The organism is Thermodesulfobacteriota bacterium, assembly GCA_040754335.1.
GTDB lineage: Bacteria > Desulfobacterota_D > UBA1144 > Nemesobacterales > UBA2774 > 2-12-FULL-53-21.
Genome location: JBFMCV010000009.1, coordinates 1 through 44,968, shown reverse-complemented (window position 1 = coordinate 44,968; position 44,968 = coordinate 1). Strand labels below are relative to the sequence as shown.

Genomic DNA, 44,968 nt, shown 5'->3' with positions numbered 1-44,968 from the left:
GGGGGATTTAGGGGGATTTAGGGGGATTTAGGGGGATTTAGGGGGATTTAGGGGGATTTAAAATAAGAAAAGAAAAATCCACCCTAACCTACTTTGGCTGAGGCCACGACGAGGCGAAAGTTGACTTACTCATCTGCCTTTGTTGGAATGACATCCGAATTGTTTTGGTTTCAATAGTGCATCTCAAGCATACATACATTCGAGTATTCAACCCGCAGAGTCCAGATTCTCACTCGTTCGAATCTGTTGCTTGCTTGCATTCGTTCTTTTCCAAAGGAGAAAATTAAAGACAAAAACCCGTTCGTACTGAGGCGCAGAACCTGCGCCCGTATACGATCCCTCTGTCGCTCCTCAGCTTTAGCCAAATTATGGAACCAAGTTATTCCTGAACTGCGCGCCTGTCCTGAGCGAAGTCGATGGATCGAAGCATGAACGGGCTGCACATTCATACGTCCGCGGCGACTCGCCGCCCCTTCACTCCTCCTTCTGGAGCCTCTCCTGCTCCTGCTTCCACCTGAGAGTGTTCACCTCTATGTAGTCCTTGATGAAGAGGTCCGTGAGCTCCCCGACCGTCCCCTCGACGCAGTCCTTTATCACTGCGGCGTTGCAGGAGAGGAGCATCCCCGCGGACCACGTGGCGGCCGCCGTGTTGATGTTCTGCCCGAGCTTCTTACCCATGAGCACGACGGTCTGATACAGCTCCATGTCGACGTAGACCGCGTACCTGTCCCCGCTCACGGCCTTCGACGCTATTATCTTGACAAGGAGATAGGAGCCCCCGAAGACGCTCGTCCACTTGCGGTCTTCGAGCACCATGATGTTCGCCCTCGCGAGCCTGTCCTCGACGAGCGCCTTGACGTCGGCTTCCTTGAGACCGTCCGCCCCCGCGGCAGACGACACATCGTCGACGACGACGGCCACGCCCGTTATATCGACGAGCGTTTCCTTGCCGACGGCGAAGGCCGATTCGCCCGAGAGAATGACGTGAAGGAATAAAAGTAGTGCGAGAGCGTTCCTCAAAACTGTTATTAATATATTCGTTCCGGGGGTGAAAGTAAAAACCGCGAAATTGCGCCGGGACCGCGCTCAGGAGGCGGCCGACGTGATCTCCTTCCCGCTGAATTCGCATAGGAGCTCGAGGTTCGCTTTCACGATCTCGTACTGGGCGGGGTAGGAATTTTTAGTGAACACCTTGAGCGCTTCCTGGTACGCTTCGGCTGCCCTGTCGCAGTTCCTCGCCCTGTCCTCTTCCTCGGCCAGAGTCGTATACGCCCCGCCTATGTTGTTCTGCGTTGTCGCGTATTGTATCGGGAACTTGTCTATCGTATATACTATGAGCGCCGTCTCGTAAGCGTTTATCGCCCTCTTGCAGTTCCTCGCCCTGTCCTCCACCTCCGAGAGTATCCTGTAGACGACTCCGAGGTTGTTCTGGGTCGCGGCGAACTGCATCGGGTAGGCCTGTATGGTCCTCACCTTGAGCGCGTCCTCGAAAGCTCCCCGCGCCATCCTGCAGTTGGCTTCCTTCTCCTCAACTTCGGCGAGCGTCATGTACGCGGTGCCGAGGTTGTTCTTTGTCGAGCCGTAAAGGGCAGGGTGCTCCCTTTCGTTGTACACCCTGAGCGCGTCCCTGTACGCGTTGACGGCCCTCTTGCAGTTCTTGCCCTTCTCCTCGCGCTCCGCGAGCGTCCTGTATACGATGCCGAGGTTGTTCTGGGTGGCCGCGTATTCGAGGGGATATTCCTTTATGTTATAGACCCTGAGCAGCCGCTCGTAGCACCTGAGAGCGTGCCTGCAGTTCTCTGCCGGGTCTTCTTTCTCGGCGAGCTGCCGGTATATCGCGCCGAGGCCGCCGGTGATCGAGGCGTACTCGGCGGGCGCACGCTCGAAGGTGTAATACCCGAGCGCCTCCTCGAAAGAGAGCGCGGCCGATTTCAGGTCGTCCGGGGAGTCGGTGAACCTGAACAGGCCCTCGCAGGCCTGCGCCCTCTGCTTCATTATCAGGCCGTAATCCCTGGGCGGGGACTCGACGGGAGCGGCTCCGAGCGCCTTGTCGTAAGACTCTATAGCCCGCCTGTAATATTCGGGATCGCCCTCGTTCCTCGCTATATTCCCGAGCGCCATGCCCATGAACTTATGTATCTCCGCGTAATCGGCGGGGTGCTCCCCCGGGCCTGAGACCGCGAGCGCCTTCGTGAACGCGTCAGCCGCCTGCACGTAATACTCCGGGCGGTCTTCCGCCTCGGCCAGAACCCCGCAGACGATCCCGATGTTCTTCTCTATCCTCCCGTATTGGAGCGGGTGTTCTTGAACACCGCAGTCTTCGAGCGCTCCCTTATATTCCGAAAGCGCCTCCCTGTAGCAGGACGCGTCCCCGTTCATCTGGGCGAGCGTGCGGTATATGTCCCCTATACGCTCCTTTATCTCTACACGCCCCCGCCGGCCGCTCTCCCCGGCCGTTACCCGGAGGGCTTCTCTATACGAGGCGGCAGCCCGCTCGTAGCCCTTTACGTCGCCGGTCTGGTCCGCGATCCGCATCCACGAGGATGCAGCGCCTTTTTGCGCCTCGGCGAACTCTAGGGGAAACGCATCCGCGTTATAGTAAGCGAGTGAGTCCTCGTACGCCCTGAGCGCCTTTCTGAAGCTGTTGGCGCCTCCGCCCGACTCGCCGAGCTCAACGTACGCCCTCCCGAGGCGGAGCTTGAGCGACGCGTGCCCGGCAGGGGAATCCTCTCTCGAGACGTTTTCGAGCGCCTGCTCGTAATACTCCACGGCCTCAGCCGGGTTATCGAATTCCGCTTCGGGCTCAGGCGAATCGATATCAGCGGATTCCGCGGACTGAGGCTCTCCCGGCGGCTCCCCGGATTCCTCCTCCTTCACTATCGTGAGCAGCGGCCTCTCTCTCTCGATCTCCTCCTCCGCAGTTCCTACTTCGATCACGGACGGGGGCTCTTCCGGCGGGGCCGCGGCTGTCTCCGCCTCAGTGATCAGTCCCCGCGCGAGCTCGAGACCCTTCACGGCCTCCTCAAATTCGCCCGGCTCCCCCTCAGATGTCAGATGCGCGACCGCCCGCTCGAACGCTCCGGCGGACAGGTCGAGCATCTCTCTCTCTTTTGAAACATCGTAAAGCCGCGCATACAGCCTGCCGAGCTCATATTGTGCGGAGGCGAATTCCGGGCGGTGCTCCTCCGGGTTAAGGTATTCGAGGGCCCTCCTGTACGATTCAACCGCCTTCCATGCGTTCTCCACGGGCTCGTCCGCGGAGCCGAGCTCCGAATACGCCCCGCCGAGGGCCATCTCTATGAGGGCGTGCTCGTACGGGTAGAGCCCCGCAGAATAGTAACCGAGAGCTTCCTGATAAAAACCGATCCTCCTGCTCAGGTCCCCGGCCTCTTCCCCGGCGAGCACCCTGAGAAGTCCTCCGACGATCCCGTACAATTCCCTCCGCCTCTCCGGGCATGATTCCCCTTCGAGATATACGAGAGCCTCCTTGTATGAATCAACTGCGAGCTCGGTGTTAAGCGCGCGGTCGTCTATGTCAGCCATCCTCGCGAGTAGGCCGCCTATCTTAATATGGGCTTCGGCGTATTCGTTCGGATGATCGAGCGGGTCATAGAGAGAGAGAAGCCCCTTGCAGCTCTCGACCGCCCCTTCGTAATCGCCCGACGTCTCGAGAAGTCCCGCAAGCTCCGTGTAGAGCGCCGAAAGAGAGAGAGCCGTTTCACGGATTCCCGGGGTGCCTGAGACGCCCGACGCATAAAGCGATTCCGAATACGCCGCTATGGCCTTCCTCAATTCGCCCTCGTCCCCGCTTTCCCTGTAGAGCCTTTCAAACGCCCCGCCGAGCTTCCTGCCGCTTGCGGCGTGCTCCCTGCGCGCGATTTCCTCGGGATAATAAAGGAGGGCCTGGTCGTAGAATTCTACCGCCTTCCCGGGGTTATTCGCATCGGCTTCGAGGTCGCCCAAGGACTTGTACGCGTCCCCTATCTCGATGCACGCCTCTGCGGTCTCTCGCTCGAGCCCGCCTGATTTGAAGACCTCCAGCGCTTCGTTCAGCAATTCGACCGACTTCTGATAATTCCCGCGCGGGTCTTCGTGCAAAGCGAGGGCCGCGTATGCGGAGGCGAGGTTCCTTTGCACGAGAGTCCGCTCGGAGGGGGAATTTTCGAATATTTCCGACGACAGAGTCTCCCCGAGCAATTCCGCCGCCTCCCTCGCGTGACCGGGCTCGCCGGACATGAGGCAAAGCGCGACGAGCGCCGCCCCGAGGTTGTTGCGGACCGCAGCGAACTCCCGGGGGTGCCTGTCAGGCGCAAAGAAACCGAGAGCCTCTCTGTACAGGCCTGCCGCCCTCTCGGCGTCACCGGCCTCCCCGCCCTCTCCGGACGAGCGGAGATACAGGAGGTCCGCGAGCTTTTTAGCAGTGATTCCGGCAAGGAATCCCGGTGTCTCCCGCTCGAGTATCCTTTCGTATACATAGACGCGCTTTCCCGCGCACTGATGTTCCGTGTCTCCGTTTTCGTTGACATCCGGAAGCCCCTCGTAGAGAGAAGCCAGGCAGGCGAGCACGCGCGGCGGCACCCGGCGCCCGGTTCTGGATTCCCAAGTCTCGAGCTCTTCGAAGACAGCGTCGAGCTCAGGGAGTCCGAATCCCTTTCTCGACGCGAAGTATTCTGATATCCTGAGCGCCGTATCGCACAAGCTTTCCGTCCCCGCCCCGCTCCCTGCCCCTGCGCCTGCGAGTGAATCCACTATGTACCTGTCTATTATTCCGGGGAGCGCATTGTCGAGACTTTCCATAAGACCCGCTTCGGGGAATCCGCCCGGCACGGCCGCTGTAAAGCCCGGCAAATGAGCGCTGGCGAATTTATCGCAGTAAGCGCGAGCCTCATCCGGGCCCTGCGCTTCCCGGGAATCCGCTTCCGCGCCCGTTTCGTTATACCCGAGCGTGAGGATGAATTTTCCTCGTCCCCTCAGGAACCCGAGCTCGTAGAGCTCTTCGGGGCCGAGCCCGTCCGGTATAAGCACGCCGAGCACGCATTCGGAGGCGAGCTCCTCGAACCGCTCTATGTTATGTCCGTTTAAAGAGGCGGAATCGGAGAGGAGGCTGACACGGATACCCTTTCGGGCGAAATAATCGCGGAGAGGGCCGAGCAGTGCGTGCGGGATCCCGCTCCTTCCTCTCCCGCCGTCGAGCACGATGCACGTGAGCTCGCCGTCATTCCCGATGAGCCGTGTCGCTGCTCCACTCCTTCCTCGTCCGGTAACATTCACGCCCGGCATATCCCGTTATCCTCGTGCGGTCTCCCGGAAACGGCCGCGTCCTTATCAGAAGGCGGACAAAGAGCCGTTTACGGTGTATAGGCAAACAATCGCGGTGCGGAATTACAGCCGACGCTGAGCCGAACGAGACGGATCGAGCGGGAAGATTCGAATGCGGATACTGAGCGGATCCCAAAACATATCCCGACTTCGGCAGCCCAGCCGCCACGATGCTCATACCCGGAGCATAGAGGCCTGCGGCTTTGCGTCCCACCCTTTCGAATGGTTTGCCTTTTCGGTCATGGAAATTTATGACCCCATCTGATCAAACTCTATATCCGATCCCGGCCTGTGTCAACATAATTTCAATAATATTTGCGTCTTAGACGGGACTGATGATAATGAAACTGATTTGAAGGGACGGTGCAAGCCTATGCCGCGACACGCTCTCATGCCAGGGGAATTAGGGGCTCAATCGAGCTTTTTGAGGCATTGGCCGCAGTATCCGGCCCCCTCGTATATCTCCGCCCCGCAGTCGCAGAAAGCGACCACCCTGGGCTTGGAAAGCGCCATGACGCTTCCAAGAGCCATCCGGGCATTCTGGTGGACTAGCCTCAGCTCTTCTTTCCACCGATCGATCTCGGCCTCTGTTTTATCGATATCAGCACACCTGGCGGAAACCGTATCCTCAACGACCTTCCCCGTGTGCTTGAATGTCCTGTAAACCGCTGCCCCCATGTCGTAAACCGCTTCTCTCTTCCTGCGCTCAAGCCCCCTGATGGTATTCTTGATCCTGAGCGTGTCGTAAGCCTCTTTCGATCTTATATTCAGTACCCTGAGGCCCTTGGTCACACCGTCTTTGAATATTGTCAGTAAATCCCGGTCTTCCGTTTCATACGCCATCGGCTTCGCTCCTCTCTATCGCTTTGCCCGCTGAGATCCTCCCCGCGGTAACATAATACTCGATCCCGGGGCGGCGATAAACTGTGATTGCATTAGCGGGCCGCGCCCGATCAGGGGCACCGGGCGAAAAATGATTGACTGCGGGGAGACATAGGATACTCTTTTAGGAGCCTGTGACCGCATTAGCTGTTTAAGGAGCATGAGGGATACATCTCTATAATATCCGCACCGCACGGCCGAAAGATCCCGGGAGAGCCGGGAGTCGAGCGGTCCCGCCCGATAAAATCATGACTAAAACCGAGGGGAGAAGTTCTATGAGTTCGTCACACAGCATCCGCCACGCAGGAATGAGAATCGCCGGTATCCCCGGCTCGATGAATCCGCGGCTCGGTCTCGCACTGCTGATAGTAATTTCGATAGCCGCTCCGTGCTTTCTCAAGCCGTCCGTATCCGGATCCGCAACCGGTGAAATCACCGGGATACCGGACAAAACCCCCGTTATATTCGAAGAATGGCAGCTTAAAGGATTGGCGTCGGCGCTCAAGGACCCCGATCCCGGGGTCAGGGAAGGAGCGATCGACGAGCTTTCGAGATCAAAGAAAAGGAGTGACATACCAGGGCTCCCGGAGCTCCTCAAGGACGAGAATCCCCAGATAAGGCGGGCGGCCCTGAAAGCCGCAGGCGGGATGGGGGAATCGTCGAGAGACCTCGTACCCATCATCATGGAGAGCCTGGACAGCAAAGACTCCGGCATACGCTACAACGCCGCCCGCGCCCTCGGCCTGATCGGCGGTCTCAACCCCGAACAGGCTCAAGCCGTGATACAGCTCCTGGGCGATAAAGACAAGAAGGTGAATATGGCGGCGGTCGAGGCGCTTTCGAGCAGCCCTGAGGCGACGGCCCGGCAGCTGCCCGCGATACTGAAATTTCTTAACGACAAGAACCCGTCCGCAAGGTCGTCCGCGCTCAAGGTGCTCGGAATGCTGGGACCCGCCGCGGCCGGGCAGAGCGCCAGGGTCGCGAAATTCCTCAAAGACGAGGACACGAAGGTGGTAATAAGCGCGGTCACCGCGCTCGGCGAGTTCGGGGAAGCCTCGAAAGGTTACGCCGACGACATTACAGAATTGCTTAAGAGCAGGAGCGAATACGTAAGGACGAGCGCACTGAAGGCGCTCGCCGGAATCGGAGACATACCCCCCGAATCGAGGCGCGCCGTTTTAGAGCTGTTAAAAGATAAAAACCGCAAGATCCAGGATCAGGCCGCGGAGACAATCGGCATTGTAGCCAAAGGTAAGAACGATACTGTAGACGCTGTCGTGTATATGCTTAAGGACCTGGACCCCGATGCCAGGCTGGGGGCTCTCCTGGCGCTCGGTGAAATGGGGACCAGCGCAGTGGACGAGGCGCCTGAGGTAGCCGGGCTCCTCAACGACCCAAACCCTGCCGTACGCATTGCGGCAATGAACACATTAGGCGAAATGGGGGAGCCGGGGAGAGAATACGCCGCCGAGATTTTGAAGCATATGAATGACGGAGAGGAGCCGGTCAGGTATAAAGCGTTCATGGTCTCGAGGAAAATGGGCGAAAACAGGACCGAATTTACTGACGCATACATCGGATTTCTAAACAGCCATGACAAGATTATAAGGGCTAACGCAGCGACTGCGCTCGCATCGACAAAAGAATTTACCGGGCCGCAGACCGAGAAGATAGTCGGGATGCTGAAAAAAAGAGAGATAAAGTACCGCGGCACCGGGATATTTATCTTCGGTGAGCTCGGAGAAAAGGGGCGGGCCATGGCTCCCGCAATAGCAGAGCTCCTCAAGGACCCGAGCCCTGCAATAAAATCATCGGCACTCGAAGCCTTGGGCAAGATCGGCCCCGGAGCAGGCTCCGAGGTCCCGAAGATCGCTCCCCTCCTGAAGGACCCGGACGAGATAGTCCGCGCCGAAGCCGCCTGGGCCCTGGGGCAGATCGGGACCCCGGCCGAACAGGAGATACCTCAGGTTATAAAGATGCTGAAAGACGAGTCGAAAGTAGTGAGGATCAACGCCGTCGACGCGCTGCTCAGCTTCGGCGAGCCCGCGAGGAAATACAACTCCGACGTCGCCGCACTGCTAAACGACAAGGATGAATCCGTTAGGATGCTGACCGCGACCGCGCTCGGCAGTATGGGACCATCCGCCACCGACCAGGCCCCCAGGCTCGGTGAATTCCTGAAAGCGAGGAGCGACGATAAACCCGAGAACACTAAAAGCGTCCTCGCCGCGCTCGAAGCGCTCGGCAATATGGGGCACGCAGCGTCAGGCGAAGCGGCCGTTGCCGCGGATACTCTCCGCAGCAAATGGAAAGTAATCCGCAGCGCCGGAAGGAATGCGCTCCGGGAGATGAGCCCTCTCGGCAAAACCGCCGTATTGAAAATTCTGGCCGCTACGTACGACTACCCGGAGGAAGCGGACGAGCTCAGGCTGCTGGCGCACTACGCAAGCGGCGGGAACGCGGAATCAGAGACGCTCATCACGTGGGTAGGCGCGGGCGCCGCAAAAGTGCCCGGCTCTATCGGCCGGAAGGAAGGCACTGCCGTGCTGGACATTTATCTCGATAACTGGGAGTTCACGTCCGGGAGGCAGAAGATGAGGGACGATTTCGTTCTGCGGATATCCGGGATAGCCGAATCCGGGGAATGGACGAAGGAAGACCTCCCGCTGCTCAAGAAAGCCGGCGACACCCTGAAATCGGGCAAGTATGAAAGCCAGGCGAACGCCATCGACAGGAAGATAGGCAAAGTGCAGGGGTGACGCGCAGGCTCTCCGCCCTTCATCCTTACGCACGGCCAGGCATGGAAAAAACCGTTTTTTTTCAGGTATGATTACCCCCCTTAACGAGCGACGCGTTATACCGCGGCCCGGATTCTCCGGTAACGCCGGCGCGAAATCATAACCTTTGCTATCAACAGTTATCGAAGAGAGAGGCATGTTCGGGAAAAAGATATTTTACGGCTGGTACATCGTTGCGGCTTCCCTGCTGATAATAATACTGGACGGCCTACTCCTCTACTCGTTCGGGGTGTTTCTCCCCTACCTGAACGAAGACTTCGGGCTCACGCGCGCAGCGGGCTCGTCGCTCTTCTCCTTCAGGTCCCTCGTCCAGGCCCCCGCCTTCATACTCGCGGGCAGGCTTATAGACAGGTTCGACCCGAGAGCCGTCATATTCGGCGGCGGGCTCATCGCGGCTTTAGGGATGATCATGTCGGGTCTGGCGGATACGACGTGGCAGCTCTACATATCATACGGGTTCTTCGTCGGGCTCGGGGACGCGGTGCTGTACATCACGTGCGTCGCTCTCGTAAGCAGGTGGTTCGTAAGGAGGAGAGCGCTCGCGATCGGGATTATAACAACAGGAGTGCCGCTCAGCGGGCTGATAACGAACCCGCTCACCGCCTGGCTCATAAACGGCTTCGGGGTGAGGAACGCCCTCTTTGCGTTAGGCGCGCTGATGACGACGGTGCTGATGGCCGCTTTCGTTCTGAGGGCGAGGCCTGAGGACAAGAACCTGAGACCCTACGGCGAGGACAACGGCGTCGAGGTAGAGGAGCAGGGCCCGGGCAACGGCATCCCCGGGAATAAGAACGACTGGACAGCGCTCGAAGCGATCTCGACGCCCAACTACTGGCTCATGTACTCCATGTATTTCCTGGGGTTCACGACGTTCCTCATTATCGTAACCCAGTTCTACAACTTCGAGATAGACCTCAAGGTCGCGGCCCTGGCGGCGGCGGGCCCGCCCGCCGCGATCGGACTCGGCAGCATAATAGGGAGGACGCTCCTCTCCTCCATACTGGCGGAGATGCTCGAGTACAGGAAGGTCTTGCTCATATGCTTCTTCGCCCAGGGGAGCTCAATAATACTGCTCCTCGTCTTCGACCATATCTGGGCTTTCTACATCTTCGGATTCCTGTTCGGGTTCTTCTACAGCGCATGGGTGCCTGTATTCCCCACGCTCCTCGGAAAGTTTTTCGGGCTACGCGCGCTCGGCACCATATACGGCATATTCGGCACTTCCTACTCAATAGCCGCGATAGGGGGACCGTTGCTCGCGGGATACGTGCACGACGTGACGGGGACATACGTCTACCCGTTCGTAGTCACCATAATCTGCTGTTACCTGGCCGCGGCCGGCGCCTTTTTCGTGAATGCCCCCGTCCGCAAAACTGCCTGAGGCTGCTCCCGGAGCGCGCGTCGGACGCTCCCCTTCTAATGAATGACCGCGTCTTATATAATTGCTTGAGGATAATCCGTATTAAAATCTGAAGGAGAGGGAGAGCGTTTGAACGGAGATACGGTCCGGTTCATAAGATCAGAGGGCGAAGGGCTCCTGAGGGAGCTCAGGAGGGAGCTGTGGCTCAACCTCACGGGCAGAAAGACAGGGATACGCACAAAGGGCATATACGGCTCGCGGAGAGACCTTCTCGAGCCCGAGTTTTTTTTATCGCTGAGCGGATCCGGTAGCAGCGACGAGGAGGAGAGAGCACGGAATCGCCTCCTCTCCTCATTCCTGGCCGGGGCTTTCCTCGGGGGGGAGTCCTCGGACATCACGGACAGGATGCTGGCGCTCGAATCTGGCGCTGAATTCCGCGCGTGCGGCAAGAGCCTGACTCTCCGCTCCGCGAAGGCGGAGCTGCTGTCCGAGCCCAAAAGGGACAAGAGGCAGGAGATCGAGGAGAGAGCCGGCGGGACCTTATCCGCGCTCAATACCCTCTGCCTCCGCAAGCTCGGGATACTCAACGAATGCTCGGAGGCGCTCGGCTTCGGAAGTTACGGAGCGCTCCTCGATGCAACCTCCTGTCCGGGGATTACGCGCATAGCGGATGAGGCGAAGAGGTTCCTCACCGATACGGATTACATAGCGCGGGATATGCTGGGGTGGTTTTTTACGAACAAGATGGAGCTCGGCCTGAAGGACGCCTCCATATACGACATGACCCGGCTTTTCAATTCGGCCGAGCTGAGAGGGTATTTCCCGAAGCCCGACCCGGCGGCTTTAGCGAAGACAGTCGTCGAAGGCATGTCTCTCGCCCCTACCCGCGAAATAACTATCGACAGCGAGAAGAGAGAGGGGAAGGAGGTAGAAGGCTTTTCACTACCTCTAGACCCGCCTTTCGAGTCGGCCCTCTCCCTCTACCCCGCGGGCGGCGTTCACGATTACGAGTCGCTCCTCGGGTGTCTCGGGCAGGCTCTCTCATTCGGATATACGGACCCGGGGGACCACTTCGAATTCGTATTCCTGAGAGACGAGTCGCTCACCGATATCTTCTCCGCACTTTTCGGAAGCCTCGTATACGAGCCCAGGTGGCTCAGGAAGTATGTAAAAATAGACGCGGAGGGTGATTTCCTCAATTTCCTGCATTTGAGGCGGCTCATGACGGCGAGGCTCGACGCCGGGCGCGCAGTCTGCCTTGCGGAGCTTTCGGAGTGCGGGGATCCGGGAGAATTGCCCGAAATATTCTCCGATATCATGAGCGGCGCGGCGAAATGCGGGGCCGACGGGAGGAGCTGCCTCGCGGAACTCCTCTCCCCGGTCGGCGCCCCGTTCCGTTTTAAAGCCGTGCTCGCGGGGCCCGTGCTCCGTCATTTCATGACTGAATCGTTCGACGAGGAATGGTGGAGGACGAAAGAAGCAGGGAATTTCATGAGAGACGCATGGTCCCGCGGGGGAAGAGGCACGGCGGAATCGCTCCTGACGACGGCAGGACTAAAAGAGCCTGACTCCAAAACGCTCGTCCGGAATTTCGAAGGGGCGCTCCGGTAGGCGCGCCAAATTCACGAAAACCAGCGCCTTATCTGGGAACGGCCGCGTCGATCTTTTTCTGTAGCTCGATCATTGGCCGCTGGCTTATCCTTATCGCCCCGCCAAGGCTGCGGTCGATGTCCGCAATCAGGTATATGACAGCCGAGAAAGTCAGAGCGAGGAGAATGCTTATCATCAGGCTCCTGCCGCCCGTAAATCCGAACTGGTATCCCACGGCGCCCATGGCGAGGACCGTAACAAAAATCAGCGCATACCAGATGAGTGTGGGAATCCGGTACATGAGCGCGACAATTATTCTCTTCGTGTGGAGATCTATCACCTCGTTGAGCGACTCTATGTATGCAGACGTGATTTCCTGATTGGGTGTTTTCGCTACAGCCTCGACTGACAAGGACCATATTTTACCCTGGATAGCTTCCGACTCGGCTATCAAATCCTGAAGCCTCTCCGGTTCTTTTATCCACACCGTGCGTAAATCGACGTAGTCGCGGAAAAGCCCGCGTATCTGCGTGCGGTAGGGCTCGACGAGGAAATCCGTTCTGAGAAAAGCAGTTCCGATCGCGTTTACCTCGTCGAGGAGTATCTCCTTTCTTGTATCATAACGGTTTGCGGTCAGTCCGAATGTGAACGCCAGCATGAACGCGAGGAGTCCCAGAGTCGCTCCGACGACTGAGCCTAGCGGTCCTTCCTCCTTCTCTCCGTAACGGTTCCGGATATAGGCCCCTATTTTGTAACCCAGCAAAATAGAGAGTATGACCACGACGAACATGCCGAAAAATACGGCCACTAACGGTATTCGAGGCACTAAATCAAGCGCATCCATCATAACGCTCCATGCAAGAGTAGTGGATTGAGGTGCAGGGAATCATGCAGTCCCCGTATATATTTCGCTGATCCATAAATTCAGACGCTCACGGGTTCAGTATAACCTTCCCGAACTGACTCCTGTCTTCGAGCATCTTCTGCGCGAGCGCCGCATCCGAGAGCGGGAACCTTTTGTCTATCACCGGCGACAGCCTCCCGAGGGAGACGAGGTTGATTACGTTAATAAGGTTGCTCCTCGGTGCGTTGAACACGGTGACTCCGAGAACGGAGAGGTCTTTGACGATAACCGGGCCGAAATTGAACGTCGTCTGCCCGCCGCCGACTACGCCTATCAGAAGAATACGCCCCTTCATCTTGAGAGACTTGAGATTGTTCTCCCAGACGGACGCTCCTATCTGGTCGAATATCAGATCTACCCCTTTATTGTCCGTTATCTTCTTCACCTCTTCGGAGAAGTCGGTGGTATTGTAATTGATCGTCGCGTCGGCCCCGAGTTTTTTCACCTTCTCAAGCTTTTCGTCGCTCCCGGCCGTCGCGATAACGAACGCCCCGCCCTCCTTCGCAATCTGAACGGCTGCGCTCCCGGTCCCGCTCCCGGCCGCATGCACCAGCACCGTCTCGCCGTTCTGCATGCCGCCCCTGTCGAAGAGCCCGTACCACGCGGTGACGTAGCAGATAGGGAGAGCCGACGCGTCGTCGTAAGACACTTCGTCGGGTATGGGAACGGCGTTCGCCGCAGGGACTTTCACGTACTCTGCAAACCCCCCGTAGAAATTCACCCCTATGACCATGGGCCCCTTCGGGGTCTTGACGGTCGGGTCTATTACGACGCGCGTGCCCGGCGCGATGTCCTTTACGTTCTTTCCTGTTCTTTCCACGTCGCCGGCTATATCGACGCCCCCTATATGGGGGAGGTCGACGGGGCGCGGCGATTTCCCCGATCTGAGCCTCAGGTCGAGATGGTTTAAGGACGCGGCCCGCACCCGAACGAGGACTTCGTCGTCCCCGAGCTCGGGCTCGGGCACGTCTTCGTACTTGAGCACATCCACTTCTCCGAACTCGTGATAACGGATCGCTTTCATGTTGACGCTCCTTTGTATGCGGCTATTTTGTATTCTCCCGTTTCATTTTACTACAAATATTGAAAAATTGTAGCGCAGGCCGGCAAAGCGGGTTCAGAGGGTTTATTGAACATGCGGACATAATGGGGTAGCCTTTCACATATAAGCCGGCTGCCGGGTCAGCGCGGTGTCATTATATAACGTGGTGTGATTATATAAGGTCTATGTTCGGAATAGGGACGAGTGAAATATTAATAATACTCCTCATAGCGCTCCTGGTGCTGGGGCCGAACGAGATACCGAAGCTCGCGAAGACCCTCGGCAGGGGGATGCGCGAGCTCGAGAGGGCAAAGAACGAGCTCAGGGATTCCATAGAGTTCGACATAGAAGAGAAAGAAACCCGCGAGGCGAAAAAGCCCGAGGAAACGGCCGACGAGGAGACCGCCACTGAAGAGGGAGAAGAAAGCAGCGTCATTAAGAACCCCACCAGCAATTCGCCCGTTTGAGATACTTTCCTTTATAGTATTAGGAATTATTCAGAAATAGAAAAAGCACTCCCATTTCTGTCATCGCGAGGCTCCGAAGCCTTGGCGTAGGAGCCGTGGCGATCTGTCTTTTCATGAGATTGCCGCGCTGCGCTCGCAATGACAAGAAGGTTATTTCCCCCCTCACCCTAACTATTTTGGCTCAAGCACTGTCGTTCCAAAGTTAAGTACACATTCTGCCTTTGTTGTAACAGCGACCAGTTGCTCGCTTGCTTGCAACTGTTCCCCACGCTGGGGAGAGGGAAATTTTAGAAAAGGAAAGAAAAGCAGAGAAGCTTCAGAGGGATTGTATAAGAGTGCAGATTGTGCGGTGTCGGGAAAAGAATCAGAACGCCTGGCCGATGCTTATGAAGAACTGGACCCGCCTGATGCCCGACTCGGGATTAAGCGCGTACCCGACGTCGAACCTGACGGGGCCTATTATCGTATCGTACCTGAGCCCCACGCCCGGGGCGTATTTTATGCCTCCGAGCGGGAAGCTCCACTCGTCTGCGTACACGTTCCCGTAGTCGAAGAACACGACGCCGCCGAAATCCCCGTATATCGGATACCTGACTTCGAAGCTTCCGACGAGGAGGGAGTTGCCGCCGAGCGGGTCTCCGCCGTCGCTGAGCGGGCCGAGCTTCTGGAAAGGGAAGCCCCTCATGCTCGTGCTGCCTCCCGCGAAGAACCTCTTGAATATCGGTATGTCGAACGTGCCGGTATTTCCGAAAGGCTGGATAACTCCCACGGTTATCTTCTTGGCGAGGATCATCCTGTATAATTTCTTGTACCCCCTCAGCTCGACCGTACCCTTCAGGTAATTCACGTCCGAGAGGAGCGCCCTGAACGAGGACTCGAGCCCGGTTGAGACCACCCAGCCGCGCGTGGGGTTAAGAATGTTGTCCGTCGTGTCCCGCTCGAGCCCGGTGTTGAAGAAAGTGAGGAAGAAATTTTCCCTGCTCTGTTCTTCGGGTGTCCTCCTCGCGCTCTTCTGCACCCTTGAGAACTGCACGTTGAAGGAGCCGAACGACGAATAGTATTGAGCGAAGTCCTTCTGCAGCTCGGCCGAGGTGAGGAAGCTTTCGCCCTCGAAGCTCGGGACGTCGTCCCTCTGGAAATTGAGGGTTCCCGTGAGGGTCGAATCCCTGCCCAGTATATAGGGCTGTATCACGCTCGTCTCGAGCCTCTGTGTGATGAAAGAAGCCTTTCCCGCGACCTCGAGCCTCCGCCCGCCGCCGAAGAAATTCCTCTTGGTCCAGATAACCTGCCCTCTCAGCTTGTCCTCCGTGCCGAAGCCGACGCCGAATTTCACCGACCCCTGCTTCCTCTCCTTCACAATTATTTTCATGTCGGCGGTCTTCAGCTCTTCGTTGTATACGGGGTCGATCACGACCGACCTGAACAGGCCGAGCTGAAATATATTCGCCTGCGTTTCGTTAATCTTTGTCAATGAATATTCCTCGCCCTGCTTGAAGACCGCCTCCCTCGAAATTATATAACTCTCCACCTTCTCGTTCCCCTCGACTGTAACCGTGCCGAACCTGTACACGGAGCCCGGCTTGATGACGAACGTCGCCTTCGCCCATTTTTCCTTCCTGTTGACGAGCGCCTCGCCCTCTATCTCGGCCTTGGGATATCCCTTGTCGGAGAGTATCTCGGTGATCGCGCCCTTGGTCTGCTGGTATCCGTTGGGGGAGAAATTCTTGTCCACCTTGAGCGGCACGGCTTTTTCTATCTCCTTTTTGGTGTCGTCGCTCAAATCCCCTTCATACTCCAGGCTCAGCTCGGTAAGTATTACCGGCTCGCCCTCCTTTATGTTTATGGTTATCTCGACCTTCGTGTTGTCCTTATTGAACTTGAGCTCGTAGGATGCCTCGGCGTCGTAATATCCCTGGTTCGCATAGAGTCTCTTGATCCTGACCATATCGTCCTTGAGCACTTCTTCGTTGAACTCGGGCTTCTTCACCCAGAACTTGATGGAAGGGAACCCGGTCCCTATGCCCTGCTCTATCTCCTGCTTGGTGAGGACTTTCGCCCCTTTTATTCTTACCTTGGAAATGCGGACGACTGGCTCTGCGGCTTCTTCGTTGCCGGATTTTTCCGCCGCTTTCTCTTTTTCCTGAGAGAAAGTCGCGGCCGGAGGGTGTATAAACAACATGTAAAGAATCAGGAATGAAAAATATATAAAGATGTATTTTTTCATTTAGAGGGCAAAGGTAACTCGTTCCGTTGAAGTCAAGAAAAAGCCGTTTTTCTATTATGCTCAGCCAGGATTATTATGCAAGAGAATACCATAAATTGCATTATCATATCCCCTGTTTCACGCTGTTTACCGCGACGTGTATCAGCGAGGTGTTGACAATGAAGCTCACAAGTCATTATAATGGTTCAGGGTTCGTATAATCAATCGATTTAAATCCATCGCGCCGATAAATTACAATGGAAAACCTTGGCGGCCTCTTTAATCCCAGCTCACCTCAAATGGAGGCGCTCGCCGGTTTAACCTACTATACGATCGCCATATCCGCCGTAATACTCGGCATCATCGTGATCGCGGTCGCGTACATAGTAATCAGATACAGAAAGAAGCCCGGGGACGACGGCGAGCCTTATCAGGATTTCGGCAACCTCAAGATCGAAGTAGTCTGGACGATAATCCCCGTTGCGATAGTCGCCGTGCTTTTCCTCCTCACGTGCAGCACCATGAGGGCGATAGACCCCCCGCCGGGGGACAGGGAGCCCGACCTCCTCGTGATAGGTCATCAGTGGTGGTGGGAGATAAGATACCCCGCGTCAGGGGTGATGACGGCCAATGAAATACACATCCCCGCCGGGGAAAAGCTGCTCGTACGCCTCGAGTCCATAGACGTGATACACGATTTCTGGGTGCCGGAGCTCGGTAGAAAAATAGACCTGGTGCCGGGACACCCCAATTACATGTGGCTTGTCGCGGGCGAGCCGGGCGTGTATATCGGGGCATGCGCCGAGTTCTGCGGCGACCAGCACGCCAACATGCTCATACGCGTAGTCGCGGAGACCGAAGAGGAATTCAAGAAATGGCAGGAGGAGCAGCTCGTCGTGCCGCGCACGCCTGAAAGCGGCATAGCGGCCGAGGGAGCGAGGCTTTTCCAGACTCTCGCCTGCATGAACTGTCACACGATTCGCGGGACCGCGGCTGCGGCGAGGGTCGGACCCGACCTGACGCATATCGCCGACCGCGATACGATAGGCGCAGGCGTGCTAACGAATACGCCCGAGAACCTCGCCAAATGGCTCGCCAACCCCCAGAGGTACAAGCAGGGGTCGTATATGCCTAACATGAAGCTCTCCGATTCCGAAGTGAAATCAATAGTCGCCTACCTGGAGGCTCTCGATGAGCAGTAGGATCCCCCTCGTACCCGAGAACGCAGCGCCCCTACCCTCTCTCAAGGAGAACAACGGCCTCCTCGCCTGGGTCGCATCCGTCGACCACAAGCAGATAGGCATCATGTACCTCATTATAACACTCGTCTATTTCCTGCTTGGCGGACTCGAGGCGCTCCTGATCCGGATACAGCTCGCTCATCCCGGAAACGATTTCCTCACGCCCGAGATGTATAACCAGCTCTTCACGATGCACGGCACGACTATGATATTCTTCGTCGTCATGCCTTTCCTCATAGGCGTAGGCGTTTACCTCCTGCCGCTCATGATAGGGGCGCGCGACATGGCTTTCCCCCGCCTGAACGCGTTAAGCTTTTGGCTCTTTTTCTTCGGCGGCATACTGCTCTACTACAGCTTCTTCACGCAGAGCGGCGCACCCGACGTCGGATGGTTCGCGTACTCCCCGTTAAGCGAAAAGCCGTTCTCCCTCAACAAGGGGCCCACGTACTGGGCGCTAGGGCTGCTCGCTTCAGGAATTGGCTCGGTCGCCTCGGGCCTCAACAACGTGGTCACGATCCTGACGATGAGGACTCCCGGCATGACGATGCGGAGGATTCCTCTCTTCGTGTGGATGATATTCGTAACGTCGCTCCTTCTCATTTTCGTGATACCGATTATTACAGCTGCATTCGCCATGATGCTCCTCGACAGCCTGCTGGGCGCAACCTTTTTCACCCCGGCTCACGGGGGCTCGGCAATTCTCTGGCAGCACTTCTTCTGGGGATTCGGCCATCCGGAGGTCTACATACTGATACTCCCCGCTTTCGGCATCATATCGGAGGTCATTCCTGTCTTCTCGAGGAAACCCATATACGGCTACGAGTTCGTCGCCGCATCGACGGTGGCGATAGGGCTCTTGAGCCTCGGCGTATGGGCCCACCACATGTTCGCCGTCGGTCTCGGAAACGTCGCGAACGCTTATTTCTCGCTCGCGAGCATGCTGATCGCCATACCGACAGGCGTCAAGGTGCTCAACTGGGTGGCCACTATGTGGGGCGGAAGAATAAACTTCGCGACCCCTATGCTCTTCGGGACGGCGTTCATAATAGAGTTCGTCATAGGCGGCCTCACCGGGGTCGCTATCGCGTCAGTGCCTATCGACTGGGTCGTCACCGACAGCTACTTCATTGTGGCGCATTTCCACTACGCCATATTCGGGGGTTCGGTATTCGCGATATTCGCGGGCGTGTATTACTGGTTCCCCAAGTTCACCGGGCGCATGCTCTCGGAGACGCTCGGCAAATGGCACTTCTGGCTCACCGTGATCGGGTTCAACATGACTTTCTTCGTGCAGCATTTCCTGGGCGTGATGGGGATGCCGAGGCGCACGTACACGTACCACGACATGCCCTACTGGGGCTCGATGAACCTCCTGTCCACGATAGGGGCGCTTATACTCGGCCTCTCGGCCATAGTCTTCGTATGGAATATCCTCGTGAGCCTGAGGAACGGGAAGCCCGCGGGCGATAATCCGTGGAACGCGTGGACGCTCGAATGGGCGACCACGTCGCCCCCAGCGGTCGAGAATTTCGAGCTCGTGCCCCCCGTGAGGGGAAGGCGTCCGCTCTGGGACCTCGCCCACCCCGATCAGCCGGACGAGCCCGGAGCGAAAATTGTTTAGGAGAAGTCCCGATGGCGAATAACAGAATGATAGTCGGTTTTTTCATAGCGTCCGAATCCGTATTCTTCCTGATGCTCATACTGGCCTACGTCAACTTCCACAACTCCGTGACCGACGGCCCGACTGCAGTGAACAGCCTGAACCCGGTCGTAACGGGCATATTCAGCCTGTTCCTGTTTGCGAGCAGTTTCACAATATGGCTCGCCGGCAAGAGCCTGAGGGAGAATAACCACCTCATGCTCAAGGTCTGGATACTCGCGACGATAATCCTGGGCGCCGTATTCATTTTCGGACAGGGCCTCGAATGGAGCGGGCTCATAGAAAAGAACATCACCATAAGCAGGAACGTCTTCGGCACCACGTTCTTCACGCTGACCGGATTCCACGGATTCCACGTTTGCGTCGGGCTCATTATGCTCTCGCTTCTCCTGGGGCTCGCTCTCGCAGGAGACTTCAAGGGACCGAAATCGGACGCAGTAGAATGCGTATCCCTCTACTGGCATTTCGTCGACGGCGTATGGGTGGTCGTATTTTCCGTAATATACCTGTGGGCGTTTTTATGATCGCGTTTATATCGAATATACGGGAGAGAGCGGCATGAACATACTGCATTTTCTAGGCTCCGCATGGTCATTCGAGCCCTGGGTAATTCTTTTTGCGCTGGCACTGTTTGGGGCTTACACCCTTCTGCCGGGTTCCCGGCTTAACAGGAAGTCTCTCCTCTTTTCTTCAGGGGTAATGCTCATGGTGATTGCACTCGTATCCCCTCTCGATCATCTCGGGAGGAATTACCTCTTCAGCGCGCACATGGTCCAGCACATACTCCTCCTCCTCGTAATACCCCTCATGCTGCTCTCGGGGATTCCTGAAGCAGCCGCGGAGAGAGCTTTAAACTCACCTTACGCGGGCGGCTTAATCAAATTCCTGGGTAACCCCGTGCCTGCGTGGCTCCTCGGCGTGGGGTCGATGTGGGTCTGGCACATGCCTTCGCTCCACGATATTGTCATGGCGAACGAGGGCCTCTACATCGCGCAGCAGATAAGCTTCGTGCTGATAGGCGTCATATTCTGGTGGCCAGTATTCGCGCCCGTAAAGACAGCGAGGCTCTCGCCGCTGCCGGCCGCTCTCTACCTGGCCTCCGCGTGCCTCGGCTGCAGTATTCTCGGCATGCTCATAACGTTTGCGGGGGCGGGGCTTTATACCGCTTACGCGAATCCGGCAGACTCCGCCGGGATACTTTCATACATAAGGAACGAGCTCTGCATCACGCCCGGGGTCGACCAGCAGATAGGCGGCCTCACCATGTGGGTCCCCGGATGCCTCATATACCTGGCCGCGAGCATGGTAACGGTCGCAAGGTGGTACGCTTCGCCCGAACCCGGCTCCGTGAATACCTGCACCGCAGAGAGCGAAGTAACGACTGATCTAAAACTTAAAGAGGCGACGGAGAGAGAATGAGCACGGGAAGCGAGTTTCAGGCGCCGAAATCGGCTGCTCCCGCCATGGATTACGGTACTGCACAGGGCGGCGGTGTATCGGATTTTCAGGCGATGGAGGCAGAGGCGTTGAAGAAAGGTTCGCCGGGCTGGCACAGGCCCCTTCCGGAGAAGCTGCCTTCGCCGGGCTACTGGCCCGCGATAATGGCGCTCGGCATCACATTCATGCTCTGGGGGCTCGCAGTCGGATTCAACGAGGTCGTGAGCACTATAATAATAATTTTCTTCATAGGCTTCGTGCTGTTCGTTGTTGCGCTTGCAGGATGGATAGGAGACTTGAGACATGAGCGAAAAGACTGGAAAGAGTGAGTGCACGAGAAGGCAGTTCTTCGTGCACGTGAGCATGACTCTCGGTAGCATAGCCGCGGTGCTGGTCGGGGTCCCCATAGTCGGCTCGATACTCGCCCCTATAATAAAGAAGCCCGAGCCTGAGTGGAGACCCGTGGGCGCGCTCGACAGCTTCAAGATCGGGGAGTTCGTGAAGGTCAATTATGTGAACACATCCCCTCTGCCGTGGGCGGGGGTGACCGCGAAATCGGCCGCTTGGCTCAAGAGGGACGGCGAGGAGGAATTCACGGCGTTCTCCGTCAACTGCGCCCACCTCGGATGCCCGGTGAGATGGATAGAGGGGGCGAGGCTCTTCATGTGCCCGTGCCACGGCGGGGTGTATTACGAGGACGGCTCAGTCGCCGCAGGTCCTCCGCCGAGGGGTCTCTATCAGTACCCTGTGAGGGTGAACAACGGGCAGGTGGAGATACTGGCGAGCCCCATACCGATAACGACCGTATGAAAGCGAAAGAGTCCTGGACGAAAATAAATCTGAACACGGGATACTGCTGATGAATTTCCTCAAACGCGCATGGCTCTGGTTCGACGACCGCACTGGACTCTCGGGCGCCATAGGCCCGATAGCACGGCACGCCGTACCCCCCAACACAGCTACATGGTTCTACGTCTTCGGGAGCGCGACGCTCTTCGCGTTCATGCTGCAGGTGGCAACAGGGGTGACGCTCGCGTTCATATACGTCCCCTCCTCGGGCGAAGCCTACCAGAGCCTTCAGTACATAACCACGCAGACAACGTTCGGAAGGATAGTAAGGGGCATGCACAACTGGGGCGCGTCCGCGATGATTCTCCTCGTCGGCATACACATGATACAGGTATACCTGACGGCAGCTTACAAGTTCCCCCGCGAAATGAACTGGATATCGGGCGTGGTGCTGCTCGCTCTCACCGTGGTGATGGGGTTCACAGGTCAGGTCGTGAGGTGGGACCAGACAGCCGTATGGTCGACGATAGTGGCGGCGGAGCAGGCGGGACGCGTGCCTCTACTGGGAGGGTGGCTCGCAGACTTCATACTCGGAGGGGACACCGTAGGCGGCACTACGCTCAGCCGTATGTTCGCCTATCATGTGTTCCTGATTCCTGCGCTCCTGTTCGTCTTCATAGGATTTCATCTCTACCTCGTGATAAAGAACGGTATCTCGGAGTTCCCGAGGGCGGGAGACCCGGTCGACCCGGCCAACTACAGGGAAAAATACGAAACGATGGTCAAACAGAGAGGCATCCCCTTCTGGCCGGACGCAGCCTGGAAGGACATGGTTTTCGGCTTCATAGTCATATGCACGATACTCGTGATAGCGATCGTAATAGGCCCGCCCGAGCTCGGGCCGCCCCCCGACCCGTCCGACATACACGCGCTCCCGGTGCCGGACTGGTATTTCGTCTTCTACTTCGCGTTCCTCGCGCTCATGCCGCCCGAGATAGAAACGTATCTGATGGTCTTCGGCCCGCTCCTGGTGGGTCTGCTGCTCTTCTGCCTGCCTTTCATTTCCAATAGAGGGGAGAGGAGCCCGCTCCGCCGCCCCTGGGCAGTCGCAATCGTGGCACTCACCATCGCGACCATATCGGGGCTATGGGCCATAGGCATCACTTCCCCCTGGTCTCCCCACTTCGACGCCGAGCCGCTGACGGCGGAAATAATAGGCGCGGACAGCGGACCGCTATGGCGAGGGGGCATGAATTTCAACGACAAAGGATGTCTTTATTGTCATGCTATATCTGGGCACGGGGGGCTAAGGGGTCCTGACCTCACGTACGTGGGCGACAGACTAAGCGCGAACGAGCTCACGTGGAGGATAATGAACGGGGGGCTCAACATGCCGGGCTTCGGAGGGACACTCAGCAACCAGGAGCTGAGCGACCTGGTCGAATTCCTTGCTTCGAGAAAGAAGGAGTGATCAGCGCTTGCCGGATGCGGGGTTCCCGCGGACTCTCATAAGGAATTTGAGCTGCACTATGTCCTTCGGAAGGAACATGTCGAGGAACCAGTCTATGGCGACCCTGATCTTTCTGTCCCATCCCGGAAGCTTCCCGAGATAGATGCACCGCCAGAGGAACCAGGCGAAAAACCCCGAGAACTTGAGGCCTTTTATCTCCGCGACCGCCGACCTGTGTCCGAGCGGGGCGAGCATGCCCTGAGTTTGGTAAACAAACGGCCTCCTGTCGCCCTCTTTCCCGTTTATTGCAGCCGCCACGTTGTAGGCCGTGCGTCTGCCTTCGCGTGTCGCGTGCTGGGCGGTCGGAGGATACGGTTTCCCCGTATGCGGGTCGGGGATCACGGCGCAGTCCCCGAGCGCCCACACTCCGGGATAGCCAGGGACTTCCATGTACTCGTTCACCTCTATCCTCCCCTTCTTGTCGGCGCAGGGGAGAGATGCGATTACGGGCTGGGGAGAGGTGCCGGCCGCCCATATGGCGGTGTGGGTTTCGATCGCACCACCGTCCGAAGTCTCCACAGAATCCGGCGTAACGCTGGATATCCTGGTGTTGAGACGGAATTCCATACCCCGCTTCTTGAGGAGAGCCGTCCCGTACTCCGCGAGCCCCTCGCTCATCTCGTGCATGATGCGGTCCCCGGGATCTATGACTACGACCTTGACCTCGTCCGATTTGACGTTCTTATAGAACCTCCTGCTCGCGCCCACGTAATCGTTGAGCTCGGCCGCCACCTCTATGCCCGTGTAGCCACCGCCTACGACTGCGAACGTGAGGAGCCTCCTCCTTGCATCGTGGTCCTCTTCCAGGTCGGCCATTTCGAACATATCTATCACGTGGCTCCGGAGCTCCATCGCATCGGCGAGGTTTTTGAGCGGGAACGAATACTCCTCCGCCCCGTCTACACCGTGGAACCCCGTAATAGATCCCATGGCGAGGACGAGGTAGTCGTATCCGAGCGTGTAGCCCTCGTTGTTGTCCGGGCGGCGGCACGATACGGTTTTTTTATCGAGGTCTATGGAGTCGGCGATGAGCTCTTTAAATACGGCCCTCTTAAGACACTCCCTGAGCGGTATGACGACGTTCTTGGCTTCGATGCTGCTCGATACCACTTCCGCGAGCATCGACGTGAATATGAGATAGTTGTTCTCGTTGACAAGTGTTATCTCGACGTCGTCCCTCTGCTTGAATATCTTTTCCAGGTTCTGGGCGACCTCGAGCCCGGCGAATCCTCCGCCCAGTATGAGAACACGGCTAGTAACGGTATCCGGCATCAGACAGGGTCCTCCTCATTGGATCAGCTTCCGAAAGCAGGTATATCACCCGACCCGGCGAGTAAAGCAATTATCATTCTTCCATGAATGGAGGCTTGGTGTCAACAAATCTAAGGGACAGGGTCCCGGTCCGCGTACCAGCGATATGTGTCCGAGCGAGTTTCACAGTAACCCGCATTATTATGTGCCAAGATTGATTCAGCTCAGTTTGACTTGTTCTTTTCACCTTCACCTGCGACTCTGAGCGCGGCGTAGATCGTATTGTCTCCCCTCTTCACGAGTATAAGAACCGTGCTGCCCGGTTTTGCTTTCGAGACGGCCGAAGAATACTGATTCAGATCGCTTATGTGATTCTTGTCCATCTCGAGAATGATATCGCCAGGCCTTAGACCCGCCTCCCCGGCCGGGCTCCCCTCGATGACGTCCGTTATGATCACTCCTTTATCGGTGTCGAGGTTGAAGCGCCTGGCGATCTGCGGGTTAAGCTCCTTTACGCTGAGACCGAGCTCTTCTTCCGCATTGCCCGCTTCCTCGGCCAGGACTTCCTCATCGGGGAACTCCGTGAGTTTGACCGTAACATCGAAAGGCTTGCCGTCATGTATCAACTTGATTTTCACTTCTGTTCCGGGCTCCGCAACCGCAGCCATGGATGTGAGGTCGGAGACGTCGTTCACCTTCTTGCCCTCGAATTCGAGGACGACGTCGCCCCTTTTTATGCCGGCTTTATCCGCCGGGCTCCCGGGAGTAACGTCGCTTACGAGCACGCCGCCGTCTTCCTTCAGGTTGAGCCCCGAAGCGATCTCGGGTGTGAGCTCCTGTACGTAAACTCCGAGCCAGCCGCGGACGACCTTGCCGCCTCCCTTAAGCTGATTGATTACGAACTCGGCCATCTTGATAGGGATTGCGAACCCGATCCCCTGCCCCTGAGCGACTATGGCTGTGTTCACGCCCACGACCTCTCCGTTGAGGTTGAAGAGAGGCCCTCCGCTGTTCCCGGGGTTAAGAGATGCGTCCGTTTGTATGAAATCGTCGTAAGCGCCCAAACCGAGAGACCGCCCCTTCGCGCTCACGATGCCGGCCGTGACCGTATAGCCGAGCCCGAACGGGTTGCCGATGGCAATTACCCAGTCGCCTATCCTGAGGTCGTCCGAATTCCCCAAGCTTACAGCCTGGAGCTTCCCTTTAGGCTCGAACTTTACCACAGCCAGATCGGTCTTGGGGTCCTTGCCTATGACCTTCGCCTCGTATTTATCCCCGTTTTCGAGTATCACGCTTATGTCGACAGCTTTTTCGACCACATGATAGTTGGTGACCACGTAACCGTCTTCGCTGATTATAAACCCCGAGCCAAGCCCCTGACGCTTGTATTCGTGCTGGGGGGCGCCTTCGAAGAATTTTCTGAAGAACTCCTCGAACGGGTCGTTTTCGCTGAAAGGAGACCTCGGCTGGCGCTCACGGAAGCCCCTCGGCTTTACGACGCTTGTCGTGCTGATGTTGACTACCGAGGGCTTGAGCTTTTCGACCAAGTCCGCAAACGACGGGAATTCGTGTGTCCTTATGTCCCTTACGGTCTCCCTGGCCGTCCCAGAATCGTCCGGTTCTTTTTGAGGAGCGGCTGCCTTTTCGGACTGCTCCACCTTGGCCGGGCTCTCTCCCGAGACCTCGGCTTCCTCGGGCCTTTTGCATCCCGCGCCAAAGACCGCGATCAATAGAGGAACTATCAATATTATTAATGCGAGCGACCGCTTCATAAACGCCTCCTGACACTCATAACGAATAGAAATAATATAGCCAGCAATAACCCATACGCAAGAAAAATAATTCAACCCCTCCGGTAGATTCCGCATGACCTGCGGCAAGACTCGAAATGATTTCCTGGCGATGCGACGCCTGTACCGTCGTCCCTGATGCAGGCATATTAATTTTAATGACCGGGATGCCTTATGAAACCGTATCGGCCTCATCAACGTATATACACCAATAAAAGGCGCAGGAGAAACGTGTCCAAAACAAGCAGTGGGGATAATAATATGCTCCGAAAAGGGGCTGGCTTCGTAATATGATTTGAGAGGAGCGCCGGCGTTCGGTTAGTAGCGGAGTATATGAATAAAAACCCGGTGTACAAAGTATGGACTCAGGACACACCAGACCGATTGACAATAACCCCGAATTAAATACAATGGTTCAAAAGCCGAAAGCTTTCGGGACCATGGAGAAGGTTTCAGACCGAAGCAGAGACCGTGAATTGATAGACCGACTGAAGAAAGGGGACAAGTCCGCTTTCAGGGAGATCTATGCCCATTATTCGCAGACCGTCTTCAACCTCGCGTTCAGGATGCTGAGGTCGAGGGAAGAGGCCGAGGAGGTCGTTCAGGAGATATTCCTGCAGGTCTGGAACAAGGCGGATTCTTACGACGCGGGACGGGGGGCCATCTCGACCTGGATAGTGAATATAGCGAGGAGCAGGTCCATAGACAGGTTGAGGACCCTCGGTTTCAGAGAGCATACGTCCGAGCTCGACGAAGAGAGAGTGAACTCAAAATCCGATCTCTCTCGTATAATAGAGGACAGGGAGGAGAGCAGGAAGATAATACAGGAAGCCCTCGACTCGCTGCCCGACAATCAGAGGATCGCGATCGAAATGGTGTTTTTCGAGGGTTTGACGCATATCGAGACAGCGGAAAAGCTGAACGAGCCCGTGGGGACTATCAAGACAAGGATCAGACTGGGGGTAGCGAAGCTGAAAGAAAAAATATCACCGTATATCGGGGACTTGATGTAATGGCGCACAGACCGGAGTACGAAGACCAGATAGCGCTCTACTCGCTCAACCTCCTCGAAGGGGATGAGCTGAAAGAGATAGAAAAGCACCTAGCCGAAGGCTGCGGGATATGCACGGCTCTGCTCGGTGACAGCGATGCGGTATTCACCAACCTGCCGCTCTGCCTCGAAGACGCGCCGCTTCCGGAAGACCTCGAAAAGAAGATACTCGGCAGGCTCGAGTCGAGGGAGCCGGTCCGGGAAAAGTCTTCGGTTTTCGGCTTCTGGAAGAGCATCAGTCCCATGTGGCTTAACCTAGGGACAGCGGCCGCTCTCGCGGTCATAGCCTTCCTCGTCGTTACGAACATATCCCTCCGGAACGAGCTCGAGCTCCGCGAAAAGAGCATGACAGAGCTCGAAGCCAGGCTCCTCAAGGAAAAGGAGATGATGGAGTTCGTCATGAACCCCGAAGTCAGCGAGGTGAAGCTCGCGAGCAAGATGCCCGACATAAAGGCGTCCGGAAAACTCTACTGGAACGAAGAGAAGGACAAGGGACTATTTCTCGTATCCAGCATCCCCCAGCCCGGGGAAGGGAAGACATACCAGCTCTGGGTCATCGAGGACGGGAAGCCCGCCAGCATGGGCGTTTTCGACGTCGACCCTGCGGGGAACAGCATGCTGGAATTGAAATCTATGCCCGAGCCCGGCGCGTCCATGCAGTTCGCCGTTACGCTCGAACCCGCGGGCGGAGTGCCGCAGCCCACAGGCGAAATGTACCTATACGGCTCACTTTAAATTACACTCCGCATCAATTAAAATCAGTTGCAGAAGAAAGCTTCGTCGGCCGGATGGAAATTACCGGGAGGGACGGCATGGGTATAAGCGGAAAAGAGCTCACGAGACTCAACGACGACCTGTCCGGGCATATGGACATTATCATGAGATGCACGTCGGCGAGCGAAAAATACGGGAGGCTGCTCCTCGCTTCCCCGCCCGAAACGAGATACCCGTACGTGTACACGAGAGACTCGAGCTGCGCCGTGCAGCTCTTCAGGCGCCTTGCCGGGTCGGCGCACGGATACGACGCGGCCGAGAGCGCCTTCGGCATAATGAAATCGATGGCCCGTTTCATGAAAGACACGATTTCCCCCGAAGGGTCGTGGGGACAGCGGTACAGCGTCGAAGGCGAGAACAAAAGCATCTACAGACAGGAAGACAACGTCGCCCACGGGATATCCATTATCTGCAATTACCTTCTGACCGCCGAGTATTTAAAGAAAGATATAGAGGACCTCGAGAGCTTCCTCGCCTGCGTAGACAGGGCTCTCGGCTACGGCCGGAAAGAGCTGTACGAAGAGGAGCTAAACCTGTTTTACTCGACTACGGCGATACACGAATCGGCGATGGAACAGGGTTACACGTGCTGGGTGAACTTTTCTTTCCTCTACGCTTTTTCCCTGGCGAAGGAAGTCGCGGACAAGATCGACCGGAAGAATATCATCTCGCCCGAACATCTGAGCTTCCGCGAGTGGTTCTTATATTCGGTGAGCGAGCTGTTCATGTCGGGGAACAGGTACGTGAGGAGGACAGACCCTTCGGGAATCATGGACATGCGGCCCGACTTTACGATCCTCAGTCCTTTTTATTACGGTTTCCTTCACTATAAAGAGCAGATGCAGAACAGCGTTGCGTTTATCGAGAAACAGCTATGGGACAGGGAGCTGGGGATGATAATGAGGTATCTCCCCTATTACAGGGATCTCTCGACTCACGTGCACGCTGGCAACGGACCCTGGCTCCAGTACACCGCGGTGCTCGCCCAGTACCACTACTGGAGCGGGAACGTCAAACGCGGCGACGAGCTGCTCTCCATAATCGACTCCTACAGGAGCGACGCCGGGGAGATACCGGAGCATCTCTCGACTCTCAGGAGGTTCGAGGAATTCATGGAGAGGGAGTGGAAGACCGGGATCGATTTTCAGAAAGAATTCTACAAGGACATTCTGCTCGACGACATAGACTTCAATAAAATACTCGAAGAAGCGAACAACATGCACCGCTCCTACGAAGCGTGCTCCAAGAAGCGCATGTTCAAAAAAGACAAAAAGCCGGGCGAAGGGTATATCCAATTCGCTTCGCCCCTCATGTGGTCTCACGCCGAATACGCGAGGGCCCTCCTCGTCAGGGCAGGAGACTGGTGGAAGGTCCGCAGGGAAGAATAATCCCGCAACCGCCGCATCCCGAGAAAAAAAACGAATCCGCACTACGCGTTAAAGCGTATATTCATATTATTGCGGAAGCCCAGTGAAATGACAACCCGGGAGCACATACGCAGTTTCGCGCTTGATAACATTGGGAGATTACTATTATCACTCGCATTACTTACTGTGCTCTCTTTCCAATCCTCCGCATCCGACGATACACAAGGTCTCTATGGGGAGGTGCTGTCCCTTTATGTAAAAAACGGTCTTGTTGATTACCGTGGTCTCAAATCCAATCACGGTCAGCTCCGCGCATACCTGGAATCAACCGCTCGGGTGACCAGGCGAGAATTCGAGGGGTGGACTCGTGACGAGCAGTTGGCTTTCCTCATAAATGTGTATAACGCGGAGACTCTCGACCTCGTAATCCAGAATTACCCCGTAAAAAGCATAAAAGAAATAGGAAGCGGCGGGAAAGGGCCGTGGGAAGAGCCCGTCGTCGAGCTCTTCGGTGAAACAATTACGCTCAACGCGCTCGAGAACGGGATAATACGAAAGAATTTCAAAGAGCCGAAGATTCACTTCGCGCTCGTCTGTGCGGCTATGGGCTGCCCTCCCCTCTCAGGCGAGACTTACGTCGCCGCTAGATTGGACAGTCAGCTCGAAGCTCAAACAAAGAAATTCCTTGCCGATACGGAGAAAAATTCCGTCGACAGGATAAATAAAACAATACGCCTCTCCCCTATATTCGAATGGTATGCAGCGGACTTCGAGTCCGGAGCCGGCTCCGTCCCAGGGTTCCTGAAAGAATATTACGGCGACATCACGAACGGGCAATATATAATTGTATATACAGACTACGACTGGTCGCTCAATGATATATCGTCTGAGGCGAAATAGAATATTATGACAGATACGAACGAGAGCATTTATGCACCATAGATTCCATGCTGAGGAGATGAGATGTTCGGACTGATAAGAAAATATACGAAGTGGCTACACACACAGTGGCCGGCGGGGATAGTGGAGAAGCTGCCGGAGGTAAAAGAGGACTACTCGACTAACGTCCCGGGGCTCTACATCGTGGGAGACCTCACGGGGATACCGCTCCTTAAATTCTCGTCCGACTCGGGCGCGAGGGCGGTGATGCATATTCTCGAAGACGAGGGATTCCTCAAAAGCCGCGAGTCCTCGAAGGACGCTGACGTGCTAGACCTCGTAATAGTCGGGGCGGGCGTATCGGGGATGGCGGCCGCGCTCGAAGCAAAAAGGAACGGGCTCAGGTTCGAGATACTCGAAGCGACGGAGCCCTTCTCGACGATAGTGAATTTCCCCAAAGGGAAACCGATCTACACCTACCCGACGGACATGGTGCCCGCAGGAGACCTCCAGTTCACGAAGGATGTGAAGGAGCCTCTCGTCGAAGAGATAAAAGAAGAGACGCTCGGGAGGGGGATCCGGCCGAAAATAATGAGAGTGGAGAAAATCGTCAACACGGGCGGTCACGTCGAGGCGGTCATTCCCGACGGGGGGAGTTTGAAAGCGCTCCGCGTCATAGTGGGCATAGGACGCTCGGGTAATTTCCGTATGCTCGGCGTGCCCGGAGAAGACAAGGACAAGGTATTCAACAGGCTCCACGACCCCAAGGACTACGAAGGCAAAAACGTGCTCGTAGTGGGAGGAGGGGACAGCGCACTCGAGACGTCGATAGCGATCGCGCGGGCGGGCGGGAACGTCACGCACTCCTACAGGAACGAGGAGTTCTCACGCCCCAAGCCCGAAAACGTGGAGAACCTGAAAATGCTGATGGCAGACCCGATGGCGGACGTATCGATCGAGACGCCCTCGTCAGAGCGCGTGACTACGAGCACGGGGGGCTTCATGCCCGGGGAACATAAGCCCGGGAAGATCACACTCCTAATGAAGAGCCGCGTGAAGAGCATAGGGGACGCGGACGCGACGCTCATAGACCGCGACGGAAATGAGATCACGATACCGAACGACGCAGTCTTCACGATGATAGGGCGCGAGGCCCCTCTCGATTTCTTCAGACGGAGCGGCGTGAAGATAAAAGGCGAGATGAACGCCAAGTCCATTACGGCCATGATCCTTTTCCTTCTCCTTATGACCTTTGTTTACAACTGGAAGGCCGGCGGTGCTCTCACGAAGCTTTTCGAAAAAAACGAGTGGTTCCCGTTCAACCTCCCCGGCTTCTTCGCCGGCTTCGGCGAATCATTCACGAGCATGGTGAACGACCCGTCGACTCTCGTCGGCACTCTGTCTATAACGCTGAGCGAGCCCGGGTTCTATTACTCGCTCTTATACACGATCATAATCATAATCTTCGGTACTCTCCGCATAAGGAGGAGAAAAACTCCTTATATTACGGCGCAGACTCTCTCTCTCACCCTATTCCAGGTGATACCGTTATTCCTTCTCCCCTATATACTCCTCCCATATCTCGGGCACAACGGATTCTTCGACACTGGGTTCATGAAGTCTGTAGCAGACGCGCTCTTCCCGTCGGCAAACTACGGGCACGGGAGGGAATACTGGAGGGCGTTCGGTCTCATACTGGCATGGCCCCTCTTCGTATGGAACGTGTTCAGCAGCGAGCCGCTCTGGACGTGGCTCATCATAAGCGTAATCCAGACGTTCGTGCTTATTCCTCTCATCATCTACTTCTGGGGAAAAGGGGCATACTGCGGATGGATATGCTCCTGCGGCGCGATGGCCGAAACGCTTGGAGACACACAGAGACACAAGATGCCTCACGGGGCCAGGTGGAACAGGCTCAATATGGTCGGCCAGGCAATACTCGCTATCGCTTTCATCATACTCCTGGCCAGGATATTGAGCTGGGCGTTCCCGAGCACCGCAGTCGGTCAATCAATCTATAGATTTTATGAGGGCGCGTTCTACGGCTGGAAGCCATTCGGTATAGAGCTCAACTACAAGTATATAGTCGACCTGACGCTCGCGGGTATCGTCGGATACGGACTCTACTTCTGGTACAGCGGGAGGGTATGGTGCAGGTTCATGTGCCCGCTCGCAGCGCTCATGCACATATATGCAAGATTCAGCCGGTTCAGGATACTAGCCGACAAGAAGAAGTGCATATCATGCAACGTCTGCACCTCGGTTTGCCACCAGGGAATAGACATAATGAACTTCGCCAACAAGGGCCTCCCGATGAGCGACCCCGAGTGCGTGAGATGCAGCGCGTGCGTCCAGTCCTGCCCTACCGGAGTGCTCAAATTCGGGCAGATAGACAGGAAGAGCGGAAGGGTGATAAGCATAGACTCACTCGCCGCCTCCCCCGTACTTATGAGAGAGGGGAAGCGCACTTAGTGTTTGTAGCTCCGCTGCGTTTAAAAAGGCATGTAAATTTTCCGGCATGCTCGATATCGAAAAAATGAGCTAGAAAACTACACTATTGCAAAAATAATCGAAATGATCGGTTTCATCGACCACGACACTGCCGGTAAATAGGTCTTCGGTCGTTAGTAAGGTCGAAATGGTAAATACTCCGGTGCCTATTACATCTCCGGTATCAGTAGATCGAATTGTGCATTCCATAGCCGAACAATCTATTTGCTCGCATTCGCCAGGGAAGATTACAGGCTGTAAGACAGGCGGTGTGGGAGACGTTTGCCCGGATTCAAAAAAATCGCAGAAAAGACTTCTGCAGACCATCGTCAGACCCTCAGCAGGGCAGGCTTCAAACTCCTCTAGAGAACTTATATCGACACAATCAGGTTCAGAACCTCCGTCATTGTTACCGTCACATCCTAACGATATAAAAGGAAATATTAATAGTAGTAATAACGGAATTCTGTGATATAACAATCTGAAATTGAGTGATATAGGTCGGTTATTTATCATAATGGCTACTATAATTAATAACTTATCTAATCAGCATTATCAAGAGCCAATACCATGACTCCTAAAATCCTCGCTATCATCCCCGCGCTTAATGAAGAGATGTCCATCGGGAAGGTGATTGCCGATATACCGCGGGACCTCGTGAGCGAGGTGGTCGTGACGGACAACGGGTCGACGGACGGGACCGCGAAGGCTGCCGCCGGTGCGGGCGCGACGGTGCTGAGTGAAGCAAGGCGCGGGTACGGGTACGCGTGCATGAAGGGAATAGAGTACGCGCTCTCCAAGCCTGAAGGCGAGAGGCCCGAAATAATCGTATTCCTCGACGGCGATTATTCCGACTACCCGGAGGAGATGCCGCTCCTCGTAAAGCCTATCGTCGAGGACGGGTTCGACATGGTCATCGGATCGAGAACGAAGGGCGAGCGGGAGAAGGGTGCGCTGCTGCCTCAGGCGCTCTTCGGGAATGCGCTCGCGACGACTCTCATAAAGTGGCTCTACGGGGTGGAGTTCACAGACCTCGGCCCCTTCCGCGCGATAAGGCTCGATAAACTAGTCGAGCTCGGAATGACGGACATGACGTACGGCTGGACTGTAGAGATGCAGATAAAAGCGGCCAAGAGAGGATTAAAGTGCGGCGAGGTTCCCGTAAGCTACAGGAAGCGCATAGGGGTCTCGAAGGTAACGGGCACTCTCGGGGGCACGTTCAGGGCAGGCTATAAAATACTCTGGACTATATTCAAGCACGTTAGGTGACAAAACGGACGGGCATCTGAGACGGATCATCGCAAGGTGTCGGATACCGCGGATACAATCAATAGATAAAATCGACGAGGCTCCCGATGCGGAGCCACAGCTTCGCGAGCGGGTTCAGTATTATATTGTCGCCCGTGAACACGGCGACGCTGACGGACGCCCCTATCCTTAGCTTGTATTTATCATGGTCTATGTTCGTGATCCTGAGCCGCACGGGGAAACGCTGGGCGATCTGCACCCAGTTCTCCGGGTCCTTTACCATAGGAAGGAAGCCCGAGGGAATCCCCTGCCCGGCGCTCACACCCCAGTCGGTGCTTTCTACGACGGCTTTGAATATCGTCCCCGGGTATAAAGCGAGGCTCACCTCCGCCTCCTGCCCGGCTTTTATCTGCCCCACGCTGTTCTCCCTGAAATTCGCGACCACCCACCAGCTGTCGTCGTCCACGAACGTGAGGACGGGCTCGCCCGTTTTTATATATGACCCGACGGTGAGCTGCAGGTTGGTGACGTAACCGTCCGTAGGCGCGTAGAACGTCGTCTGCGTGAGGTTGTATTCGGCTGTGGCGAGCGCGGCTTCTACCTCCTTGATTATCGCGTAGTCGCCGTCGATCTTGTATTCGAGGGCCTGTTTCGCCTTCTCGTAATCGGCCTTCGACTGATTGAGCTCAGCGAGGGTCGAGTTAAGCTGCTCGGTAGCCTGGTCGAACTCGAGCCTGGCTATGTAGTTCTTCTCGACGAGAGGCTCGAGGTCCTTGTAGCGCTGGGACGCGTAGGCGTGGTCCGCGCTCGATTTCTTCACGGCCTCTTCCGCAGCCGCAATATCGCTCTTGAGCTCGTCTATATTCTGTCTCGTCTGGACGAGCTTCGCCTTAAGCTGCTGCACCTTGTACTCGTAAGGCCTCGGGTCGAGGCTGAAGAGCTCCTGCCCTTTGTCGACGTATTCGTTGTTCTTTACGTATAAACGGACGACCTGTCCGTCAACCTGAGGAGCCACCTGAAGCACGTACGCCTGCACGTACGCGTCGCTCGTATAAGGGGTGTACCTGTCGAGCAGTATATAGTAGACGATGAGGAGGACGATCAGGGAAACGATAAGGATCACCCAGAATTTCGTCGAGTAGGTCATATTACCGAGCTTGAATCTGGATGCAAGGTCTTTAAGGCTCATGGATTTATCGCACCGGAAACGACACAGGCCGATTCAAAGCATAGCCCGTTTCGCGAATAGTTTCACCCTTCGACTTCAGAGTACGGAAGCGGCCTTTCGTTACCAGCCCCAGGGGCCGCCCGCCCAGCCCCATAACCCGGGCCCGAACTCGGCCTGCTCGGCCATCATCGCCGCCTCCTGCTCTTCGTCGACCAGATTGGATTCATAGACCAAGTTCTCGTACCTGTCATACGCGGCCTGGTCTCCGGTCCATACGCATTTGCAGTTGTAGGGGTCGGCGTACCAGTAAAGGGGCTTGTTGTCCCTTACGCTGAACTGGACCTTGTTCGGGGTGAGAGAGTTCAGCATGTTCATCTCTTCGGGCGTGTCCGCCGCGACTATCTGAAAACCCGCGGCGGCCAAGAGCTCTTCCGTGCTCTTCGACTGCTCGCCCTGTATCGCGGCGCACGCTCCCAGCACAAGCATCATTGCCGCCATCGATAAAGCTGACATGACCTTTGACATAATATTGCTCCTCCTTTGTAATTTCAGCATACGGGCGGGGTGGTCCGCTACACCCGGCTCCCGACAGACAAAGTAAAACTAACACCTAAATCAGAATAATTAAATAGCCCGCCGTTATTTGGAATTCAGTCTGTCCCTGTTCCATTTGAGCGCGTTCTCCAGAGTGAGGCCCTGGACGAGAATCGAGAACACCACGACGATGTACGTCATCAGCACTATGAGGTCGCGGTAGGGAGAATCGTCGAGCGCCAGCGCGAGCGCGATCGACACGCCTCCCCTTATCCCGCTCCACGTCATTATAAAACCCGAGAGCGAGGGGAGGTGCCTGAACAGTTTTAAGAATACGAGCGGCACTTCGACGCTTATAAAACGGGCGGCGGTGATGAGGGGTATGGATATCAGTCCGCAGATTATATATGACTTCTCTATTTCGAGCACAAGCACCTCGAGACCGATCAGAACGAAGAGGATAGCGTTGAGGACGTCGTCTATCACCTCCCAGAGGCTGTTCACGTAGGACCTTATGTGGTCTGCGGAGCCGGGTATGAACCTCCGTCTCCTCGCGAGAAAGAGGCCGGCCACTACGCACGTAAGCGGGGCCGAGACGTCCAGCCTCTCCGCCAGAATGTATCCGCCGGCTACGAGTGAAAGCGTTATCAGCGCGACGACTATCCTGCCGTCAGCGCCCCTCCTTATTATCTCGTAAATCATCCTGTAGCTGACAAAGCCGAGCGCGATACCGAGAAAGAGGCCGCCCAGGGCTTCCTTGAGGAAGAACTCACCTATGCGGAGCGCAGAAAACTGAGTCTCCCCGGTGGTCAGCTCAATCAGCAGAACGAAGAGCACCACGGCGACGGCGTCGTTGAAGAGAGACTCTCCGGAGATTACCGACTCGAGGGTCTTCCCGGGCTGAATCCGCCTGAAGAGCTTCAAGACGATTACCGCGTCTATCGGAGAGATAATCGCGCCGAAAATGAGCGCATAAATAAGAGGCAGGTCCACTCCTATAGCTCCGAACACCCACCAAACCACAACCCCGGTCAGTATAGTGGCGAGGACCATGCCCAGGGTGGCTAGGTATGTAATCGTCCACTTGTACTCCCCAAGCTCGTCTATATTAACGCTCGAAGCTCCAGCGAAGAGAAGGAAGCTCAGCATGCCGTTCATGAAGAGGTGGTCGAAATCGGCCGCCTGCACGAGCTCTACCGCCCAGTCAATTCTGCCGAACCCCAGGTATCCGAACGTGATTATAAGGACCGAAGATAACAGGGATGCGAGCATTACGCCGATCGTCGTGGGGAGCCTGACGAAGGCCTCGTTGACGAAGCTGAAGACCGCCGTAAGCGTTATGAGTATTGTGAATACCGCGAACAGGTCCATAGGGCTTTTGTTCCGGAGACAGAACGCATGACCGGAGTTCGAATCCCGATTCTAATCCGGCATTATACAAAGCGTGGCGGGCGTTGTCCAGAATCGCCCGGCGGCTCGCTAACCTAAGCTTTCGAAGCCCTTAGCGCGGCTCCGGAAGGCTCTTCAGATCCGTTTATCCTGTTAATGCAGACCGTGATCCTGCGGAGTGAGCCGAGAACGGCGTCGACGCTCTCGGCAATGAGGACGTCCTTTTCCACCTCCTCCAGAGGAAAACGTTTCCAGAAGCCCGTATCGCGAAACGCCTGCCTGTGCTCAAGTATCTGCTGCGATAGCATATCAAGGGAATGAGTCGGGTCCTCCCTCGTAAAGAACTGCCTTGAAGCCTCGTCAAAAAGATCGCAAAGCCTCCTGTAATCGGGGGACATTTGCGAGAGGTACTTTATCAGGAGCTCGCTGTCCTTATCCGAATATATAGTTTTTTTCAGGGTCTCGAGCTCCGCGTAGATTACTTCGAGTGATTCGATTATCTCAACGAAGTCCTCTGCATGGAGCTTCTCGTCGCTGATAATATACTGGGCGTCGAAGAGGAGAGAAGCGCTCGTGGGCATGGACGCGGCAAGGGGGTCGACGAGTGACTCGATCTCACCCCTCACTTTCTCGTCGAGCATGAGAATCTTGCCTAATATCGCGCCGCTGATCCTGAGCGCGGAGGATATCTTCCTCTTTAGCTCGCGATAAGGGCTTACGGGCCAGACGTTGTGAAGGACAAGGAGGCCTATCGCCGAGGCCGCGAGCAAGGCGCACAGTCTCATAATCGCCAGGCTGAGGCTGATCTGGGGTCCCGGGCTCGAAAAAAAGACATAGGGGAGCATGAGACCGGCCTGGAGGCCCGAGAAAGCTATCTTCTGGCTCCCGGTCGCGACATACGCGGAAACGAAAGAGCCTAGCGAGAAGATGAGGAGAAGCAGCGGGAAATGAGGGATCAGCGTGATTATGTATAATCCCGCGATGCCGTAAATAAGCCCCGCCAGAACGCCTATTATCGCGAGTCTCCCCCTCAGGTGCGCCTGACCCGTATTCGGTATGGAGCCGAAGAGCACACCGTAGAAAGAGGCCTGGTACCCACCGGGGAGCTTGAAAATAAGCTCGCCGAAAAGAAGGAGCAATATTACCAGCACCGATTTGACGGATTGCTGCGCCGTCTCCTTCGAGATATAAGGTTTCTTGACCGACCTGAGCTTTTCGACCCCGGGAGATCTTGTGACTCTCTCCCCGGCCAGCTTATCGTATTCGCGGTTGTAAATGATATTCCATACACGGACTGCTTTCCGGAGCAGAGCCGCCGTTTCCTCTAGGAGCGGGAGTATCGCCCCGAAAGCGAGGAGGTCCTCGAAATAGTCCCGGTCTTTACCCTCCGCGGAATGCATGCTCTCGTAAATCGTCTTCAAGTTCGTGATCTTCGCGTCGAGCTCGCTCGTATCAGGCGCAGAGGAGCGGCTCTCCCCTATGGCGCCTGCGAGCTCTCCGAACCCGTCCGAGAGAACGGCAAACAAATCGTTCAATCCACCGGAAACAGCCCGGTCCTCGAAGCACCGGTGCTCCTCGCTCATGACACCCCCGAGAACGTCGAGCTTGATATACATGCTCTTTGCATATGCGACGAGCATCAGGAAAGGCTCGGCGTGGAAACTGCCGTCGCGCGTTTCGCGCTCCGTTCTCCTCACGAGATTGACTAGATTGTTGAATACGTCCACGGTTGCGGAATCGAACTTTTGGACCTGCGTCCCTCGCCCCTCACCCCCCGCGTAGCTCCTGAAGCGGTTCGAATAATCTTTGTATACGCTAGAGAGCGTTAGATAAAGCGCACCTTTGCTCCTGTGGGGCCATATGATCTCATCTACGAGCCAGGCGACAGTTACCGCGACGAAAAGCTGCACGAGGTAGTTTTGCACCGAGGCCGTGGTTTCGGATACCGTGCCGAATATCGCGACGAACATGGTCATCGCCGCGAGTATGGCACTCAGCACGGAAGCGATTAAATAGCTCCCTATGAACGTTACGCAAAAAAATATCCATACCGCCGAGAGTATCAAATAAAGGGGTTTCGAGTCGAGGAAATAGTAGACGATCAGGAGTGAATAAACCGCCGTCAACACGCCGCCGATGAGGGACTGGACCCCGACCTCGAATGTCTTGCCGTGGAATCCCGTCATGATCATATACAGGATCACCGGAGCGAGGAAACCGGAGGCGAGGTGAAAATAATTACAGATGAGGACAGCGATTACGCCGCCCAGAGTGATCTTGAGGGCGATTTCGACACGGAATTTGACGAGATAACGTTTGAGGTCCATAGATTATATGCGGCGGGGCCGCGCGAGTGAGACCATTAGCGGGCGGCTCACGCGGCAGGATTCGACAGGCTCCCCGATCGTCATGCCAGATTCAGATTATCACACGCGGGCCGGGAGTGTGTCAAACTGTTGACAATATATCGATATTGATGTGATAATGGCTTCGATAAAGTCTGTATCGACCGACATTAAAGCTAACCGGAAAATCAGATGATAATACCTCATACGATGGTCGGCGGAGCGCTCGTACTCTGGTACATACTCGTCGGGGCGTCACTCATATTCCTCATATACGACCTCGAGACGAACACGCCCGCCCAGTGGGTGATGAAGCTCGCCTGGATACTGATAATCCTCTACACGGGGCCTCTCGGGCTTTTCCTGTACATGCTCTCCTGCCGGAAGCCCCTGCCCGGCACGCACGACCGGTTCATCGCCCCGCATTGGAAACAGTCGGTAGGCTCACTCATGCACTGTGTCGCGGGGGATGCGACCGGCCTTATCCTCGGCGCGGTCCTCACGTTCCATCTCGCGCTTCCGAACGGCATCGACCTCATTATCGAATATGCTACGGCTTTCATTATGGGGTTACTCATATTCCAGGCGCTTTTCATGAAATCGATGGCCGGGGGGAACTACATCGAAGCCGTAAAAAAGACCTTCTTCGCAGAAACCGTGTCGATGAACTTCGTAATGGTCGGCATGATTCCGGTGATGGCGATACTGCGGATGAAGATCCCCGGAGGGGACGACCCGAAGGGACTCATGTTCTGGGGTATCTCGTCGCTCGCGACTATAGCGGGGGCGATAGCGGCTTATCCGGTGAATTCCTGGCTCGTCGGGAGCGGGCTCAAGCACGGGATGATGTCGGCCGTATCGGGCAAACAGGGAATGACCGGCATGACCGAAATGCCGAGTATGAATATGGAGGAAGGACATAAAGAGTCCAGGGTATCGTTCATGAAAAAGCTGGGCGTATTCCTGATCTCAGTCTGCTTCCTCCTGGCCGCCGTATGGGTCACTTCGCAGGTCATTCCGTTAAAGCTCAGTTGATCTATTCCGGACTGTCCGCACTGCCGCGGGCAAATACATGATAGAATAAATCCGATGGGAAGACAGAGCGCTCTCGAAGAATTAAGGGCCGTATACTCCCGCAGGAAGGATATGATAGAGGCGCAGCTCGCGGAGTTCAGGAAGATACGGGAGAGCGCCGACGACAGGAAGATTTTCGAAGAGCTCGCGTACTGCATACTGACGTCCGCCGTTGGACCGAAGGTCGGCCTCAAATCGCTCGAAGCGATAAAGGATATTCTTCTCGAAGGCTCCGCAGAGGAGTCCGAAAGCAGACTGAAAGGTATCCATAAGTACCCCGAAAAAGCGTATTACATAGTCCACACGCGTGAGTACCTGAAAAAAGAGTACGGCTTCAAGCTCAGGGAGCTCGTCGATTCGTTCCCGGGCCCGGAGGAAAGGAGGGACTTCTTCGCGCTGAACAGGGACATTAAAGGCATAGGCTACACGCAGGCTAGCCACTTCCTCAGAAACATCGGGTTCAGCGGCTACGCCATACTGGATAAAAATGTCCTCAAATCGCTCTACGATTTGGGTATACTAGATTCCCCCAAGCCGCCGTCGACCGGAAAGAGATACAAGGAGATCGAAAGCAGGATGAAATCTTTGGCAGCCGAGCTCGGAACAGGGCTCGACGAACTCGACATGCTCCTCTGGAGCCTGAGGACAGGCAGGATACCCGTATGACGCTTGTATTATTCGCGCTGGGACTGATCATTCTCGTCGCGGGAGCGGAGGCGCTTGTAAGGGGTGCGTCGAGGCTCGCTTCGTCAATCGGCATCTCGCCGCTCGTGGTCGGCCTCACTGTGGTCGCGTTCGGGACGAGCTCGCCCGAGCTCGCCGTGAGCGTAATCGCAAGCGTGAGCGGCAAGACCGATATAAGCCTCGGGAACGTAGTCGGAAGCAATATATTCAACGTCCTCTTCATACTGGGCATATCCGCGGTCATTGTGCCTCTCGCGGTATCCCGGCAGATCATAAGGCTCGACGTACCAATCATGATCCTCTGCTCAGTCCTCGTGCTCATTCTCGGTCTCGACGGGAGCATCAGCCGGACGGACGGCGTCCTGTTTACGGCAGGTATAGTTGCATATACAGCATTTTTAATTTGGCAGAGCAGGAAAGAAAATGACAAGACTTCCGACGAGTTCACGAAAGAATACGCAGTACGCGGAAAAAAGACTCTCATCGTAGACCTGGCGCTCGTGGCCGGGGGTCTCGGCATGCTCGTGCTGGGCTCGCGGTGGCTCGTGAACGGAGCGGTACTGATCGCGTCTCACCTCGGATTGAGCGAGCTCATCATCGGGCTCACGATCATAGCAGCCGGGACGTCCCTGCCGGAGGTAGCTACATCAATAATAGCGAGTATCCGCGGGGAGCGGGACATTGCGGTCGGAAACGTCGTCGGGAGCAACATATTCAATATACTCGCAGTGCTCGGAATATCGGGCATCGCGGCCCCCGACGGTATCCCCGTATCGGAGTCGGCACTCAGGTTCGACATACCGGTAATGACGGCGGTCGCGATCGCGTGTCTTCCGATATTCTTCACGGGGAACGTTATCGCCAGATGGGAGGGTAAACTGTTCCTCCTATACTACGCGGCCTATACGGCTTACATTGTGCTCGATTCGACCGACCATCATTTCGAAAGGACCTTTGCATACGCTATGGTTTGGTTCGTCATACCGCTCACGGTTATCACCCTCGCCGTGCTGGTAGTCCGCTCCATTCGACGCAACCGGAAGGGGTATGCGTAGGGGGGAGACGGCAGCGCTGCGGACATACTGGTGTATCACCCGTTCAATCCTTCGACGGGCTCAGGACGAACGGGTTTATTTTGATATATGAATGAATGGTGACACCCCCATCCTGACCTTCCCCCTTCTTAGGAGGAAGGAAATAAAAAGAAAAAACGAGATTCCCGATCGGTGTCGGGAATGACAGAAAAGAAAAAAACGAGATCCTGAAACAAGTTCAGGACAGGCGGAGGAAATTAAATGCAAAGACAAAAGTTAGATTTCTCGCCTGCGGCTCGAAATGACAGATTAATCGCCACCATCCCTGACCTTGCCGAGCTCGATGAAGACCTCGGCGTACTGCATGACGGTGATCCCTGATGTCTCGTTGAAGACCGCTCTATACCTGTTGAGGCCCCTCATGCCGTCCGTGTAATCCTTGTATTCGATCTGGCTCCTGTGGGCGTCGATCGCGGCCGTTTTCACGTGCATCTGGAGGGATATGTCCTCTATCCTGTCGTAAGACGGGAATGGGGTCCATACCTCGTAGCTCCAGACCCGGGGCCTGACAGGCATTTCGTCAGCCGGCATACCCTTTATAACATCGAGCGCTATTGAAGCGACGGCCACGTGTGTCGGGTGCTTGTCTATCTCCGGATGGGGCATGAATATCTCTTCGGGCCTGAACCTGTTAAGCACCCCCTTCAGCTCGGATGCGTATTGTTTCCTGTTCTCCTCGCTTTTCAAGTCCCTGAGCCTGAGGAGTATCAGATACTGGACGCCCAGGATTCCGACGGCTTCCCTGACCTCGGACTCCCTAAGCTCGGCTACCTCGTCCTCACTGAGGCCGTAAACGGTCGTGCTCCTCCTGCCGTCTGTTACGACGAGGGAGACCACCTTGACGCCGCTCTCGATAAGCTTGGCGGCGGTGCCGCCCATTCCTATCTCCAGATCGTCGGGGTGCGGTGATATTACCAGGACATTCCTTTCCGGCATGGCTTTAGTATTCCTTGACAATTCCCTCTTATCAATCACCATTAACTTAACTGTAAGGAGACCAGACGAAATGGAATTTGAACCGGTCATAGGGCTCGAGGTGCACGCGCACCTCAAGACAAAGTCGAAAATATTCTCCCCGGCCGCGACGGAGTTCGGCGCGCCGCCCAACTCGCAGGTGAACCCCATATGCCTCGGCATGCCGGGCGTGCTTCCGGTGCTTAACGGGAAGGCCCTCGAGTACGCTGTAAAAGCCGCCCTCGCGCTCAACTGCGAGATACACGGCCGCTCCCGGTTCGCCCGGAAAAACTATTTCTACCCGGATCTCCCGAAGGGCTACCAGATCTCGCAGTATGAGGAGCCCTTTTCGACGAACGGATGGCTCGAGATAGGCGCTGACGGCTCATCCAAAAAAATAAGGATAACGAGGATACACATGGAGGAGGACGCGGGGAAGCTCGTCCACGAAAACGCGGGCGGGGCGAGCTACGTCGACCTCAACCGCGCGGGCGTCCCGCTGGTCGAGATAGTGAGCGAGCCCGACATAGCGAGCGCCGAGGAAGCGGCGCTATATTTGAAGAAGCTGCGCACGATACTGATGTATATAGGTGTATGCGACGGCAACATGGAGGAGGGGAGCCTCAGGTGCGACGCAAACGTGTCCGTCCGTCCCAGGGGGAGCAAAACGCTCGGCACGAAGGTAGAGATAAAGAACGTGAACTCGTTCAAGTTCATACAGAAAGCGATAGAGTACGAGATAAGGAGACAGGTGTCGGTCATCGAAGGGGGCGGCAATATAGTGCAGGAGACGAGGCTCTTCGACGCCGAGAGGGGCGTGACCTTTTCGATGAGGACTAAGGAGGAAGCGCACGATTACAGGTACTTCCCCGACCCGGACCTCCTGCCCGTTGTGATAGAGAAGGAGAAGATCGAGGAACTTAAAGCGTCGCTCCCCGAACTGCCCGATCAGAGACTCAGGAGATTCATAGACGTATACAAGCTCCCGGAGTACGACGCAACCGTCCTTACGGCGTCGAAGGAGATCGCCGACTACTTCGAGGAGTGCCTCTCGCACTACAACAACCCCAAGGCCGTGAGCAACTGGATAATGACCGAGGTCATGAGGGAGATGAAGGAGGAGGAAGGCGCCGGGGAAATGCCCCTCAGCCCGAAGAACCTCGCGGAACTCCTCAAGCTCATCGACGACGGGACTATAAGCGGAAAGATCGCCAAGGACGTTTTTCAGGAAATGGTTTCGACGGGGAAGACTGCGAAGGAGATCGTCGAGGAAAAGGGCATAAAGCAGATATCCGACAGGGGCGCGCTCGAAGGCATAATCGCGGATATACTGAAGAACCACCCGGGGGAAATCTCCAGATACAAAGCCGGGGACGAGAAGCTCATCGGCTTCTTCGTCGGCAAGGTGATGAAGGCGACCCAGGGGAAGGCTAACCCGAAGCTCGTGAACGAGATATTGATGGTGGAGCTTGCGAAATGAGGGACACACGGGCCTTGTTTTGGACTAATTAGCAATGTGCCGGGTATATAAACCCTTCTCTGAAACAAGTTCAGATACCGTCTTGGAAGTCAAGAGGATTTGAGAGAGTAATTTGGATCGAAAGGTACCTTGTTTTTAAGCACGCCGTAAATTATATGAACCAGTTTTCTCATTGCAGCTCCTATAATGAGCAT

At 56.0% G+C, this 44,968-nt stretch carries 35 protein-coding genes and 1 riboswitch; of the genes, 21 read left to right on the top strand and 14 right to left on the bottom strand.

Annotated features, from left to right (window positions below; genetic code table 11):
* Positions 1-474: 474 nt before the first annotated feature.
* The 3 genes from AB1598_14710 to AB1598_14700 form a co-directional block, all read right to left on the bottom strand.
* Positions 475-1,020, bottom strand: coding sequence for a hypothetical protein (locus AB1598_14710; protein ID MEW6146262.1), 546 nt, complete (start codon positions 1,018-1,020; stop codon positions 475-477).
* A 66-nt stretch (positions 1,021-1,086) separates the two neighbouring features.
* Positions 1,087-5,280 (bottom strand): hypothetical protein, encoded by a 4,194-nt coding sequence (locus tag AB1598_14705; GenBank protein MEW6146261.1) that lies wholly within the window; start codon positions 5,278-5,280, stop codon positions 1,087-1,089.
* Between the two features lie 188 nt (positions 5,281-5,468).
* Positions 5,469-5,561, bottom strand: a riboswitch (cyclic di-GMP riboswitch).
* A 169-nt stretch (positions 5,562-5,730) separates the two neighbouring features.
* Positions 5,731-6,162, bottom strand: a complete 432-nt coding sequence (locus tag AB1598_14700) for a hypothetical protein (GenBank protein ID MEW6146260.1) — start codon at positions 6,160-6,162, stop codon at positions 5,731-5,733.
* Between the two features lie 314 nt (positions 6,163-6,476).
* Between AB1598_14700 and AB1598_14695 the strand changes: the two genes are divergently transcribed.
* The 3 genes from AB1598_14695 to AB1598_14685 all read left to right on the top strand — a co-directional run bounded on the left by AB1598_14695 (position 6,477) and on the right by AB1598_14685 (position 11,970).
* Entirely contained in the window at positions 6,477-8,960 is a 2,484-nt protein-coding gene (locus AB1598_14695; protein MEW6146259.1) for a HEAT repeat domain-containing protein, read from the top strand.
* 175 nt (positions 8,961-9,135) lie between these two features.
* On the top strand, positions 9,136-10,380 hold the full coding sequence (locus AB1598_14690; protein MEW6146258.1) for an MFS transporter: 1,245 nt from the start codon (positions 9,136-9,138) through the stop codon (positions 10,378-10,380).
* A gap of 108 nt (positions 10,381-10,488) precedes the next feature.
* Complete coding sequence (locus AB1598_14685; protein ID MEW6146257.1) at positions 10,489-11,970, top strand: hypothetical protein; 1,482 nt, start codon at positions 10,489-10,491, stop codon at positions 11,968-11,970.
* Positions 11,971-11,998: 28 nt separating this feature from the next.
* On the opposite strand, the gene AB1598_14680 is transcribed toward AB1598_14685, so the two are convergent.
* Positions 11,999-12,757: a hypothetical protein gene (locus tag AB1598_14680; protein ID MEW6146256.1), complete on the bottom strand. Its 759-nt coding sequence runs from the start codon at positions 12,755-12,757 to the stop codon at positions 11,999-12,001.
* Between the two features lie 124 nt (positions 12,758-12,881).
* Complete coding sequence (locus AB1598_14675; protein ID MEW6146255.1) at positions 12,882-13,877, bottom strand: zinc-binding dehydrogenase; 996 nt, start codon at positions 13,875-13,877, stop codon at positions 12,882-12,884.
* A gap of 203 nt (positions 13,878-14,080) precedes the next feature.
* On the opposite strand from AB1598_14675, the gene AB1598_14670 reads away from it, so the two are divergent.
* Entirely contained in the window at positions 14,081-14,362 is a 282-nt protein-coding gene (locus AB1598_14670; GenBank protein MEW6146254.1) for a twin-arginine translocase TatA/TatE family subunit, read from the top strand.
* A 364-nt stretch (positions 14,363-14,726) separates the two neighbouring features.
* Here the strand turns inward: AB1598_14670 and bamA are convergent, their stop codons facing one another.
* Positions 14,727-16,541 (bottom strand): outer membrane protein assembly factor BamA, encoded by a 1,815-nt coding sequence (gene bamA / locus AB1598_14665; GenBank protein ID MEW6146253.1) that lies wholly within the window; start codon positions 16,539-16,541, stop codon positions 14,727-14,729.
* A 281-nt stretch (positions 16,542-16,822) separates the two neighbouring features.
* Here bamA and coxB point away from each other — a divergent pair, with 281 nt between their 5' ends.
* The 7 genes from coxB to AB1598_14630 are packed head-to-tail and all read left to right on the top strand — an operon-like array spanning position 16,823 to position 23,163.
* The gene (gene coxB, locus AB1598_14660; protein ID MEW6146252.1) at positions 16,823-17,767 is read left to right on the top strand and encodes a cytochrome c oxidase subunit II; all 945 of its coding nucleotides are present in this window, start codon (positions 16,823-16,825) and stop codon (positions 17,765-17,767) included.
* Positions 17,757-19,427, top strand: coding sequence for a cytochrome c oxidase subunit I (gene ctaD, locus AB1598_14655; protein ID MEW6146251.1), 1,671 nt, complete (start codon positions 17,757-17,759; stop codon positions 19,425-19,427). The genes coxB and ctaD overlap by 11 nt, the downstream gene beginning before the upstream one ends.
* An 11-nt stretch (positions 19,428-19,438) precedes the next feature.
* Positions 19,439-19,990 (top strand): heme-copper oxidase subunit III, encoded by a 552-nt coding sequence (locus tag AB1598_14650; protein MEW6146250.1) that lies wholly within the window; start codon positions 19,439-19,441, stop codon positions 19,988-19,990.
* A gap of 34 nt (positions 19,991-20,024) precedes the next feature.
* Positions 20,025-20,885 carry a cytochrome c oxidase assembly protein gene (locus AB1598_14645; GenBank protein MEW6146249.1) on the top strand — a complete coding sequence of 287 codons (861 nt, stop codon included), beginning with the start codon at positions 20,025-20,027 and terminating at the stop codon, positions 20,883-20,885.
* The gene (locus AB1598_14640; GenBank protein MEW6146248.1) at positions 20,882-21,232 is read left to right on the top strand and encodes a hypothetical protein; all 351 of its coding nucleotides are present in this window, start codon (positions 20,882-20,884) and stop codon (positions 21,230-21,232) included. Before AB1598_14645 ends, AB1598_14640 begins: the two co-directional genes overlap by 4 nt.
* Positions 21,207-21,713, top strand: a complete 507-nt coding sequence (locus AB1598_14635; GenBank protein MEW6146247.1) for a Rieske (2Fe-2S) protein — start codon at positions 21,207-21,209, stop codon at positions 21,711-21,713. Before AB1598_14640 ends, AB1598_14635 begins: the two co-directional genes overlap by 26 nt.
* A gap of 49 nt (positions 21,714-21,762) precedes the next feature.
* A complete protein-coding gene (locus AB1598_14630) occupies positions 21,763-23,163 on the top strand; it encodes a cytochrome b N-terminal domain-containing protein (GenBank protein MEW6146246.1) in 1,401 nt (466 codons plus the stop codon).
* On the opposite strand, the gene AB1598_14625 is transcribed toward AB1598_14630, so the two are convergent.
* Together AB1598_14625 and AB1598_14620 are read right to left on the bottom strand one after the other, a co-directional pair.
* On the bottom strand, positions 23,164-24,474 hold the full coding sequence (locus tag AB1598_14625; GenBank protein MEW6146245.1) for an NAD(P)/FAD-dependent oxidoreductase: 1,311 nt from the start codon (positions 24,472-24,474) through the stop codon (positions 23,164-23,166).
* 203 nt (positions 24,475-24,677) lie between these two features.
* Entirely contained in the window at positions 24,678-26,225 is a 1,548-nt protein-coding gene (locus AB1598_14620) for a DegQ family serine endoprotease (GenBank protein ID MEW6146244.1), read from the bottom strand.
* A gap of 428 nt (positions 26,226-26,653) precedes the next feature.
* Between AB1598_14620 and AB1598_14615 the strand changes: the two genes are divergently transcribed.
* The 6 genes from AB1598_14615 to AB1598_14590 all read left to right on the top strand — a co-directional run bounded on the left by AB1598_14615 (position 26,654) and on the right by AB1598_14590 (position 34,073).
* Positions 26,654-27,256: a sigma-70 family RNA polymerase sigma factor gene (locus AB1598_14615; protein MEW6146243.1), complete on the top strand. Its 603-nt coding sequence runs from the start codon at positions 26,654-26,656 to the stop codon at positions 27,254-27,256.
* Positions 27,256-28,029, top strand: a complete 774-nt coding sequence (locus AB1598_14610) for an anti-sigma factor (protein ID MEW6146242.1) — start codon at positions 27,256-27,258, stop codon at positions 28,027-28,029. The genes AB1598_14615 and AB1598_14610 overlap by 1 nt, the downstream gene beginning before the upstream one ends.
* 77 nt (positions 28,030-28,106) lie before the next feature.
* Positions 28,107-29,456 carry a hypothetical protein gene (locus AB1598_14605; protein ID MEW6146241.1) on the top strand — a complete coding sequence of 450 codons (1,350 nt, stop codon included), beginning with the start codon at positions 28,107-28,109 and terminating at the stop codon, positions 29,454-29,456.
* A 315-nt stretch (positions 29,457-29,771) separates the two neighbouring features.
* Positions 29,772-30,335: a DUF547 domain-containing protein gene (locus AB1598_14600; protein MEW6146240.1), complete on the top strand. Its 564-nt coding sequence runs from the start codon at positions 29,772-29,774 to the stop codon at positions 30,333-30,335.
* A 63-nt stretch (positions 30,336-30,398) separates the two neighbouring features.
* Positions 30,399-32,786: an NAD(P)-binding domain-containing protein gene (locus AB1598_14595; GenBank protein ID MEW6146239.1), complete on the top strand. Its 2,388-nt coding sequence runs from the start codon at positions 30,399-30,401 to the stop codon at positions 32,784-32,786.
* A gap of 588 nt (positions 32,787-33,374) precedes the next feature.
* Positions 33,375-34,073 carry a glycosyltransferase family 2 protein gene (locus AB1598_14590; GenBank protein ID MEW6146238.1) on the top strand — a complete coding sequence of 233 codons (699 nt, stop codon included), beginning with the start codon at positions 33,375-33,377 and terminating at the stop codon, positions 34,071-34,073.
* A gap of 58 nt (positions 34,074-34,131) precedes the next feature.
* On the opposite strand, the gene AB1598_14585 is transcribed toward AB1598_14590, so the two are convergent.
* The 4 genes from AB1598_14585 to AB1598_14570 all read right to left on the bottom strand — a co-directional run bounded on the left by AB1598_14585 (position 34,132) and on the right by AB1598_14570 (position 39,470).
* The gene (locus AB1598_14585; GenBank protein ID MEW6146237.1) at positions 34,132-35,241 is read right to left on the bottom strand and encodes an HlyD family secretion protein; all 1,110 of its coding nucleotides are present in this window, start codon (positions 35,239-35,241) and stop codon (positions 34,132-34,134) included.
* A 99-nt stretch (positions 35,242-35,340) separates the two neighbouring features.
* Positions 35,341-35,745 (bottom strand): hypothetical protein, encoded by a 405-nt coding sequence (locus AB1598_14580; protein ID MEW6146236.1) that lies wholly within the window; start codon positions 35,743-35,745, stop codon positions 35,341-35,343.
* A gap of 114 nt (positions 35,746-35,859) precedes the next feature.
* A complete protein-coding gene (locus tag AB1598_14575; GenBank protein ID MEW6146235.1) occupies positions 35,860-37,125 on the bottom strand; it encodes a sodium:proton antiporter in 1,266 nt (421 codons plus the stop codon).
* A gap of 113 nt (positions 37,126-37,238) precedes the next feature.
* Positions 37,239-39,470: an FUSC family protein gene (locus tag AB1598_14570; GenBank protein ID MEW6146234.1), complete on the bottom strand. Its 2,232-nt coding sequence runs from the start codon at positions 39,468-39,470 to the stop codon at positions 37,239-37,241.
* A gap of 210 nt (positions 39,471-39,680) precedes the next feature.
* Here AB1598_14570 and AB1598_14565 point away from each other — a divergent pair, with 210 nt between their 5' ends.
* From AB1598_14565 to AB1598_14555, 3 genes are read left to right on the top strand one after another with little or no spacing between them, the layout of a single operon-like run.
* Positions 39,681-40,523, top strand: a complete 843-nt coding sequence (locus tag AB1598_14565; protein MEW6146233.1) for a DUF4396 domain-containing protein — start codon at positions 39,681-39,683, stop codon at positions 40,521-40,523.
* A gap of 54 nt (positions 40,524-40,577) precedes the next feature.
* A complete protein-coding gene (locus AB1598_14560; protein MEW6146232.1) occupies positions 40,578-41,228 on the top strand; it encodes a hypothetical protein in 651 nt (216 codons plus the stop codon).
* Complete coding sequence (locus AB1598_14555) at positions 41,225-42,301, top strand: calcium/sodium antiporter (protein MEW6146231.1); 1,077 nt, start codon at positions 41,225-41,227, stop codon at positions 42,299-42,301. The genes AB1598_14560 and AB1598_14555 overlap by 4 nt, the downstream gene beginning before the upstream one ends.
* A 288-nt stretch (positions 42,302-42,589) precedes the next feature.
* On the opposite strand, the gene AB1598_14550 is transcribed toward AB1598_14555, so the two are convergent.
* Positions 42,590-43,276 (bottom strand): PIG-L family deacetylase, encoded by a 687-nt coding sequence (locus AB1598_14550; protein MEW6146230.1) that lies wholly within the window; start codon positions 43,274-43,276, stop codon positions 42,590-42,592.
* 70 nt (positions 43,277-43,346) lie between these two features.
* On the opposite strand from AB1598_14550, the gene gatB reads away from it, so the two are divergent.
* A complete protein-coding gene (gene gatB, locus AB1598_14545; GenBank protein ID MEW6146229.1) occupies positions 43,347-44,774 on the top strand; it encodes an Asp-tRNA(Asn)/Glu-tRNA(Gln) amidotransferase subunit GatB in 1,428 nt (475 codons plus the stop codon).
* An 89-nt stretch (positions 44,775-44,863) separates the two neighbouring features.
* On the opposite strand, the gene AB1598_14540 is transcribed toward gatB, so the two are convergent.
* Positions 44,864-44,968, bottom strand: a 105-nt coding sequence (locus AB1598_14540; GenBank protein ID MEW6146228.1) for an IS110 family transposase, incomplete at its 5' end; no start/stop codon positions are given.

Excerpts from the sequence above, each read along its gene's own strand:
- AB1598_14690 (MEW6146258.1), top strand. The coding sequence starts at position 9,136 with ATGTTCGGGAAAAAGATATTTTACGGCTGGTACATCGTTGCGGCTTCC.
- AB1598_14570 (MEW6146234.1), bottom strand. The coding sequence starts at position 39,470 with ATGGACCTCAAACGTTATCTCGTCAAATTCCGTGTCGAAATCGCCCTC.
- AB1598_14560 (MEW6146232.1), top strand. The coding sequence starts at position 40,578 with ATGGGAAGACAGAGCGCTCTCGAAGAATTAAGGGCCGTATACTCCCGC.
- AB1598_14635 (MEW6146247.1), top strand. The coding sequence starts at position 21,207 with ATGAGCGAAAAGACTGGAAAGAGTGAGTGCACGAGAAGGCAGTTCTTC.
- AB1598_14650 (MEW6146250.1), top strand. The coding sequence starts at position 19,439 with ATGGCGAATAACAGAATGATAGTCGGTTTTTTCATAGCGTCCGAATCC.
- AB1598_14700 (MEW6146260.1), bottom strand. The coding sequence starts at position 6,162 with ATGGCGTATGAAACGGAAGACCGGGATTTACTGACAATATTCAAAGAC.
- AB1598_14670 (MEW6146254.1), top strand. The coding sequence starts at position 14,081 with ATGTTCGGAATAGGGACGAGTGAAATATTAATAATACTCCTCATAGCG.
- AB1598_14615 (MEW6146243.1), top strand. The coding sequence starts at position 26,654 with ATGGTTCAAAAGCCGAAAGCTTTCGGGACCATGGAGAAGGTTTCAGAC.
- AB1598_14645 (MEW6146249.1), top strand. The coding sequence starts at position 20,025 with ATGAACATACTGCATTTTCTAGGCTCCGCATGGTCATTCGAGCCCTGG.
- ctaD (MEW6146251.1), top strand. The coding sequence starts at position 17,757 with ATGAGCAGTAGGATCCCCCTCGTACCCGAGAACGCAGCGCCCCTACCC.
- coxB (MEW6146252.1), top strand. The coding sequence starts at position 16,823 with ATGGAAAACCTTGGCGGCCTCTTTAATCCCAGCTCACCTCAAATGGAG.
- AB1598_14550 (MEW6146230.1), bottom strand. The coding sequence starts at position 43,276 with ATGCCGGAAAGGAATGTCCTGGTAATATCACCGCACCCCGACGATCTG.
- AB1598_14625 (MEW6146245.1), bottom strand. The coding sequence starts at position 24,474 with ATGCCGGATACCGTTACTAGCCGTGTTCTCATACTGGGCGGAGGATTC.
- AB1598_14630 (MEW6146246.1), top strand. The coding sequence starts at position 21,763 with ATGAATTTCCTCAAACGCGCATGGCTCTGGTTCGACGACCGCACTGGA.
- gatB (MEW6146229.1), top strand. The coding sequence starts at position 43,347 with ATGGAATTTGAACCGGTCATAGGGCTCGAGGTGCACGCGCACCTCAAG.
- AB1598_14590 (MEW6146238.1), top strand. The coding sequence starts at position 33,375 with ATGACTCCTAAAATCCTCGCTATCATCCCCGCGCTTAATGAAGAGATG.
- AB1598_14705 (MEW6146261.1), bottom strand. The coding sequence starts at position 5,280 with ATGCCGGGCGTGAATGTTACCGGACGAGGAAGGAGTGGAGCAGCGACA.
- AB1598_14575 (MEW6146235.1), bottom strand. The coding sequence starts at position 37,125 with ATGGACCTGTTCGCGGTATTCACAATACTCATAACGCTTACGGCGGTC.
- AB1598_14605 (MEW6146241.1), top strand. The coding sequence starts at position 28,107 with ATGGGTATAAGCGGAAAAGAGCTCACGAGACTCAACGACGACCTGTCC.
- AB1598_14555 (MEW6146231.1), top strand. The coding sequence starts at position 41,225 with ATGACGCTTGTATTATTCGCGCTGGGACTGATCATTCTCGTCGCGGGA.
- AB1598_14595 (MEW6146239.1), top strand. The coding sequence starts at position 30,399 with ATGTTCGGACTGATAAGAAAATATACGAAGTGGCTACACACACAGTGG.
- AB1598_14620 (MEW6146244.1), bottom strand. The coding sequence starts at position 26,225 with ATGAAGCGGTCGCTCGCATTAATAATATTGATAGTTCCTCTATTGATC.
- AB1598_14585 (MEW6146237.1), bottom strand. The coding sequence starts at position 35,241 with ATGAGCCTTAAAGACCTTGCATCCAGATTCAAGCTCGGTAATATGACC.
- bamA (MEW6146253.1), bottom strand. The coding sequence starts at position 16,541 with ATGTTGTTTATACACCCTCCGGCCGCGACTTTCTCTCAGGAAAAAGAG.
- AB1598_14610 (MEW6146242.1), top strand. The coding sequence starts at position 27,256 with ATGGCGCACAGACCGGAGTACGAAGACCAGATAGCGCTCTACTCGCTC.
- AB1598_14675 (MEW6146255.1), bottom strand. The coding sequence starts at position 13,877 with ATGAAAGCGATCCGTTATCACGAGTTCGGAGAAGTGGATGTGCTCAAG.
- AB1598_14640 (MEW6146248.1), top strand. The coding sequence starts at position 20,882 with ATGAGCACGGGAAGCGAGTTTCAGGCGCCGAAATCGGCTGCTCCCGCC.
- AB1598_14565 (MEW6146233.1), top strand. The coding sequence starts at position 39,681 with ATGATAATACCTCATACGATGGTCGGCGGAGCGCTCGTACTCTGGTAC.
- AB1598_14695 (MEW6146259.1), top strand. The coding sequence starts at position 6,477 with ATGAGTTCGTCACACAGCATCCGCCACGCAGGAATGAGAATCGCCGGT.
- AB1598_14580 (MEW6146236.1), bottom strand. The coding sequence starts at position 35,745 with ATGTCAAAGGTCATGTCAGCTTTATCGATGGCGGCAATGATGCTTGTG.